We start from the raw sequence: 55233 nt of genomic DNA, 5'->3' as shown, positions 1-55233 counted from the left end.
CCGGATGAGGGGTTCGCGAAACGCAGTGTAGCGCGACCGGAGCGTAGCGACGGGCGACATAGGACGCGGAGAGATACCCCTCATCCGCCCTTCGGGCACCTTCTCCCACAAGGGGAGAAGGCAACCACTCCAACGCCGGTGTGTACCCCGCCCTAGACCCCGAGCAGCGCCGACACCTCTTTCGCCGTCACCTTCCGCCCATAGTCCGCCAGCTGGAAACTCTCGGCGAACTCTCCCGCGCCCGCCATTCCCGGCTGCGTGTACATGAACTCCGGCCAGTACTTCAGGATGAACGCCCGCTCCGCCGCCCAGTCGCCAATCACCGGCGCTTCGTTCAGAAAGCCGCGCTCGAACGGCGCGAACTCGTAGAACTGCGTCGCATGCGCGGCGCACGCTTTGAGCTTGGCATCGATCGACGCGCCGACATCCACCACCACGTCGTGCCTGTGCACGTCGAGGGCGCCGTAGTCGGTCATCTTCAGGCAGATCGGCGCATCGGCCAGTGGCGGCACGTCGGGCACGATATTGCCATTGGTGCAGAAGCCGGAAGCCTCGCGCACCGCGCGACCGGCGGCACGGTTGTCGAGATGGCCGGGGCAATCGTCATGGAAGGTGATGACGATGTCGGCCTGCCAGCGGCGGATCGCCGAGATCACCGCGGTGCGCAGCGAGAGGTCCGGCACCAGCTCGCCATCGTGGATATCGAGGATCTCGTAGTCGAGCACGCCGAGGTGGCGGGCGGCGGTATAGGCCTCGCGGGCGCGGCGGCGCTGCAGCGGTACCCGATCCATCTGATAGTGGCCGGCATCGCCATTGGTCAGCGACATGAACTTCACGGCCGCCCCTTTGTCGGCAAGCAGCCGCATCGTGCCGCCGGAGTACATTTCCGCCTCGTCGGGATGGGCTTCGACGACGAGCACTTTGAGCGGATAATTCATTTGCGGCTTACTCCTTTGAAACGGTCATGCGCAGCGCATCGGCTGCCGCCTTGAGGGTCGCGCCACTGCGCGTGACGAACCCTTCGAGTTCGTCGAGGTCGGGATTGGGGGAGAAATAGTCGTCGGGGGCGATCATCGTCCCGTTGGCGACGCCGTCCTCGAACAGCCGCGACAGGCGGATCAGTTCGAGGATCTCGCCCATTTCGGCATCCGGCTGGCGGGCCTGCCAGTCCGGATCGAACAGCGGGATCTGGTTCTTGTCCGAGCCCCAGACATTCTCGATGGTGAAGTTGGGAAAGCTGCCGGCGGCGAACAGCGCGCCGAGCACGGCCTGCCAGTCGATCACCCCGTCGCCGCAGGCGCGTGTCTGCCGCTCCAGCCCGAGCGGGCGGGCGAACAGCACGATGTCGCGCATGTGGGTCTTTTTGACATAGGGCGCGACGCGCCGCGTTGCCGCCACCGGGTCTTCGCCGCGTACCACCACATTGGCGAGGTCGAGCGTCACGCCCAGCGTATCGGCGCCGACCTGTTCGATCAGCCGCACGATCTCCGCCGTGGTGATCTCCTCATGCGTCTCGACTGCAATGGTGGCGCCGCGATCTCTCAGCACCGGCTTCAGCTTCAGGAGGAACTTCCGCGTCGCCTCGAGCTGGTCGGCCCACTCGACATCGGTGCGGTAGCGGTCGATGGCGTGCAGCCCCCACTCGTGTCGCTGGTAGTTGGCGGTATCGCCCCACAACGCCGTGCAGCCGATGGCCGTCGTCGCCTCGATCATCCTGGTCATGCCGAGCAGGTAGTCGCCCTTGCCGACATCGCGGACTTCCGGCGCCTCGGGTGTATTGTACGGGTTGATCTTGCCGAGCCCCATTTCGAGGTAGAGCCCGAGCTCGTCCGCCCGCTGCTTCACTGCGGCCAGGAAACCCGGGTCGAGTGTCGGTGAAACGTCGAGCACGGTGCGGAAGAACACCCCGGCATGGCCGAGTTCGGCGCAGCGCTCGAGGAGTTTGAGCGGACCGAGCTCGGCGGCGCGGGGAAACTTCCGTCCGTCGATACCGACGCGGATTTCGGGGATGTGGCTTATTGTCATGATGCGGGAACCGGTTGGGCGGTGGAGTTGCTTTCGAGCCCGATGCCGCCGGGAACGGCGGCAATGAGCTGGCGCGTGTAAGCGTGTTGCGGGTTGGCGAGTACCGCCTTGGCCGGCCCTTCCTCGACGATCTGGCCCCGATGCATCACCGCGATGCGATCGGCGATGTAGCCGGCGCTGACCACGTCATGGGTGATGTAGAGGACGGCGACCCCCTGCTCGTCGCGGAGCCGCGCGATCAGGCTGAGGATGTCACGCCGGATCGACACGTCGAGCATCGAGACCGGCTCGTCGGCCACGAGGAGCTTGGGCGAAGCGGCGAGCGCCCGCGCAAGGCCGACGCGCTGGCGCTGCCCGCCGGAGAGCTCATGCGGACGGCGGTCGAGATAGCTGGCGGTCGGCAGCAGCCCGACCTCGGTAAGGAGGGCCGCCACCCTGCCCTCAACATCGGCCTTGTCGCCGCCGGGCGCCGAGATCACCGCACGGCGCAGGTGGTGGCCGATGGTGTGCAGCGGGTTGAGCGAACCATAGACATCCTGGAACACCATCTGCGCGGCGCGCGGCTGGTGCGGACGGCGGCGCGACACCGGCACCGGGGTGCGACCATCGACCAGCACATCGCCCGAACTCGGCCGGGTCAGGCCGGTGACGATGCGCCCGAATGTCGATTTGCCGCTGCCCGAGGCGCCGACCAGCGCCACGATCTCGCCCGGCGCCAGCCGGAACGACACATCGTTGACCGCCACCAGAGCCGAGCGCCCCGTCAGCGGGTTGGTGCCATAGGCCTTGGTGAGGTGCGCCGTCTCCAGCACCGGATGCGCCACCGTCTTCGGCCGCACGACCTGCGGCACCGAGAAATCCACCTTCGGCGTCGCGCTCAGCAGTGCCTTCGAATACGGGTGCTCCTGGTGTAGCCGGAACTCCGCCACGGCGGCCGTCTCGACGATCCTGCCGTCCTTCATCACCGCGATGCGGTCGGCCACGTCGAACAGCAGCGGCAGGTCGTGGGTGATCAGCAGCACGGCAAAGCCCATCTGCCGCTGCAGCGCTTTCACCGTAACGAAGATTTCCTGCTGCACGATCACGTCGAGCGCCGTGGTCGGCTCGTCGAGGATGATCAGCCTGGGTTCGAGCGCCAGCGCCATGGCGATCACTACGCGTTGCCGCTGCCCGCCCGAGAGCTCATGCGGGAAGGCCCGCAGCCGCCTGGGGTCGATATCGACCATCTGCAACAGTTCGGACGGCGTTCGCTTCACCCCGGCACCGCCGCGGTTCAGCGCTTCCTGCAACTGCCACTCGATCCGCTTCACCGGATTGAGCGAGGTCAACGAATTCTGGAGGACGATCGACGCAGTGCGCCAGCGCAATGCCCGTACTGCATCGTCGTTGCTCGACAACATGTCGTTGCCGGCCACGCGGATCTCGCCGCCAGTGATGATCCCCGGGGCGCGCAGCAACCTGAGGATCGACTGCGCGATCGTCGACTTGCCGCAACCCGATTCCCCGGCGAGCCCCATGAACTCGCCGGCAGCGATGCTGAACGACACCCGGTCGACCGCCGGGATGATGCCGTTCTCGCCGGCATAGCCGACCGAGAGGTCGACGACGTCGAGGGCAGGAGTATCAAGCATCGCGCTTCACCGGGGTCATGAGCGTAGCGCTCGGTTTCCTGACCCCGGCCTTGCGCAACAGCCGGTCGGCGCGCAGCCGCGGATTGCCGATCTCGTCGACGGCGTTGTTGATCAGCGCCAGCGAGAAGGCAGTGAGGGCGATGGCCATGCCGGGGACGACGAAGGTCCACCAGGCGCCGCGGATCAGGGCGGAGCTGTTCTGCGCCCAGAACAGCATCGAACCCCAGGTGATCTGTCCGCCATCGCCGAGCCCAAGGAACTCGAGCGAGGCCTGCGCGGTGATAGCGAAGATCACCTGGTTGACGAAATAGGCGGCGACCACCGAGCCCATGTTGGGCAGCAGCTCGATGGCGACGATGCGCCAGCGGCTTTCGCCCACGTCTTCGGCAGCCGCGATGAACTCGCGCTCCCTGAGGCTCAACGCCTGCGACCGGAACAGGCGCGCCCCGAAGGCCCAGCCGGTAATGGTCAGCACCATGATCATGGTGAGCGGACCGGGCGGCAGGAACGCCGCCAGCACCACCACCAGCGGCAGGCCGGGGATGACGAGGAAGACATTGGTGACCAGCGTCAGCACGTCGTCGACCCAGCCGCGGAAATAGGCGGCAGTGAGCGCCACGATCAATGCCAGCAGCGTCGTCAGCACCGCGATCGAAAACGCCACCCACAGCGTGTTCTGCCCGCCATAGAGGAACTGGCTGAGCACATCCTGCCCCTGCCCGGTGGTGCCGAACAGGTGGGCCAGCGAGGGCGGCTCGTTGATGCCGCCGGTGGCGCGCTTCGGGTTGTAGGGCGCGATCAGCTGCGCCAAAGCGCTGGCCGCGACCAGAGCACCGAGGATCACGAGCCCGACCGTCACCGGGATCGAGCCGAGGAGTTGCCGGCGCGCCCTGGCGCCAAAAGTTTCGCTGAGCGACATCTAAGCCTCCCCGCCCGTCCGCACGCGCGGATCGAGCAGCACGTAGAGCGTGTCGACGAGGAAGTTCGCCGCCAGCACCGACAGGGTGATGATGAGGAACAGCGCCTGCATCAGCGGATAGTCGACGGCGCTGACGGCGCGCATCAGCGCATAGCCGAGGCCGGGATAGGTGAAGACGATCTCGGTCAGGAGCTGCCCCGAGAACACCGCCCCCACCGCCGCGCCGAGCGCCGTGATGTTGGGCAGCAGCGCCGTGCGCACCGCATGCGACAGCAGCACCCGGCGCGGCTTCAGCCCCTTGGCCTCGGCGAGGGTCAGGTAATCCTCACTCAACACGCCGATCATGGCGTTGCGCATGTTGAGCGTCCACGGCCCGAGCGACACCAGAACGATGGTGAAGGCCGGCGCGATCAGGTGCATGAGGATGTCGCCAATGCCAGCGAGGTTCAGCGCCGGCGGGTTGACGCTCGAATAGGCATTGCCCATCGGGAACCAGCCGAGCTTGAAGCAGAAGATGTAGAACAGCAGCAGCGCCAGGAAGAAATACGGGAACGAGCCGAGGAACAGCAGCACCGGCGGCGTCAGCCGGTCGAACCAGCCGCCGCGGCGCCACGCCGCGATGGCGCCGAGCACCGAACCGATCACGAAACTGAGCAGCACCGAGGTGAGACCGAGGAGGATCGACCAGCCGAACCCGGCGCCGATCACCGCCATTACCGGTGCAGGAAAATTGGAGAGCGAGCGGCCAAAATCGCCGCGCAGCACATTGCCGAGATAGCTCACATATTGCTGCAGCAGCGGCTCGTCGGTGAGCCCGTAGGCCGCCTTCAGCGCAGCCAGCGACTCGGCGTTGAGCGAGGTCGAGTAGGTGGCGACGATGGTCGACGCCGGATCGCCCGGGGTCAGCCGCGGCAGGAAGAAGTTGACGGTGATGGCGACAAAAGCTGCCAGCACATAGAACGCCAATCGCTTCGCAATGTAATACATCGGCAGGCTCCGGGGACAACGAAGGCACGGGATCCTCCTTGGTCCTCCACCGTGAAACGGGGGAGGGGGACCGCCGAAGGCGGTGGAGGGGGCGGCGGGAAACGCCGGTGTTTGGGGTCGCCCCCTCCACCAGCTTCGCTGGTCCCCCTCCCCCGCTGCGCGGTGGAGGATCACTGAGGCCGGTGGCTGGGGCTCCCACCCGCCAAAGGCGGGAGCTCCGGTTCAGGTAGTCGAGACGTGCAACGCATCTACTCGGCGCGGCGGGCCAGGTGCGGCCAGACCAGCAGCGGACCATTGGTCATCTGCAGGCTGAGCGGCGCGTAGGGGTCCTGCTCATTGGGGAAGCCGGTGAAGCGACGGGTATTGTAGAGACCCCAGTCCGGCTGCTCGTAGAGCGGGATGGCGGGCGCCGCGGCCGAGAACATGCCTTCGAGTTCGGCGATGATCGCCTTCTGCTCGGCCGCATCGGTCGAAGCGGCGAACTTGGCCAGGAGCTCATCGACCTTGGGGTCGCCATAGCGCTGCTGGTTGTTCGGCGAGGCCTCGCCAACCGGCTTCACCGAAGTGGTCGCCATGTTGTTGCGATAGAACTCGAACGGCGTCGCCGTCCGCTGCGCCGTGCCGAGCGAAAGCTGGAACTGGCCGGTGAAGGTCGAGTTGGTCCAGCTGTCCGCCGTGGTGGTGCGCAGCGTCACGTCGATGCCGATGTCTTTGAGATTCTCGGCGACGATCTGGCAGGCCGACACCCAGTCGTTCCAGCCCGAGGGGACGATGATGTCGTACTTCAGCGGCTTGCCGTCCTTGCCGACGCGCACCCCGTCGGCGCCCTTGGCATAACCGGCGTCGTCCAGCATCTTGTTGGCGGCGTCGGGGTCCATGCTGACCCACGCGGCGCCCGCTTCGATCACCTTGGGGTCGAGCCAATCCTTGAACGGCGCTTCCGGCAGGCCGGTGGCATTGGCGGCAACCGATTTGCCCCACACACCGGTATTGATCATGCGCTGGCGGTCGAGCGCCATGCTCATGGCCTTGCGCACCACCGTGTCGCCCAGCGCCCCGTCAGTGGTATTGGCGAGCAGCAGCACCACCGAAGTGCGCGGCCACCAGTAGCCGAAATGCTCGGGATCGAGCGGCACGAACGTCACGTCCGGGTCGGGCACCAGCCCACCCCAATCGAGATTGCCCGAGAGCGTCGCGGCGCTGACCTGGTCGTTGCCGTTGAAGCCCTGGACGAACACGCCCTCGATGTTGAGCGGCTGCCAGTAGTTCGGGTTCTTGGTCACCTGGTAGCGATCGGTGCCGAAGGCATCGATGGTGGTGAAGGGGCCCGTGCCGACCGGATCGGGGTTCTCGAAGGTCACCGGGTCGGCGACATCCTTCCAGATGTGCTGCGGCACGATGAACTGGTCGACCAGTGAATAGAGACCGGGCGTATAGGTCGAAGAGAAGGTGAACTTTACCGTCTTCGCATCCACCGCCTCGACTGCGCTCAGATACTGGCCGAAGGCGCCGGATGCCGGCCCGATCAGGCCGGGATTGGCCTTCATCAGCTCGAAGGTGAACTTGACGTCGTCGGCGCTGAACGGCTGGCCATCCGACCACTTCACGTCATCGCGCAGCGTCACCGTCAGGCTCAGCGCATCGGCCGACCATTCATAGGCCGTCGCCAGCCACGGATCGAGCTTGCCGGTAGCATAGTTCTGAATCATCAGCGGCTCGTACATGGTCCGCGTGCTGACCCAGCGCGCCGTCGGCGAGAACGGGTTGAAGGTGCGGGTAAAGCTGTTGCCGCCCTCGGCCACGATACGAACCAGCTGGTCGAGCGGGACTTCGGCGAGCGCCGGAGCGGTGACGGCGAAGGCAGATACGCTGGCCAGCGCCCCAAGCGCCAGGGCGCGAAGGCTTGTGCGCAAACGTCCGATCAAGCTCGGGGAGGGCTTCTTAGGCACTGAATTGGTATGCATAATCGTCTCCGGGGAATGGGTGCTTCTCATCAAGTGGTCCAATCTCCTCACGGGAGGCCGCGTGCCGCGCTGCCTCCCGTGAACACACGTTCTCGAGCATGCTCGAGCGCGAGTTCTACGGCCCCCGCCCGCACGGCGTTGCTGCTCACCGCGGTCGGGACAATCTGTGGAATGGCGATCGGCAGGGTCTTGAGGATATCGGCGACGCTGTCGGCCAGCGCCCGTCCTCCGGCGCGGCCGATGGCCCCGCCCAACACCACCATCTCGGGGTCGAGAATGCCGATCGCGCCGGTCAGCGCCGCGGCGACCCGGTACCCCAGCTCGGCGAAGAATTTCGGATGTTTGTCGCTGAGCGCCGCCTGCCGGATCGCCTCGGCGCTGTCCGGCCCGCGCAACTCATGCGCCGTGACCAGCGCGTCGATCGCCGGCACGTCAAGCAGCGCTTCGACCAGCGCCATCCTCACCGGCTCGCCGGGCTTTGCCATCCGGTCGGGCACCATGGCTCCGCCGAGTTCGCCAGCGGTGCCGGTCGAGCCATGCATCAGCCGTCCGCCGATCACCACGCCGGCGCCGACGCCGTCGCCGACCCAGAACAGGATGAACGACTGCACGCCATTGGCAGCGCCGCACGCCATCTCCTCGATGGCGACAAGGTTCACGTCGTTCTCGATCAGCACATGGCGATGTCCGAGCACGCTCTCGAGCGCCTCGGGGATGTGGTAGCCCTCCCAGTTAGGGAGCTGCTGGCCCTTGCGGAGGTTCCCCGCCCGGATATCGACGATGCCCGGAAGGCCCACGGCCAGCTGGTCGATGTCGCGCACGGTGATCCCGGCTTCCCGGGTGACGCTCGCCAGCACCGACGTCAGCCGCTCATGCGCGTCATAGCGATCGCCCGGCTCGGCAGCGTGGCGGAAGCTGGCAATGGTGTTGCCGGTGATATCGGAAATGGCGGCATCGATGCCGTGGGAGCCGACATCGATGCCTGCGACGAACCCCGAGCGCGGCTCGAGGCTCCATAGGCCGGCCTTGGGGCCATAGGTGCCGGCCTTTTCTCCGTCGCGACGGATGAGGTTTGCGGATTCCAGCCGGCGCAGCAGATCGGACATGGCCGGCTTCGACAGCCCGGTAAAGGCTTCGAGCTCCATGCGCGTCAGCGAGCCCTCGGCGAGCAGGCGCTGCAGCACTGCTTTCTCGTTGAGGTTGCGGAGCAGCCGGGGGCTGCCGGCAAGGATCTGCATGTCCATCTGAGACCGTCTGGTAACTTTCCTTACAGTTTGATATCGAACCATCCAGAACCTGTTGTCAAGCGGCACCGAGCCGCCTCACCGCTCTTGTGGATGTCAGATGACCGCCGCTCTCCCGATTGCCCTGCTTCAACAACGGCTAAGCGCCGGTCGCGAACTGCTCGTGCGCCACGGCCTCGATGCCATCGTCGCCTTCTCGGCGCCGCGCGGCCTTGCCGCCGCTACCCAGACAAGCGGCAATATCGGCTGGTTCACCAACTTCACCCCGATGTGGGCGCCCTCCATGCTGGTGATCACCGCGACTGATGCGGTGATCGTCGCTCCCGGCAAGAACGAGGCGCGGCTGTTCGACACCCGCGTCGGCAGCCTCTATGCAGTCGAGATCGCCGGACCGGCCGGCCTCGTTGCCCGCGCCTCGGCCATCGCCCACGCCAACCGCTGGCGCATCGGCGTCGCCGGTGCCGACGAAATGACCGCAAAGCTCGCCGCCACTTTCGCCTCGTCCTTCCCGCGCATGGTGCGGATCGATCCGATCCTGCAGGCCATGCGCCTCGATCGCGACCCGGCCGAAACCGCGCTGCATCGCCGCGCTGCGGAGATTTCCGACGCCATGCTGGCCCGCGCCTTCGCCTATGCCGCCGAGCCTCAGGCCACCCCGGCCCGCCTGATGGCCGAAGTCGAGTACGCCGGCCGCGCGCTGGGCGCCGATGTTTCGCGCCTCTGGCTCTCTACCGGTCCCGAACCGCCGGTGACGTATTTCGAGATGTTCGAGCTGCCGCCCAGCATCGCGCCAGGCGATCGCGTGCAGCTCGGCACCATGGTGTCGTTCGAAGGCTATTTCGCGCAGGGGCTCCGCATCGGCAGCCGCGGCAAGCCCGCGTCCGAGCTGGCCGACGCGACAGCGCGTCTCATCGACATGCAGGATGCAGCGCTTGCTGCGCTCGTTCCCGGCCGGCCGGTGCATGAGCTGGTCGATCTGCTTGAAACGGGGATCGACGGGCTTTGCCCCCATACCCGCGACAACGATCCGTTCCGCTTCCAGTCCTGCCACGGCCTCGGCCTCGACTACAGCGAACCCGGCCTCGCCGAGGCGCTATCGCCACGCCGCGACCGGAGCCGCGACGCCGACGGCCCGTTGCTACGACCGGGCATGGTGTTCGAGATCCACCCCAATTTCACCCTGCCCGGCCTCGGCCATGTCTGCGCCGGCGACGTCGCCCTGGTGACCGAGACCGGCGCCGAATGGCTGACCCGGTTCCCACGCGGCATCCTCCAGATCGACTAGGAGTTTTGCGATGGGGCTGCACCAATCCAATGATCGCGCTCAAACCCGCCCCATCCACCGGTGTCATCCCCGCGCAGGCGGGGACCCAGTGGGATCTCGCAGCTTCAGCGAGGGCAGCGGGCATCCCACTAGGTTCCCGCCTGCGCGGGAATGACGTCCGTGGGCGCTGAGCCGACATACCAGACCCATCCTCAACGCACTCCAGGAGCCTCCGATGTTCTCCCTCATGCGCGGCAGCATCCCCGACGCCGGCAACGACCCGCTCGACGCCATCAGCAAAGCCGCCGCTCTGGGCGCCGACGAAATCACGTTCTACAGCCTGTTCGAACTGAGCCCGACGCTCGACCCTGCCGTGCTGCGTGAGCTGAAGGCCGAAGCCGACAATCTCGGCATCGCCATCGCCGCGAGCCTCGACTGGCTCAACCCGTTGCGGCTCGATCGCCACACCCGCGAACTGCAGCTCGGTGACGGCAACCTCGCGCTGGGCGTCCGGCGGCTGCTGGAAACCGGCGTGTCGCTCGGCATGCGCGAGATGTTCTTCACCATCGGCACCCTCGAGGATCGCGCCGGCGACTGGCGCGCCCAGCTCGGTGCCGTCGCCACGCTGCTCATCGAGCTCAAACCCGTGCTCGCCGATCTCGGCATGCGCGCCTTGGTGAAGACCCACGAGGAGATCACCTCGCACGAATGCCTCGAACTGATCGAGCGCGTCGGACCCGACACCCTCGGCGTTTCCTACGACCCCGCCAATATGCTGGTCCGCCTCGAAGAGCCCCTCGCCGCCGCCCGCCGCCTCGCCCCGCACGTCACCCAGGTGCATATCGACGACGCCACCCTGAGGTTCGAAGGCGACACCGACCTCCGCCGGCACCTGGCTCCCGTCGGCCAGGGCGCCGTCAATTGGCCAAGCCTCCTCGCCCTGCTCCCAACGGCGAAGCGGTTGATCGAACTCCACCGCGGCCAGTTCGCCATCCCCGCCTTCGACCAGCCCTGGCTCGCCGGCCAGCCCTACATCGAGCTCGGCGAATATGCGGCACTGGTCCGGTCGGCGGTCCGCCGAGGCAGCCAGCTCCCAATCGACCAGGACGACATCACCCTGCGACTGCCGGCGGCGCTAGAGATGGCGAGGTCGTGAGATGCTGATTGAGACCTCGAGCGAGACGGGGGCTCCGCGCAATAGCCATCGATTGGTTGCGACCGATGAACGCCAGGGCGAAGTCGTCCGCTCCGCCTTCCGCGGGCAGAGCGCTCGGAGACATCGAGCTAGTCGGTCGTTACCTTCTTCGGCTCGCCACTGCGTGGACCCAATCTGTGAGCTCTCTGTCCGCCCCAAGCGCATTCGCTGCATCGATCCAATCCGTTTCCAAGGCACAATCCGATGTCCGTGGAACCTGGGTTGAATCGATGAGAGCATCGAGGGCTTCGTTCACCGCGTCCACTGACCCTGTCCTGATAGCTTGGCGCATCAAGTTGCCAGCGGCAAAGTTCACATAGACTCTCTCACTCACTGCTTGGGCAAGTGCTGCCGTGGCACAGGCGAGCCCCTCCAAGGGTTTTCCGACATCGCACAGTGTCCCAGAAAGCGACATGAGAGAGAGAATATCCTGAAACTCCTCATGGGCTGCGACAGCTATGCGCTCCGCCGCACTCAGGCAACCCTTCAGCAGACACTCTGTGACGGCCCCCCGTAGAGCGTGGACCGGAACATGGGATCCTCGGTTTGAGCCAGTGCGCCGATCAAAAAGGAGGCGCTCTCTGGAGCAGCCACACCAAAAACCGAAACGATTCTCTCTCGAAACTTGGCGACATGTCGCAACAACCTCTTGAGTTCGGTTCTATCCAAGGCGATTTCCTCGCAATTTTGGACAATTGGTCGGCCGCCAATCATCGACTCAATGTCACTCCGTGTTGGTAGCACGCGCAAGACACCGCTGCGCTTGAGCTGGTAGCGCGCCAGGCCGCTTGCCGGCCGCCCCCCGCAAGGTTCCATCGACCCCACTCCTTTGTCGGAAAACCACGACCCAGTCCTCGGACAAGGCACCTCTCGTTTTGCGCCCTCCCAAGCGCCCGCTTGACGTCGTCCCGGATTCCAGCTGTACTCAGTTCACTATCCAAACTGTGAGTTCATCTAGTGAATTCTTCAGACGATCGCTACGCCATTCGCTCCGTCGATCGGGCCGTCGACATTCTCGCTGCGGTAGCGGCGAAGAACGGTTTGCTGACCGTCGATGGTGTGGTTGCCGACACTGGTTTGCCCAAGAGCACGGTGTTCCGCATTCTCGCGACGCTGACGGCGCGGCGGCTGCTCGATCGCGACGAGCAGGCCCAGACCTATCGGCTCGGCATGCTGGCGTTGGTGATCGGGGCGCGAGCAATGGGCGATCTCGACTTGCGCCGTTCGGCCCGGCCGCATCTCGAGAGCCTCGTCGCCGCGACCGGCGAAACCGTGCACCTCTCCATCCTCAGCGAGGACAATGCGCTCTGCATCGACAAGCTCGATGCCTCGCGATCGATGCGCATGGCGAGCTTTGTCGGCTTTCTCGACCCGCTGCACTGCAGCGGCGTCGGCAAGGCGCTGCTGGCTTTCCAGGACGAGCCGGTGCGCCAGCAACTGCTGGCGCGAATGCGCTTCGAGCCGCACACTCCGCACACCATCACCGACCCCGCGCGCCTCGCCGAGCAGATCGTCGAGATCCGCCAGCGCGGCTACGCTATCGACGACGAAGAGATCGAGCAGGGGCTGCGTTGCGTCGCCGCCCCGATCCGCGACCATTCCGGCACCGTCATCGCCGCGGTCAGTATTTCCGGCCCCACCACCCGCGTCACACAGGACGGCCTCGGCGAGCTCGCCCGTGCCGTCGAGGCCTGTGCCCAATCCATCTCGCGCGACATCGGCGCTATCGAGAAAGTACCTGCCCCATGATCATCGACGTCCACTCGCACACCCCGCAGTTCCGCCACGCCGTGCCGCCGGAAAACCGTCGCCTGCATCACACCTGGCGGCCCGATCGTTCTGTCGATTCCGTCTATAGCTGGAACGATTTCCTCGAGGCGCAAAAGCCAGCCGACAAGTCGATCGTCTTCGGCGTCGCCTGGTCGCCGGGCGAGATCACCGGTGGCGTCAACGGCTTCAACGAGCCGGGCGACGTGGCGATCGGGGTGAACGACGCGACCTCGGCTTTCGTGATGGCCCATCCCGATCGGCTGATCGGCTTCATGTCGGTACATCCGCATGACCCCAAGGCACTCGGGGAGATCGAACGCTCGCGCACCGACCTCGGCCTCAAGGGCATCAAGATGGGCGCCAACTACCAGGTGTTCGAACCGCTGGAGAGCCGCGCCCTCGCCATTTATCGCGAGGCCGAACGGCACGGGCTGCCGATCCTGTTCCACATCGGCACCTCGCCGGTGCGCACGGCCCCGATCAAGTACGCCCACCCGCTGGTGGTCGACGAGATCGCCATGCGCTACCCCAACCTCAAGATCATCATGGCCCATATGGGCCACCCCTGGACCGTCGATACCGCGGTGGTGATCCGCAAGCACCCCAATGTCTATGCCGACGTCTCGGGCCTGCTCTACCGGCCGTACACCTTTTACGAGGGCATGATCAAAGCCACCGAGTGGAACGTGCTCGACAAGCTCCTGTTCGCCTCGGACTACCCGATCACCACGCCGGCCGAGACGCTGCATGCGCTTCGCACCGTCAACGCCATCGTCGAAGGGACGGCGCTGCCGCGCGTCCCCGCCGACAAGATCGAACAGATCATCCACCGCGACAGCCTGACGCTGCTCGGCCTGTCCTAGCGAATTCCACCGTTTCATTGAAACGGCGGAATTCTCCTAAGTCTTTGTTCTGTCGCGCTTTCTAACCGGAAAAGTCTGAAACTTTTCCTGAAAGCCCTCCTAAGAGTTTCGTTCCCTATGCATATCGAGAAGTCCAAGAGCATCACCGAACGCGCCACCAGGGTCATTCCCGGCGGCGTCAACTCCGCGACCCGCCGGCTGAGCCAGCCCTATGCCTGGGAATGGGCCGAGGGCGCCCATATCCGCGACGTCGATGGCAACACCTATCTCGACTACCACGCCGCGTTCGGCCCGATCGTCCTCGGCCATAACGACCCCACGGTGAATGCTGCCGTCGCCAAGGCGCTGACCGGACCCGACATGGTCGGGGTCGGCATCACCGAACAGGAGATCATGCTCGCCGAAAAGGTTGTGCAGCACGTGCCGTCCGCCGAGCTGGCCCTCGCCTTCTCCTCGGGCTCGGAAGCCACCTACATGGCGGTGCGCCTGGCGCGCGGCGTGACCGGCCGCGAAAAGCTGATCAAGTTCCAGGGCACCTTCCACGGCTGGCACGACTACCTCTTGATGAACATCGCCAGCCCCGCCGACAAGATCGGCAAGAAAGATCCGGGCAGCGCCGGCCAGCTCGCCGACGCCATCGACAACACCATCATCGTGCCGTTCAACGACCTCGCCGCCACCGAACAGGCGATCCTCGACCACCCCGGCCAGATCGCCGCGATCTTCATGGAAGCGATCCCGCACAATATCGGCTGCGTGCTGCCGCGGCAGGATTTCGTCGAGGGCCTGCGCCGGCTCTGCGACCAGCACGGCATCGTGCTGGTGTTCGACGAAGTGATCACCGGCTTCCGCCACGGGCTCGGCGGCTACCAGTCGGTGCTCGGGGTGAAGCCCGATATCAGCACCTTCGCCAAGGCCATTGCCAACGGCTACCCCTGCGCCATCATTGCGGGGAAACGCGAGCTGATGCTGCAATTCTCCACCGCGCCGGGCGGCAAGGTGTTCGTCGGCGGCACCTATAACGGCCATCCGGTCGGCTCGGCTGCGGCGCTCGCCACCATCGCCGCGCTCGAAGACGGCAGCATCTATGAGCGCACCTTCCGGCTCGGCGACCGGATGCGCGCGGGCCTCGCGGAGATCGCCGGCCGCCTCGGCGTCGAGATGGTGTCGGCCGGCTTCGGCTCGGTGTTCACGCCCTATTTCATGAGCGGCAAGGTCGAGCGCTACGAGGACCTGCTCGCCAACGACACGGCGCGCGACCTCGCCTTCCGGCAGGGCATGTGCGAGCGCGGCATCTTCATGCTGCCCATGCCGATCAAGCGCAACCACATCAGCGCCGCACACACCGATGCCGATATCGACCGCACGCTCGAAACCGCTGAAATCGTTATGAAAACTCTGCGGTAGGACCTGACTTTTCATATGCGAAAAGTCGTATTGATATATGATTGCAGCCGTCATAACGTTGCGATCTGACGACAGGCAGCGAGGCAAACAGGGAAGCGCCTCGCCTGCCGACCAGCCAGGCCAATCGGTTCGGTTGAGAATGTCGAAATGCCCGGGTCCGTTGGGCCGAACCCGGAAACCCTGCGGCTCTGGTTGCAGGCAAGGCCTGCAGCCAGGCTGCGGAAAACGATGTCGTCCGCGACGTCTCGTCGATTCAGTTCGTCAAGGAGGGAAAGCTATGACGATCACTAACGCCACCCGGGGCTTCGGTTCGCTGAACCGCCGCTCCTTCCTCAAGGCCGGCGGCGCATCGGCGCTGGCCGCCAGTCTCCTGCCGGGTCTGCTGACCGGCACAGCCAAGGCCGCTTACTCGGGCACGCTCGATATGCTGGCCTGGGATTTCCAGCCCGACACCATCAAGTCGCTGGTCGGCGAATGGACGGCAGCGGGCAACCCGGCGGTCAATGTCGCGGTCATCCCCAACCTCGGCTACACCCCGGCGCTGCAGACCCGCCTGCGCGGTGGCGACAAGATCGACCTCTATTACAACTTCGCCTATAACTCGCAGAAGTTCGTCAACGAGGGCTGGGCCAAGACGCTGAACGGCCTGCCCGGTGTCGACGACATGATCGCCGATATGTTCGAAAGCGCCCGCGGCCGGCACGTCAATGCCGCCGGCGACATCATCAGCGCCCCGTATTTCTCGGCCGTGCACATGCTGCACTACAACGAGAAGTTCCTCGCCGATGCCGGCCTCGCCGTGCCGACGACGCTGAAGGAAATCTACGACGCCTCCAAATCGCTGCAGTCGACCGTCGCCTCGCCCTACGTTGCGTACTGGGTGAAGGAATTCTGCGAGGAATACCTTCACACCTACCTGCTCAACGCTGAGATCACTGCCTTCGACGATGCCGGCCAGCCGGTTTTCGCCGATGACCCCAAGACTGTCGGGGTATTCGAGTGGTGGCAGGCGATGTACCAGGAGGGCCTCGCGCCCAAATCGCTCCTGACCGACGACCCGGGCAAGCTCAGCAACGAGATGGCACAGGGCAATGCCGCCTTCTACGTGCTGCACCACTACTTCCTGACCTCGATCCGTTCGCTCGAAGGGCCGCAATCGGCCAACGTCACGACGGCTCCGGCCGGCCCGTCGACGCTGCAGATCGGCGAAGTGCTCCAGATGGGCCAGTCCGACAGCGACGACGAGCGGCTCGCCGCCTGGGAGCTGATGAAATACTACGGCTGGAAGGACACCGACGGTAAGTTCAAGGTGTTCAACCAGTGGGCCAAGGCCGCCGGCCTTGCCGCCCCCTATGCCGGGTTCTTCACCGACCCCGAAGTGATCGCCTCGTTCCCCGACTACTACGATCTGGCTCTGCTGTCCGACACCTTCGCCACCAAGTCTAACGTGGTGCCGGCCCGCACCCTGCCCTGGTACCCCGATTTCCAGGCCAAGGTCGGCGACATCGTCCACGCCCTGCTGCTCGGCCAGGCCACCCCGGCGAAAACCGTCGAGGACCTGACCGCCGCCGCCAAGGGCGCCCAGGGCGGCCGGACGCTGTAGTCTTACCTCTCCCTTAGGGGGAGAGGTCGGTCCGAAGGACCGGGTGAGGGGGCCTTTCCCAAGCTCAGCGTTTGCGGCAAGGCCCCCTCACCCCGCGGTGAGGCCTTCGGCCTCATCCGCCGCCCTCTCCCCCCTAGCGGACGCGGCAGCGCCGCGGGGAGAGGGGACGCTAGAGCCGAAGCTGCGGCTGACCCGAATTCAACTGAAGACCAACCAACAGGACCCACGAGCACATGGCCGGAGCAGCTGACCTACTCGGACCGAAAGCCGATCGCGCCTTCGGGCTGAAGCTCGTAGCGCCGGCGATGATCATTCTGATCGTGCTGCTGGCCCTGCCGACCCTGCTCACCCTCGTCTACAGCCTCCACGATGTGCCCGCGAGCGGCTCGAGCTTCGGGCCGTTCGTCGGCCTCGAGAATTTCACCATCATCTTTTCCAGCCCGGTGTTCTGGCGCTCGGCCCAGGTGACGCTGACCTTTGCCGTCGGCTTCGTCATCCTCTCGACGGTGATCGGGCTCGCCATGGCGATGCTGCTCAACCAGCGCTTCATCGGCCGCGGCCTCGCCCGCGCCCTGCTGATCATTCCGTGGGCGACGCCCTGGCTGGTGATCGGGATCCTCTGGAAGTGGTTTGCCGATGGCAGCGTCGGCGGGCTCAACGCCGTGCTGATGATGCTCGGCCTCAGCAGCGACTACCATCCCTTCCTCTCCGACCCGAACACCGCGCTGCCGATCACCGTGATCGCGGCGGTATGGCGGCAGGCGAGCTTTGCCGGCATCCTCTTGCTGGCGGGGCTGCAGACCCTGCCCGAGGAGCTGAACGAAGCGGCGCAGCTCGATGGCGCCAACTGGTGGCAGCGCTTCACCAACATCACGCTGCCCTGGCTCAGGCCGGTGCTGATCACCGTCACGGTGTTCAACGTGATCTATGCCTTCCTGCAGTTCGACGTGGTCTTCGCCATGACGCAGGGCGGGCCGGGCGACACCACGCAGGTCTTGAGCGTGCTCATCTACCGGCAGCTGTTCATCAACACCAATATCGGGCTGGGCTCGGCGCTCGCCGTGATCCTCGGCGTCGTGGCGCTGATCGGCGGCCTCACCATCGTCCGGCTGTTCTATCGCAGGGAGCTGCACTGATGGCCTCCACCGCCTTCGAGCGCGGCCGTCGCCGCAGCCCCGCCGCCACCATCGCCATCTACCTCGGCGTTTTGGTTTTCGCCGTCTGGATCCTCTTGCCGGTCTGGTACCTGGTGGTGTCGAGCCTCATCACCCCGTCGCAGCTCGGCATCAAACCCTTCCCGCTGGTGCCCGCGAGCGTCACCCTCGACAACTATATCGCCGTGCTGTTCGGCAATACCGGCGGCAAGGGCATCGGCAGCACCGATATGGGCACGCGCCTCGTGCCGGCAATCGGCCAGAGCCTCCTCGTCAGCTCGATCCTGGTGGTGCTGAACCTCTTCATCGCCGGTGCTGCGGCCTATGGCCTGTCGCGCTATCCGTTCCGCGGCGCCCGGGCGTTCGAACTGTCGGTGATTGCCACCCGGATCGTCCCCGCCATCGCCATCATCGGCCCGTTCTTCGTGGCGTTCCGGGTGATCGGCGTGCTCAACACGCCGTGGGCGCTGGTGATCAGCTACAACGTCTTCACCCTGCCGCTCGCCATCATGATCCTCAAGAACTACTTCGATCAGCTGCCGCGCGAGATCGAGGAAGCCGCCAAGATCGACGGCGCGACGCGATTGCAGACGCTGTGGATCATCATCGTGCCGATCGCCCGGCCGGGCCTCGTCGCGGCGGGCGTGCTGATCTTTCTCGAAGCCTGGAGCGAGTTCTTCTATGCACTCGTCCTCACCAACCAGCTCACCGTGCCGCCGCTGCTCGCCGGCTTCCAGTCGGTGCAGCAGTTCAACTGGAATGCCCTCGCTGCGGCGACCGTGATGTCGATGCTGCCGCCGACCGTGCTGGTGTTGATCTTCCAGCGTCACGTCGTCGGCGCCCTTACCGCCGGGGTGGGCAAATGAGTTCCACCATCAAGGCTGCCGTGCTCAGCGCCGGCGCCTGGTCACAATCGAGCCACCTGCCGGCGCTGAAGGCCGATCCCCGCGTCGAGCTCGTCGCCATTTCGAGCCCCGATGCGGAGATGGCCGGGCGGCTCGGCAGCCAGTTCGGGACGCCGCATTTCGCCGACTGGCGCGAGGCCCTGGCCCTCCGCCCAGACATCGTCGTCGTCTCGAGCCCGCCAGTCGCCCATGAGGAGCAGGTGATCGCGGCGCTCGCAGCCGGCGCCCATGTCCTCGTCGAAAAACCCTTTGCCTTGAGCGCTGTCGCTGCCCGCCGGATGCGCGACACCGCCGAGCGGCTGGGCAAGGCCCTGTTGGTCGGCTTTGGCTGGCCGGCAGCGCCGATCTTTGCGCTGAGCCGCAGCCTGATCGAGGCCGGCGAGATCGGCAAGGTCGAACACCTGACCATGCACCTTGCGGTCAACACCCGGGCGCTGCTCTCGGGCAGCACCGATGGCGGCTGGGGTGGCAAGCTCGAATCGAGCACCGCCACCTACACCGACAAGGCGATTTCCGGCGGCGGCTCGGCCGCAGTGACGATGTCGCACGAGCTGGGCATGGTCGAATGGCTGGTGGGCGAACCGATCATCGCGCTGCACGCCAGCACCTTTCCGCCCGCGAGCGACATCGACCTTCACACCACGGTCAATGCCGAGTTCGCCGGCGGCGGCTCGGCGGCGATCAGCGCCGCGTCCACCCACCCGTACCTGGCGCGGCCGCAATGGCACATGGCGCTCTACGGCGACAAGGGTCAGCTCTGGGCCGACTCGATAGCCGACACCCTGCGCCTCGTCCGCGCCGGCGGCGAAGTGGTCGAGTTCGGCGCCCCCGAAGCCTCCGGCGTCTATGACCCCGGCGCGCCGACCAAGGCCCTGATCGCCTGCGCCTTCGGCGCTGCCGCCCCCGCCGGCCTCACGGCCCGCCTCGCAGCGCATGTCGTCGCCGTCACCGACGCCATCTATTCGAGCGCCAAGTCCAACCAGAGATTGCAAGTCGAAGATCTATGAGCACCTCCACCCTGTTTAGCGGCGGCCTCGTCGTCGACGGCCTCGGCAACGCGCCGGTTCCAGCCGATGTGCTGGTGATCGGGGACCGTATCGCCGGCATCTACAAAGGCGCGCGGCGTCCCAAGGCCGACCGGACGGTCGAGATCGATGGCCTCTGCATCGCGCCCGGCTTCATCGACATGCACACCCATTCCGACCTGCAGGTGCTGGTGAGCCCCGACCATACCTCGAAGCTCAGCCAGGGCGTCACCACCGAAGTGCTCGGCCAGGATGGCCTGAGCTACGCGCCGATCGACGATGCGACGCTCATCGAGATGCGCAGCCAGATCAAAGGCTGGAACGACGACCCGCCGGGCTTCGACTGGAACTGGCGCAGCGTCGGCGAATACCTCAAACGCCTCGACGGCAATGTGGCGGTGAACTGCGCCTACCTGGTGCCGCACGGGAACCTCCGCATGCTGGTAATGGGCAACGCGCCGCGGCTCGCGACATCCGATGAACTCGAACGGATGAAGGCCCTGCTCCGCACCGCGCTCGAAGAAGGCGGCGTCGGCCTCTCCACCGGCCTCACCTATGTGCCGGCGATGTATTCCGATACCGACGAGCTGGTGGCGCTGTGCGAAGTGGTGGCCGAGTATGGCGGCTTCTACTGCCCGCATCACCGCAATTACGGCACCGATGCGCTGGGCGGCTATGCCGAGTGCTTCGAGATCGCGCGGCGCTCCGGCGTGGCGCTGCACCTGGCGCATACCCACCTGAGCTTCGAGGCCAACAAGGGCAAGCTCCCGGCGCTTCTCAAGCTGTTCGACGACGCCATCGCCGAGGGCATCGACTTGAGCTTTGACGCCTACCCCTACCTCGCCGGCATGACGACGCTCCTGTCGCAACTGCCGAGCTGGGCCCTCTCGGGCACCGGCGACGAACAGATGGCGCGGCTCAAGGACCCCGATACGCGCAAGCGCATCATCGAGGCGCTCGACGTCACCGGCTCCGATGGCCACCAGGGCCTCACCGTCAACTGGTCCAGCGTCTTCCTCGCCGGGCTGCCTGGCGCGCCCGAGATGGAATGGATGATGGAGGGCAACCTCGCCGACGCAGCGCGCAAGCTCAACACGTCGCCGGCCGAACTTGCCCTCGACATCCTGATCGCCACCGACCGCGCCGCGCCTTGCGTGTTCTTTATCGGCATCGAGGAGCACGTCCGCACCCTGATGCAACGCGACGAACATACGGTGGGCAGCGACGGCATCCTCGTCGGCGACCGGCCGCATCCGCGGTCCTGGGGCACCTTCCCGCGCATGCTCGAAACCTATGTGCGCGAGGAAAAGGTGCTGACGCTCGAGGAATGCGTGCGCCACATGACCAGCTCGGCCGCCGACCGGCTGCGGCTGACCGATCGCGGCCGCATCGCTGCCGGCGCCAAGGCCGATCTCGTCATCTTCGATGCGGCTAACGTCAAGGCCAATGCCACCTACGAGAACCCGCGGCAGGCCGCGACCGGCATCGTCCATGTGCTGGTGAACGGCCAGTTTGCCGTCGAAAACAACCGCGTCACCGGCCATCGCGCCGGCCGTGCGCTGACGCTGGGAGCCTGATCGTGGCAGCAACCGCCATCTCCATCGCAACCGACGCCGCTGGCCCGAGCTGGGCCGAACTGCCGGTCGCGACCCCTGGCCTCGTCGTCGATCTCGGCGTGCTCGACGGCAATCTCGACGAGATGGCCGCTATCGCCCGCTCGGCCAAAGTCGAGCTGTTCCCGCACGCCAAGACCCATCGCATGGCCGAGATCGGCCTGCGCCAGGTGGCGCATGGCGCCGACGGGCTCTGCGTCGCCAAGCTCGGCGAGGCCGAAGCCTTCGCCGCGGCCGGAGTGAAGCGGCTGTTCGTCGCCAACCCGATCGTCGGCGAGGACAAGGCTGAGCGCGCCCTCGCCTTGTCGCGCCGCGTCGACCTGACCCTCGCCACCGACAGCGAGGCGGCTGCCGCCAGCATCGGTGCCGTGTTCGCTGCAGCCGGCGCCACCGCCCGCATGATGCTGGCGATCGATTCCGGGCTGGGCCGCGAAGGCGTCGCCGCCGACCGCGCACCCGATGTCGCAACGGCGGTCCACGCCGTCCCCGGCGTCGAACTGGTCGGCATCTACACCCATGAGGGCACCACCTACGGCGCCAAGGACCACCCCGATCTCGCGAGCCGCGCCAGGGCCGCCGGCGCGTTCATGGTCGGCGTCGCCAATGCCATCCGCGCTCGCGGCGTACCGCTGCCGATCGTTTCGCTCGGCGCCTCCGCCTCGGCGCGCGAAGTCGCCCATGTGCCTGGGGTGACGCAGATCCGCCCCGGCATCTACGCCTTCAACGATGTCGGCCAGATTGCGCTCGGCAATGCCAGCCTCGAGACCACCGCCATCCGCGTCATCGCCACCGTGGTCAGCCACCCCGACCCCGAGCGCGCCTGCATCGACGCCGGCTCGAAATCGCTCAGTACCGATCTCGTCCCCGCCTCGGCGCATCGCGACGCGTTCCCCGGCATGGGCCTGATCGTCAACGCCCCCGGCTGGGTGATCGAAAAGATGTCCGAAGAGCACGGCTGGCTGCGCTGGCACGGTGAGGGCGCGCCGCGGCCGCTGCCGGTCGGCACCCGGCTCGAGATCGTGCCCAACCATGTCTGCATGGCATTCGCCATGCTCCGTCGTGCCAATGTCGTCGAACACGGTAAGGTGGTAGCGCATTGGGACGGCTTTGGTCCCGGCGCATCCGAGTGATCTGGCTGATAGCGCCTTGAGGAGGGACGATGTCGGAATTCAGGCTCAATGAGGGGCAGTCGTTGCTGGTCGCATCGCGCGGCATCTTCGAACTGCATGGGCTGACCCGCTGGGTGCTTGAGGATGGCAAGTGGCGCGGCAAGACCCTTGCCCGGGTCAACCAGCTCTCGAGCCTCGCCCGTCACCCCCGCCTGCCGGTGGTCTACGGCACCTCACGCGTCGGCATGGAGGGCGACATCCATGCCTGGCGCATTGAGGGCGACAGAGCGATCACCCTCGGCGAGAAGTCGAGCGAGGGCGCCGAGCCCTGCCACCTCACCGTCGACCCGAGCGGCCGGCTGCTCATCGTCACCAACTACACCACCAGCACGCTCGGCCTGCAGCGCCTCGCGGCCGATGGCAGTTTCGACGGCCCGATCGTGCAGCTGAAGCTGAGTGGCGGCGGCCCGGAACTCGACCGCCAGGACGATGCTCATCCGCACCAGGCCTTCTTCAATGGCGATACGCTCGTCGTCATCGATCTCGGCGCCGACCTCGTCCGCGAGTTCAGCCTCGATTTGTCGAAACCAGGTGTGGATGCGCTGACCCAGACGCGGGCGACGGCAGTTCCCGCCAACACCGGCCCTCGCCACGCCGCGGTGCTGCCCGACGGGCGCCTGGCGGTGAGCGGCGAGCTCGGCTCGAACCTGGTGGTCGGTCGGCTCGGTGAGCCCGTCTCGAACTGGGCCAGCATCCGCAGTACCCGGCAAACCGGCCCGGGCAAGACCCGCTGGAGCCGCAACTATCCGGGTGACCTGCAGCGCTCGCTCGACGGCCGCCACGTCTACTTCGCCAATCGCAGCATCGACACCGTCTCGACCTTCGACGTCTCCGGCGCCAACCCGGTGCTGGTCGGCGAACTCGACACTGAGACCCAGTGGCCGCAGCACTTGCTGGTGACTGAAGATCACGTGCTCGTCGCCGGTTGGGATTCTTCCACCGTCAAGGCGCTGCCGCTGGCCGATGGCGTTCCCACCGGGGTGACACATCTGTTCGATTGTCCGGGAGCCGGCTGGCTGCTGCTTTGGGACTGAGCCTTTTTTGCCGTTTCTTCGGACCGACCCATCGGTTGGGCTTGATCTTGGACCTACCCACCGGCTGTCATCCCAGCGAAAGCTGGAACCCATTTCACCGCCCGCGCCAGCTGATGGTTGGGTCCCAGCTTTCGCTGGGATGACACCGCGGGTGGGGCTACTTCATGCGTGATACGGGGCTTCAGATTTCCTGTGCCCCGGCCCTCCCCATAGTGGCGGGCCGAATGGCGCGGTGTTAGTGGACATCGGCGCCGAAACGAGCGAGCGGGGGGAGCATGGCAGCAGCTGAAGACGGTGCGCCGGCCGAGAAGGGCACCCGCAAGCGCCGAAAGCCCGTTCCCAAGGCCGAATATACCGCCCCCGCCCTGGAGAAGGGCCTCGATGTGCTGGAGCTCCTTGCGACCCTGACTGTCCCGGTCACCCCGAGCCAGATTGCCCAGCGCCTCGGCCGCTCGCTGTCCGAGGTATACCGTATGGTGATGGCGCTCGAGCGCCGCGGCTACCTGATCCGGCCGCCCGGTGAGGAGGCCCTGGTGCTCTCCACCCAGCTCTACGGCCTCGCGACATTGTTCCCGCCGTTCCGCCGCGTCGTCGATGCCGCCCAGCCGATCATGAACGCCCTGGCGCTCGAGACTTCGCAGGCCATCCACATGGCGGTGCTCGATGGGCTCAACCAGCGCATCATCGCGCAGGTCGACAGCCCTGCCCCGATCGCCATCCGCCTGCGGGTCGGCGCCGCCAGCCCGGCCATCCGCGGCACCTCCGGCCGTACCATCATCGCCTTTCAGCCCGCCCCGGTGCAGGCCTGGATCATCGGCCAGTCCGAAGCGCTGCTGCCGCCCGATCAGGCCAGGCGCTACCGCGGCCGGATCGCCACCATTGCAAAGCGCGGCTACGAGCGGATCGAGGGCGAGATGGTGCAGGGAGTGACCGACCTCAGCTTTCCGATCATCAACACCGCAGGCATCTCGATCGCCGCGCTCACCATGCCGTTCCTCACCAGCCAGCAGATCATCGTCCCCTTCGACGATGCCGCCATCATGCTGTATCGCGCTGCGCGCAGGATCTCCGAGTCGATGGGCGGTACCCTGCCCGAGCCGCACTTCCCGCTGCCACCGGATGAGCAGTCCTGATGAGCGAAGCCAATCCCTTCGCCGCTGCCGACGCCGACCGCCATGCCATCTGGGAAATGCTGGTGCGGCGCGACAGCGACTTCTTCCTCAGCGGCGACTTCTCGCTGGTCGCCGCCGACTATGTCGAGACCGGCTTCCTCGGCATCGACGCCGCCCTGTCGCTCGACCCCGCCAACTGGCGCCCGGCCTACTCGGACGTCGACACCTATCGCGATGCCGCCATCGCTGCGCGCTGGAACGCGGCTGATTTCGCCGAACCGCTGCGCGCCGCCTGGTTCCGCTGCCAGTCGATCAACCGGATCGACATCAATGGCGACGCGGCCCTGGCGCATAAGCGCATCTCCGGCCAGATCCGGCGCGCCTCGGGCGAAGCCATGGCGCTCGCCTGGCGTTCGGTCTTTCACCTGCGTCACGAGAACGCGGCCTGGAAGATAGCCGGCTTCACCGGCTACCTGCCGCTAGAGGGCGGGATGTAGGCGGTTACTGCGCCTTCCCCGCCGGCTGCGAAACTGCGATGCCTTGGTGCTCACCCACCGTGGCCAATGCGCCACGCCGGCAGCCGCTCGATGGTCATCTCATTCATATGAATGATGCGACGCATGCCGAGGCGTCCCTAATCTGATGTCCATGGCGCCGGTTGCGGCGGACTTGGACCAGGAGATTATTGAATGCGCGGTATTGCTTTGGGGGCGCTGGTTGTCGGCGCGGGGCTGTTGATGGCGGGATCGGCGGTGGCAGCTGATCTTTACGTGCCGGTGCCCGAAGAGGTCGCGATGCCCGAGAGCACGCCATGGAGTGGCTGCTATGTCGGTCTGCCGGTGAGCTGGACAACCGGCGATACGCCTTCGACGGCGCCGCTAAGCGATTACAGCTCGCCGCTCGAGGGGTTCCCGGTGGGGCTGCAGGCCGGTTGTGATTTCAAGACCGATGCGAGCAGCCCGCTGCTGCTTGGCATAGTCACGGATGTTTTCGGCAATGGTCCGTCAGGAGAGTCCGATCCGATTGAGGATGTGGCGCCGGGAATCGATGCGTTCTCCGACAGCAGCATTCCGTGGTTCGGAACATTGCGCGGACGAGTAGGGCTCAGCACCGACAGCACATTGTTCTACCTGACTGCAGGTGTGGCGGTGGCACAGGTCGAGAACAACGTCTCCACGACGACCTTCCCGGGCGGCGAGACGGTTTCGAATACCCATGTCGGCTGGGTCGCCGGTGCGGGGGTCGAACAGATGATCGACGAGAACTGGGCTCTCTTTGCCGAGTACGCGTATTACGATCTCGGCGCTCAAGACTATTCCTATAGTGCGCCGCTGACTGTCGGGACGCTGGAACTTCATCCCACGTTCCACCAGATCAAGGTGGGTGTGAACTACCACTTCTGATCCTGCGGACTATCCTGACCCTGGATCGGCGGAAGGGCCCGACGTTCTGTCGGGCCCTTTTACTGTTGATCCACCGCAAATCTCCGCAGTGCAGACAAAGTCCGGCCGATGATCGTCGTGGAGCCACCTGGCCACTGCTGGCTTTTGTCGTGCAGTGGCATGGTCGGCGACGCCGTCCTGTCAGTCGACTGCTAGTTTGCCATGCTGTGCAGCAACGCGATCAGTTCGCCCTGTCGGCTGGTGTCGGTTTTCTGCAGCAGTTGCGAGAGGTGCGTGCGCGCGGTGGACAGGCTGATGCCCTGCTCACCGGCAAAGTCCTGCACCGAGGAGCCGGTCGCCAATGCTTCGGCGAGTTCTCCTTCGCGGGCCGTCAGCATGAAAAGGCCCCGAAGGCGTTCCTCGAAGCCCGCCGGCAAGCGTGGGCCGAGGCGACGCACGAGGACGCCTGCCGCCCTGCCTACCGGCAGGCCCAACGCCGGAGCATCGACAATCCGGACAACCGAGAGAGCAGATTTGCGACGGCCGGTCGTCGGATCTTCCAGCAGCATGTCGCCCGCTGCGGCCGGTTGCCCCTCCAGCCCAACCGTGGCTGCGTGGACAGCATTCCGGAACCGCTCACGCACCCGCCCCTCAACCCTGAGGGTACGATTGGCGGCAACCAAACCAGAGGTCGGGTCACGCAGTTCGCGCTCCGCCGCCTCGTTGTGCACAAGAATGCGCCCTTCGGCATCCACGACGAAGAATGCATCGTTATTGCTGTCGAGGTCCGCCAGCCGCCAGGCCAGTTGCTGGCCGCCGAACTCGGCGCGCAAGCAGGCGACGCGATGCAGCACCGGCATTAGCTGGTGGAGGAGCGTTATGTCAGACGTGTCGAACGGCCGCATGTTGCCGCCGCGCAGCATCGACAAGTGCGCACCGGCACTGCCGTGGCGCCACAGCGCTACCGTCAGCACGGAGTGCTCGCCTTGTGGACGTAGCCACTCATTGAAGAACGTACTGCGTTCAAAGTCATGGCGCGGCATCGCCATCTGGTCGATGTGGACAGCGCCTACAGCACCCCCAAGCACAGCCGGCTCCAGCGGGTTCTTGTTTTCGGCGCCAATAAAGGTTTGGGCGTAGGGCTCATCGCAGTCGCTGTGCAGCATCAACTGCTCTGTCGTTGCGGCGTCGACATATCCGTACGCAGCGCTCGACAGGTCGAGGGCGCTTTTGATCGCATCCATGACGCCGCCCCACCGGCCATCGTCATGCACCGTCTGGAACAGCAGATCGGTAATTTCGCCGATCGCCCGTTCGTCAAAGCCGTCCACAATATCTCACCCGTGCCGCATCGGAGAGGAGAATGTTAGCACTCTAAATATTGTCGCGAACAATCAAATTAGTAGAGCCTGTCTCGTTCACTGGTCCTGCGGTTCGCCGAGCCTCATGCGCTTACAATATCGGCGCCGATCTCTCGCAACTCCTCTCTACTTTCCGTCGAAAGCCAACTGGTGGTCATCGGTGTCAGTCGATCGACCAGATCGACATCGATGGTGACGCGGCCCTCGCGCAAGAGCGCATCGATGGCCACGCCATGCTTCTCGGCTGGCGCTCGGTATTCCACCGACGCCGCAAGGTGCAGGGCTGAAAGATCGCCGGCTTCACCGGCTGCCCGCCGCTGTGACGCTCCATTCGCCATGCGTGCCTGGACAAAGCCAGTCGGAGCGTTGTTGATGATGCCATGAGCGACGTGGATCCCACCGGCAGCGACTGGACCGACGCCGAGGTCGACCTAATCGTCGCCGACTACTTCGACATGCTGCGCCTCGAACGTGCCGGCGAGCCCTACGTGAAGGCACATCGCAACGCGGCACTACAGGAACTGATCCACCGGTCGCGCGGCTCTATCGAGTTCAAGCACCAGAACATCAGCGCCGTCCTGCTCAAACTCGGCATGGACTGGATCACCGGCTACAAGCCAATGGCGAACTTCCAGGCCGGGTTGCTGGCTGGGGTCGAACGCTACCTCGACGCGGTGGGGGACGCGGCCATCGTCGCGCCACTAACCATTGCGGCTGGAATGGGCGAAGCGGCGTCACTGTTTCTTGAGCCGCCGCCAACACTCGCACCGCCCTCCGCCGACTCTCCCCCTCTGGCGCGATTGGTGCGGAAGTTCGACCCCGCCGCAAGGGACGCCAGCAACCGCCAGCTCGGTCGCGCAGGAGAGCAGAAAGTGCTCGAGTTCGAGCGGCTCCGACTGCTTTCGGAAGACCGTTCCGATCTGGCGCGGAAGGTCAGGTGGGTGGCGCAGGAGGACGGGGACGGCGCTGGTTACGACATCCTGTCGTTCGATTCCGTGGGACGCGAGCGGCTCCTCGAGGTCAAAACCACGTCCGGACACCAGACCACGCCGTTCTATCTCAGCGAGAATGAGCGCCTGTTGTCGGAGGAACGGCCGGATGCGTTTCGGCTCGTACGCCTCTACGGCTTCGGTCGCGATCCACGGGCCTTCGAACTCGTCCCACCACTCGCCGCGTCGGTCATGCTGCAGCCAGCAAACTATCGAGCAGCGTTCAGCTAAGCACTGAGGGCCGTCCAGCCCATCAAGCGAAATGCCAGAACCACCTCTTCCAATCCCTCCCCAACCGTGCTCTAAGCATCGCCATCCACAGGGGTGCTCCGTATTGCCGGGGCTGAGATGCAGCACGCCAAGTGCGCGGACCCTAAAGCTGATCTGGGTAATACCAGCGGAGCGAGGCGGGCGATGTTTTCTGGCGCACAGGTTTCCCTTTATCCGATGGCCGACGATTTCGTCGGCGTCATCCTCTCGGCGCTCGGCGCTCTCGATCCCTATCGGGACCGGCTGCGGATCGAGACCGATGATCTCTCGACCCTGCTGGTTGGGCCGCCGGAAGTGCTGTTTCCAGCCATGCGCGACCTGTTCGTCGCGGCAGCCCAAAGCGGCCAGCACGTGACGTTTTCGGCCGCCATTTCACGCGGCTGCCCGGGCGAACCCGATGAAGCCATCTGCGCCACCGACGCACTCGCCGGTCCGCTCGAACGGCTAGCCGACCGCCAATCCGCCGCCCACGAGGCCGTCGCATCGGCCGCATCGACCGGCCAGGCCATTGCCGCCCAGTTCTCGCTCTACGTGATGGGCTCCGGCCAGCACATGGACGAAATCTATGGCTGCATCGACTTCCTGAAAAGCTCCGGTGTGTTCGACCGCTCCAAGCATTTCTGCTCGGTGCTGCGCGGCGATGCCGGCCCGGTGTTTGCGACGCTCGCCGAGGCCTTCTGCCGCTTTGGTCCGCCCGAAGGCCACGTCACCATCGACCTGACCGCTTCCGCGAACAGCCCGACCGCCCGCTGAGGCCCAGGCCTTCCATTCGAGGTTCAGTTCGATGCCATCCGCCCGCCCGGTCGCGGCTCGTGCCGCTTCAACCTTCAGTCGTTTCTGGCCCGCCCTGCTTTCGATCGGGGGGCTCTTTTTCGCCTGGGAGGCTTACGCCCAGCTCTCGGGCATCCCGCCGACCACGCTCCCCCCGCCATCCCGCGTGCTGGTGCAGGGCGCGCTGCAATACCGGGCGCTGTGGGACAACACGCTCCCCACCATCTATGCCACTGTTCTCGGCTTTACCTGCTCGGTCTCTGCCGCCTTCGCCTTTTCGGTGCTGATCGACTTCTACCGTCCGTTGCGGCGCGCCCTGTTGCCGGTCTTCATCATCAGCCAGACCCTGCCGATGATCGCCATCGCACCGCTGGTGGTGCTGTGGTTCGGCTTCGGTCTTCTGCCCAAGATCATGCTGGTGGCGCTGGTCACCTTCTTTCCCATGCTGATCGCGCTGCTGCAGGGCTACGCCTCCACCGCCGGCGAGATTGAACAGCTGGTGGCCTCGATGGGCGCGCCGCGCTGGCGCATCTTCCTCCTCGCCCGGCTGCCTTCGGCCCTGCCCTACTTCTTCGCCGGCCTCAGGATCTCGATCACCTATGCCGTGGTCGGCGCGATCTTTGCCGAATATGCCGGCGCCGCCAAAGGCCTTGGCATCTACATCCTCAACGCCAAGAACAACTTTCGCCCCGATCTCGTCCTCGCCGCCGTCATGGTCAGCGCCAGCCTGACGCTGGTCCTGTTCGGCGTCACCGTATGGGTGCAGGGCCTTGCGATGCCGTGGCGGCAGCTCTCCGGGAGCCAGGACCGATGAGCGCCCCCCGGCTCGCACTCAATGGCATCGCCAAGGCTTTCGGCGACCTCCCGGTGCTGGACAACGTCTCCCTCTGCGTTGGCAACGGCGAATTCGTCTCCATTCTCGGCCCATCCGGCTCGGGCAAATCCACCCTCTTCAAGCTGTTGACCGGCGCCCTGCGCCCCGACGCCGGCGCCGTCTTGTTCGACGGTGCGCCGCTCCACCCCGACCGCCGCCCCTTCGCCTTCATGCCGCAGCGCGACGCCCTGATGGATTGGCGGCGCATCATCGACAACACGACGCTCGGCCTCGAAGTTCAGGGCGTAGGGCGGGCCGCAGCGCGCCGACGCGTGGCGCCGCTGTTCGCCGAGTTCGGCCTCGCCGGCTTCGAGCACCACTATCCCGCGCAACTCTCCGGCGGCATGCGCCAGCGCGCCGCGCTGCTGCGCACCGTCGTCCAGGACAAGGATATGCTGCTGCTCGACGAGCCGTTCGGGGCGCTCGATGCCCTCACCCGGGCCGAGATGCAGCTCTGGCTCGAGACGATGTGGGCCCGCCACGACTGGACCACGCTGCTCGTCACCCATGACGTGCGTGAAGCCGTGCTGCTGTCCGATCGCATCTATGTGCTGTCGGCCCGTCCGGCCCGCGTCATCACCGAAGTTGCCGTGCCGCTGCCGCGCCCCCGCCGCACCGGCGCGGCGGTCGCCGCGGTCGAGGCCGGCATTCTCGACCTGCTCCTCTCCCCTTCCGACAGCCAAAGGATCTGAACGATGAACCTCCATCGCTGGGCGCTCGCCGCCGCCTGCCTTCTCGGCCTCGCTGCCGCTCCCGCCGTCGCGCAGCAGCACGTCAGCATCGCCCTCGACTGGACGCCCAACACCAACCATATCGGGCTGTTTGTGGCGCGTGAGCTTGGCTACTACGCCGAAGCCGGGCTCGACGTCGAAATCCTGCCCTATACCGACACTTCCGCCGGCGCACTCGTTGCCAATGGTGTCGCCGATTTCGGTATTCTCGGGTCGATCAGCCTGATGACCCAGCGCGCCGCCGGCGCCGATCTAAGGGCCACCTATGCCATCACCCAGACCGAGACGGGTCGGCTGGTGTTCAACGCCGACCGTACCGATATCCAGCGCCCCAGCGACCTCGATGGCCTCACCTATGGCGGTTTCGGCAGCGCCTGGGAGAACGCCCTGATCACCTCGATGATCCGTGCGGATGGCGGCGAGGGAACCTTCGAGACCGTGACCCTTGGCACCTCGGCCTATGAGGCGCTGGCCAATGGTGCAGTGGACTTCACGCTCGAGGTCTACACCTGGGAAGGCGTCAAGGCCGAGCTCGACGGCAAGGCTCAGCGCGCCTTCCGCTACGCCGATTTCGGCGTCCCCGATGAGCATACGACTCTGATCGGCTCCAGCGCGGCCTATCTCGGCGCCAACCCGGAAACCGCCGCGGCTTTCATCGGCGCCACGCAGCGTGGCTACGCTTACGCCGTCGACCATCCCGACGCGGCCGCCGACATCCTCATTACCGCCAATAGCGATGTCCTGACCGACCGGAACCTGATCCGTGCGTCGCTGCAGGCGCTGATCGACGGGCACTACCTCAAGAGCGCCGATGGCGTGATCGGCACGATGGTGCCTGAAAAGGTCGAGGCGATCGGCCAGTATCTGTTCGCCGCCGGCATCCTGAAAGACGGCAACGGGACGGTGCTGGCGGAAAAGCCCGATTTCTCGACCTACTTCAGCAACGCCTACCTGCCAGCCGAGTAGTGCTTCACAGATGGACTGAGAATCGGGTGGGCTCGACCATTGGCCCACCCACCGGATGTCATCCCCGCGAAAGCCGGGACCCAATTATCAGGTGGCGCAGGTGGCGAGATGGGTCCCGGCTTTCGCCGGGGTGACATCACGAGTGGAACTGATCGGAGCGGTTCAACTCACCCTTGAAATGAACTTCCTCGCCCGCCCGCGTCACCGCCTTGGGGTGGCGGCGACGAACGCGTCGAGCTCGGCCCGTGTCCCGGCGCCTTCCATCGGCCCGCGAACCGTGACGTTGCGGGCTCCTGCCGCTGCGGCATAAGTCAGCGCCTGTTCGACGCCCATCCCGAGGCGTCGGCAGGCCACGTAAGCGCCGCCAAAGCAGTCGCCTGCCCCGGTCGGGTCGACTTCATCGACCACGAAGGCTGGGGCATCGAGCCGCGAGCCGTCCCGGCTGAAGCAGGTTGCCCCTTCCGCCCCGCGCTTCAGCACGATCTCCTTGACGCCCAGCTCGAACAGTCGCCGCAGCGCTGGCGTTTCGCCTGCGACGCCAGCCGCCCGCTCGAGTTCATCGCCGCTCGGCAGCAGCAGGTCGGCTTTTGCCACCAGCTCAGCGAACTGCCGCTCGATCCGCGCATCCACCCGCAGTTCCTTGCGCAGGTTCGGATCGACCGACAGCGTGCCGCCGCGCGTCTTGATGATATCGACGGCCTGTGCGATCACCGCGCCGGCGCTCGGCATGGTCAGCGCAGTGCCCATGATGTGAACATGGCCGGCCCGGCCAACCACCGCGGCAACGGCATCATCCCAGCCGAACCGCGACGCCGCTGATGTGGCAATGTTGTAGACGAAGTCACGCGCCCCGCTGGCCCGGTAGCGGACGAAGGCGCTGCCGGTTGGGTAGTCGCGATCGATCGTCACAGCCGAAACATCGACCCCGTCAGCCCGCAGCCGCTCGAGGTTGACCCGCCCAAAATCGTCGTCGCCCACCGCGCCGATCATCGCGGCGCGCCCGCCAATGCGGCCGCACTGATCGATAAAAATCGCCGGCGCGCCGCTCGGGTACGGTCCCACCAACGGCTGCGCCGCACGAAATCCGTCTCCGACAGTGGTTGCAACAATCTCCACCAGGATCTCTCCGACACAGATGGTCGGCCCCAGTTCGTCCGGGGACAGGACAGCATTCGGCATCGGCGATGGGCCCAAGGTTTGCGATGAGGCCGGGCAATAGTGACGCTGCCATGCGGGGTTAGCAACATTCTTGGCGGTAGCGTCACCCTGCAACGAGACCGTCACATAAGCCGGCTATGAGTCTCGTCATCCGAGACAAGGTCAGACGCAATGACGAAGACGCGACGAGTTGTGGTGACGGTAATACGTATTACCGCGTTTCCGGCCTGGGAGGTTTGATCGTGCCCCGCACCTCCCCGGCAAGCGCTGCGACCTCGCGCGATGTGGCCAAGGCCGCCAATGTCTCGCAGGCGCTGGTCAGCCGGGCTTTCAGCGGCAATGGCCGCATCGCCCCCGAGACGCGGGATCGCATACTGAAGGTCGCAGCCGAGATCGGCTGGCGCCCCAACGCGCTCGCCGCCAGCATGGTGACGGGCGATGCACCGCTGGTGTCGGTGATCACCACCCGGCTCAGTTTCGACTGGCGGGCCCAGGTGCTCTCGCACCTGCTCAAGGCCTTCGAAGCGTGGCACCTGCAGCCGCTGCTGTTCTACGCCGAAAGCGACAGGGAAGTGGATCGGCTCCTGGCCGAAACCATCAGCTGGCGCACCCGCGGCGTGGTAGTGACGGCGGGCGTGGTCCCCGAAGCGCGTGCCGAGGCGATCCTGTCGCGTGGACAGTTTCTCGCGGCGCTCAACCGCCCCGGCAACCACCCCGAGGCGTTTTCGATCGCTACCGATAACCCGGTCGGTGGGGCGCAGGCCGCCGCGGTGCTGCTCGGCGAAGCTCGCGGGCGGTTCCTGGCGCTGGCCGGCCCGGAAGACAGCTGGGCCAGTTCACGGCGCGTCGACGGCTTTGTCGATGGCCTGCGCGACGCCGGACACCAGCCGATGGTCTGGCACAATGCCACCATGACCACCGAAGCCGGCCTCGCCTGTGCCGCACGGTTGCTGGCTTTGCCGCCCAACGACCGGCCGGATGCGGTGTTCTCCACCAACGATGCCATTGCGCTCGGCTTCATCGACGGCCTGCGCGGCAGCGGCATGACGATCCCCACCGACCTGTCGATCATCGGCTTCGACAACCTGCCGGCCTCCGCCTGGACGCCGTATCAACTGACCAGCTTCGAGCAGCCGCTGGATGCCATGGTCGAAGGCGTTCTTGACCACATCCACGCCCACCAGCAGCCGGAGGCGGCCGGGCCGGCCATGCCTCTCCAAGCTCACCGCCTCGGTGTCGACGGCGTCATCTATTGCGCACCGCGCCTCGTCGTGCGGCAGACCACCCGGGGGCCCCAATGAGCCTCGAACGCCGCCTTGTCGTGGCCGGGGGACTGGTCGCCGCCGCCGGCGAGCTCGCCCGCCGCGCCCATGCCGATGATGGGCTCGAGATCACCAGCAAAGGGCCGGGAGATCTGGTCAGCGAAACCGATTTCGCCATCGAACGGATGATGCGCGACGCCATCGGCGCCGAATTCCCCGATGACGGCATCATCGGGGAGGAGTTCGGTGGCGCTCACCGCGTCTCCGGCTTCACCTGGCTGATCGACCCGATCGACGGCACCGTCAACTTCGCCCGCCGCCTTGGCTATTTCTGTATTTCCCTGGCGTTGCTCGAAGACGGTCGACCGGTGGCGGCCTTCATCCTCGATCCGCTGCGGAACGAGCTGTTCCACGCCGGCCCGGACCGCGTTGCACGGCTGAACGGCAAACCCATTCGCTGCGCCATGGAAGCCGATTTCGGCGAAGCGGTGATCGGCCTCGGCTTCTCCACCCGCCATGATCCGGCGCTCAACGGCCAGATCGTCGACGGACTGACCAAAGCCGGGACCGAGCATCGCCGGCTCGGGGCAGGAGCGCTCTGCCTTGCCCATGTCGCGGCTGGCCGCCTCAACGCCTATGTCGAGCCGCACATGAACCCCTGGGATGCCGTGGGCGGGCTCTATCTCGCCGCCTGCTCCGGCGCCGTCACCGGCAACTACATCGCGGTCGGCGGCCTCACCCATGGCGCTCCGGTCTATGCCGCCGCGCCACCGATATCACCGAGCTTGCTGGCCGTGCTGCCAGCCTTGATTTCCGGCACTCCGCTTCATCGGGAAAATGAGCCGCGGAGTGCCGGAGAAGTTGCGAGTTCATCGCATGCCTGACCCCAATGTGGAGATGAGACAATGAAAGCCTTGCTTGCGGCATCCATCGCCGTCCTTCTGAGCACCACCGCTTTCGCGGTTGAGCCCATCGGCTCGGACGGGTTCAACACCGATCCGGGTTTCGATCTCGGCACGCTGAGTGCAGACAACTTCTATGATGTCATTGTTCCGCTTGCGAAAACAGAGGGCACGCTTACCCTTTATGACTTCACCGACAGCTTTGGCCCGCTGTTCAACGACCACCTGATCCCCGAGTTCGAACAGAAGTACGGCATCAAGGTGGAGTACATTCGCGGCGAAGGCGCTGCGGCCAACCAGCAGTTGATCGCCGCGCACAAGGCCGGCGCCAAGGCCCCGGCCGATGCCTATTTCGTCAGCTCTGGCAGCCTGCCGCTGCTCAGCAGCGAGGGCGTCGTCGCCAACCTGCCGCTGGTCGAGCTGCTGCCTAACGGCGCCGCACTCGACAAGACCATTGCCACGATCACCGGTGGCATCGAGCACGGTGGCACCTTCCTGCCATTCCACCGCAACCAGACCGACATCGTCTACGACACCCGCGTCGTCGCCACCGACGTGGTACCGACCAACCTCGATTCGCTTGCCGCCTGGGCCAAGGCCAACCCCGGCAAGTTCATCCTGACCTCGCCGGCTGGCGGCGGCTCGGGCAACGGCTTCATGCAGTCCATTGCCTTCGCCAAGGTCACCGACGCGACCTGCCGCGCCACCTTCGCCAAGTACGACATCACTGCGGCCGAAGCCGATGCCTTTGCTGCCAGCGACTGCATGGCCCCGGTCTGGGACTATTATCGCGACATCCTGCCGTCGGTCGAAATCACCAACGGCAACTCCGATACGCTCAACCTGCTGGCCAACGGCGCGGGCAGCATCGGCACCGCCTGGGAGGACATGGCCTACGACTTCACCGGTCGCGGCCTCCTGCCCCCGACGGTCCGCCAGCTACTGCTCGAGGAAGGCCAGGTCGGCGGCGGCGACGGCCTGTTCTTCCCGGTCAATGGCTCCCATCCGGCGGCCGGACTGCTGATGCTCGACTTCCTGATCAGCAAGGACGTGCAGCTCGAAAAGCTGTCGATCAACGGTTCGCGTTCGGCCCGTACCGATATCGATCCGGCCCAGACCTTCACGCCCGAGCAGGTGGCCCGGCTGATCCCGACCGATCAGTTTGCGAGCCGCGCCATCGAGCGCATGCCGGCTGTCCTCAACGACCAGCTGACCGCCTACTTCGTCGCCAACGTGCTGCGCAAGTAACACCGGCCTCGGCGGCGGCGCTCCCCAGGGGGTCGCCGCCGCTACCGCAGCGGAGTTTCCATGTACGCCTCGCTCTCCATCCGCCAGCTGACCAAGCAGTTCGACGCCAACCAGGTGTTGAAGGGCATCGACCTCGAAATCACTGCCGGGCAGTTCGTCGTTCTCCTCGGTCCCTCGGGCTGCGGCAAGACCACGCTCCTGCGCGCCATCGCCGGCATTACCGACCCGAGCTCGGGCGGCATCTGGTTGCAGGACCGGCGCATCGACGAGGTGCCGCCCGAGAAGCGCAACTTCGGCCTGGTGTTCCAGACCTACGCGCTGTTCCCGCATATGAGCGTCGAGCGGAACGTCGCCTTCGGGCTCGAGATGCGGCGGGTGCCGAAGCCCAAGATGACCCGTCGCGTCGCAGCGGCGCTGGCGCTGGTGGGGCTCGGCGACTACGCCAAGCGCCTGCCCAGGCAACTCTCCGGCGGCCAGCAGCAGCGCGTCGCGCTGGCCCGCGCCATCGTCATCGAACCCGACGTGCTGCTGTTCGACGAGCCGCTCAGCAATCTCGATGCCAAGCTGCGCGACAGTCTGCGCGAGGATCTGCACGCGCTGCAGAAAAAGCTCGGCGTCACCTCGATCTACGTGACCCACGACCAGGCCGAAGCCATGGCGCTGGGCGACGAAATCGTGGTGATGAAAGACGGTGAGATCGTCGAACGCGGCACCCCGATCGATCTCTATCGCCGTCCCGTCTACCGCTTTACAGCCGAGTTTCTCGGCATGACCAATGTCATCGAAGCCGACATTCGCGACGGCTCCTGCCGCCTGCCCTGGGGCGAGGTCCGCCCCCTCGAGAACCCCGCCGCAAGCGACGTCGAAGGCGTCGCCATCCGACCCGAGGACCTCGCCATCGAACCGGTCGAAGCCGACCATCACGGCGTCGTCGAACAGGCGATGTTCATGGGCGCTTCCACCCACTACTGGATCGATGTGGGCGACAAGACCTTGCGCGCCATCACCACCGGCGGCAGCAGGGCCATCCTGCCCGCCGGCCAGAAGGTCCGGCTGGTGGCGCCTGCCTCGCTGCACCTGCTGCGCGCCCATCGCCCGGGAGGCCGGCCGTGAACGAGACGAGGGTCAGGCTCACGACGCTGCTGCTCTGCCTGCTGCCCGGCGTCGGCTACCTGCTGGCGCTGTTCGGGCTGCCGCTGCTGCGCGTCGTCTATGGCAGCTTCACCAGCAATGCGCCTGGCGCAGCGGGGTTGACCCTCGACACCTGGGCTGAGCTGCTCGCCAACCCGGTGTTCACCGACGGGCTGTGGTTTTCGCTTTGGCTGGGCGTCGCCCCCACCATCGTCAGCCTCGCCATCAGCCTGCCGCTCTCGGCGCTGATGCAGGCCAACGAGACCTCGCGCAACCTTTTCGGTACGCTCTACAAGATCCCGCTGGTGGTGCCCGGCATCGTCGCCGGTTTCCTGGTGCTGATCATCCTCGATCGCGGCGGCATGGCGACCCGGCTGCTGGCGCCATTCGGCATCGCCCTGCCCCGGCTGGTACGCGACGAATGGGCCATCGGCGCCATCATCGCCTCGGCCTGGAAGACCATCCCGTTCATGACGCTGATCATCGCTGGCGCCATGGCCGCGATCAACAAGGACATCCTTGCCGCCGCCCGCACCCTGGGCGCCGGACGGCTCACCATCATCGCCCGCATTCAGTTGCCGCTGGCGCAGCCCGGCATCACCGCCGCGGTGCTGCTGAGCTTTATCGGCTCGCTCGGCTCCTACGTGATCCCGAGCCTGCTCGGCCCAACCTATCCGCTCCCGCTCAGCGTCCACATGTTCGACGAGGGCTTCAAGAAAGGGAACTGGCCGATGGTCTACGCCATGGGCACGCTACTGAGCGTCATGGCGATCGCCGTGCTGCTTGCCTACTACGCCATCATCGGCTCGCTCGGCCGCAGCAAAGCGGCAAAGGGCTGATCCGATGGCAACCTCACGCACCAAACGTTCGCAGGCGCTGGTCGGCTTCGGCCTCTATGCCTACCTGGCGCTGACGCTGTTCTTCCCCGTTGTCATCGTCGCGCTCTGGGCCTTCTACGATCCGGCGGTCGGCTGGTTTCCGCCCGACATCATCCCGCGCTCGTTCTCGCTCTCGGCCTGGGCCGAAGTGCTGTCCGACCGCCACGTGGTGCCGGCTGCGCTGCTCAGCCTGTTTGTCTCGGTGGTGGTGACGGTGCTCACCGGGGTGCTGGCCTTCCCCACCGCCTGGGCGCTGGCGCAGTTCCCGTTCCGGCTGAAGCGCTTCGTCGAAATCTTCATCCTCGCGCCGGTGATCGTCCCCGGCATCGTCGTCGCCGTCAGCCTCGGCGAGATCTTTTTCCGCTTCGGCCTCGCCGGCACCGTCGCGGGGGTCATCCTGGTGCAACTGGTGGGTACCCTGCCCTTCATGATCCGCATCCTCACCGCCACGCTCGAAGGTATACCGAACGAGCTGATCTTCGCCGCCCGCACGCTTGGCGCCTCGCCCTTCGTCGCCGTCACCCGCGTCGCCCTGCCGCTCGCCTGGCCGGGCTTTGCGGCAGGAGGCCTGCTCACCTTCATCGCCTCGTTCGAGGAGTTCGAGAAAAGCTTCATGGTCGGCGCGCCCAAGGTGCGCACCCTAGCAGTGCAGCTTTGGAGCTATCTCGGCGGCGAGGTGCTGGTACTGCCCACCGCCGCCGTCGTCACCTTCATCCTCCTCACCCCGATGCTGGTCATCTTCGTCATCGCCGAACGCCTCGGCAAGGACGACGTCATGGCCGCCGGCCTCGGTAAACTCTAACTCTCCCGGAACCCTGAGATGCCCAATCCATTCCTTGCCGCCGATGTCGGCTTCATCCGCCTCTGCGGCCATCGCGGCCACAACCTCACCGCGCCGGAAAACACCTTCGCCGCCTTCCGGGCGGCACATGAGCTCGGCGCCACCAGCCTCGAGATCGACACCGTGCTCAGCGCCGACAACCAGATCGTCGTGCTGCACGACCTGCTGCTCGACCGCACCACCAACGGCAACGGCGCCGCGCGGGAAATGTCTGCTGCCGATATCGCCGCCCTCGATGCCGGCTCCTGGTTTGATCCGAGCTTTGCCGGCACGCGCGTGCCGACGCTTGTCGACACCATCGCCCTGGCGCATGAGCTCGATCTGGTGCTGGAAGTCGAGATCAAGGAGAAGGTCAACCTCGAGGCCTACTACGAAGCGCTGTCCCACGTTCTCGCCAACCCCGCCGACCGCGAACGGGTGATGATGATCTCGTTCGACCATGCGAGCCTCAAGGCGGTGAAGGCGCGTATCCCGGGTCTCCGCACCGGTGGCATCGTGCACGAGCACTTCCCCGATCCGGTCGCCGTCGCCCGCATGTCCGATCTCGATGAACTCTGCATCGATCTCGACGTCTTCGACCCCGCCGACGCGGCGGCGCTGCATGCCGCCGGCATTTCCATCCGCTGTCACGCCTACAAGCCCCGCACCTGGGAGATGGCGCGGCGGGCCGGGCTCGGCTGGGACGACACCCTGCCGGCCTGGTTGAAGGCCGGCCTGATCGACACGCTCTCGGGCGATGATGTCGGCTGGCTCAGGGACTATCTCGCCAAGGCCGTCGGCTAGCGCGGCGACGCTTCGGCGCGGGGTCTAGCCGCTGTCGCGAACGATCAGCGTCCATGGCAGGACGAAGCGACTTGGTGGCACGGCCGCCTTGTTCTGAATGCGATCGAACAGGTGGGCAGCAGGTTCGGCGAGCGAGATGGCGGTCGGGCCGATCGTCGTGAGGCGGGGGTTGGCGTAATAGCCTTCTTCGGCGTTGCCGCAGCCGATCACGGCAATGTCGCGCGGCACATCGATGCCGGCACGCTGCAGTTCCTCGATCACCGTGACGGCGGAAAAGTCGGACTCGACGAGGATCGCGTCAGGTCGCGTCGGCCGTCCGGCGAGGTCCCGCGCTACCTCGGCTGCTCTGGCTCGGCTGCTGGCGCATTGAACCATCGCGACAAGTTGCATATCGCTGCTTTGCGCCACGTAGTCGCGAACCATCTGGGCTCGGGGATTGGCGCGATTGGTGATGTTTTCGAGGTAAGCGATGCGGCGTCTGCCGCTGCTTCCGAGGTGCTCGAGGGCCAGCCGGAGCGCGCTCCGGCGGTCGTAGTTGATAACCGAAAACCCCTTGGGGTCGGCATTCGCGTGGAGGACTAGATGCGCCTTGCCGAGGCGGGAGCCATCGCCGAACAGGTCTGCCAGCTCCTCTTCGGTGAAACCGTCGGCGTCACCGATAATGCCGTCCGCAAGACCACCCTCCACCTCGGCAATCACCCGTCGCCATTCCTCGAGTGACTGGGCGGTGACGATGATCGCCGAATAGCCACGACTGCGCGCCACGTCGTCGACATCCTTGGCGATGCGGTCCGCGTAGGGAATGCCCAGTTGCGGCAGCAATACGCAGATTCGCTCGGTGCGCTGGATGCGCAGGTGTCGCGCCGTCTTGTTGTTCACATAGCCCAGCGCATCGACGGCTGAACGGACCCGCTCCCGCACATCCGATCCCATGCGGGCGAGCAGATCGGGACGCCCGCTCAGATAATGCGAGACGGTGGCGGTCGAGACGCCGGCAAGCCTCGCCACATCGGCCATGGTGGGGGCGCGAGGCGCGTCGGGCAGGCGGTCGATGAGTTCGTCGCGTTGGGGCACGGCATCCACGAGGCGGAGGTTGGCCCATCTCCTTACTCTGATGGCACGATTTCCGGAACTGCCTCTCCGGCCTGCCGCAGGCGCTCCACCAGGCGGTCGCGAAGCTGAGTTCGGATGCCCTCGTGCTCGACGGCGGCAACGAGGTTATCGAGCTCATGCGGGTCGGCTTCGAGATCGAAGAGATGCGCTTCGCGATAGAGCGGTGCATCGATGTCGTTCCAGCCATCGCCGCCGGGTGCGATCACCTCGTACTTCCAGCGCCGAGTGCGCAGCGCGCGCCCGACATGATCTTCGCTGAGCTGGATGAAGACGTCGTCATCGGTCTGTGGTGCGTTGCGCAGGATGGAGCGCCCCTGCATGTAGGCCGGCGGCGCGATACCTGCGGCGTCGAGCAGCGTCGGCGGCAGGTCGATCAGGCTGTTCATGCCCTCGTGCGCGCCGCGGCCATCGAACCTGGGGCCGGTGAACAACGTCGGCACCCGGATCGAGGCCTCATGGCAGGATCGCTTGTATTCGGCGTTGCGGGTCTTGAAGTGGTTGCCATGGTCCGAGGTGAACATCACCACCGTATCGTCGGCGAGTTTCAGGCTGTGCAGCGCGTCGTGGAGCCGCCCATAGGCTTCGTCGATCTTGGCGATCTGGCCCATATAGCCGGAGAACTGCTTGGCCGCGGTGCCGCCGAGCGCCACGAGATCGGCGGGCAGCACCATTCGCTCGCGCATCCGCTCTTCGTAGCCGGCAGGGGCGGGGTAGTCGTCGGTCTGGTTCTGGTGGTGCGGCTCGAGATAGGAGACGAACAGGAAGAACGGCTTGTCATGCACCCGATCGAGGTAGCGGATCGCGGCGTCAGTGAGGGCATCGACGCGATAGCCGGGCAGCCGCACCGGCTGGTTGTCGTTGTCGTACATCACCGTGTCGTAGGCATAGGAGGTGAACTCGAGAATGTTGGAGGCCAGCCACGCGTCGTACCCGCCGCGCTCCTCCAGCGGCACCGGCTCGTTGTCGGCGAGGTGCCACTTGCCGATATAGGCGGTGTCATAGCCGGCCGTCGCGAAGTGGTGGGCCAGCGTCTGCTCGCTCCGCGGCAGCGCAATGCCATTGCGGTAACACCCGGTGGTGGTCGGGTACTTTCCCGTCTGCAGGATCGAGCGGGCCGGTCCGCAGACCGGCTGGCAGGTGAACGAGTTGCGCACCAGCATGCCGGATTTGGCCAGGCGGTCGAAATTGGGCGTTGCGCCCATCGCACTGCCATGTGCGCCGACAGTGTCCCAGCGCTGCTGATCGGTGAAGAAAACGATGACGTTGGGGCGCTCGGTCACGTGAAATGCCTTTCGAGGCTCGTCACTTCATGCCGCTCATCATCACCGAGCGGATGAAGTAGCGCTGGGTGAAGAGGAACAAGACGAAGCTTGGGAAGAACAGGATCACACCGCCGGTGGCAGTGAGATTCCAGGCGGTGAAGAATTCCTGGTTGAACAACGTGAGCCCGGTGGTGATCGGGCGCATCTCGGTGGTCGAAACGACGATCAGCGGCCACAGGAACTCGTTGAACTGAAACACGAAGGTGAGCAGCCCGAGCGTTGCCATCGCCGGACGGATCTGCGGCAGGATGACCGAAAAGAAGATTCGGAGCTCACCCGCCCCGTCGATACGGGCGGCATCGATCAGCTCATCCGGGATCGGCAGGATGAACTGGCGCATCAGGAAGATGCCGTAGGCGCTCATGGCGAACGGCATGATCAGGCCCTGGTAGGTGTTGAGCCAGCCCATCTCGGCCGTGAGGATGTAGAGCGGGATCATGCGGATGAAGAAGGGCAGCATCAGCGTCGAGAGCAGCGCCGCGAACATCCATCGCTTGCCGGGAAACTGCATTTTGGCAAAGACGTAGCCGATCAGCGGATCGAAGATCAGGTGCAGCGCCGTGATCCCGCCCGCGATGATGAAGCTGTTGAGCACGAAGCGGGCAAACGGCGCGCGCTCCCAGATGTCGATGTAGTTCGAAAACTGCAGCTGGGTCGGGATGATCACCGGCACCCCCGAGAACAGGTCGGCGTCGCTCTGCAGTGACAGCGAGATCATGTAGAGGAACGGGAAAATCGCCAGCAGCACCGCAATTGCAAGCACGCCGTAGATGGCGACGTTTGCAAGCGGGTTGCGCGCGTGAAGGGCGGCGCTCATGCGTAGCTCACTTGTCGGCCCAGGAGCCGGAACTGGATGAAGGTGATGACGAGGATGACGAGGAACATCAGGAAGCTCAGCGCCGAGGCGTAACCGATATTGAGCTCGACGAACGCAGCTTCGTAGACATGCAGGCTGAACAGCCTCGTGGCGTTGGCCGGACCGCCATTGGTGAGCAGGTATGGCGCCGACAGGTCCTGCAGGTGGCTGATCATCGAAATGACCGCGAGGAACAGTGTCGTCGGTGCGAGCAGCGGCAGCGTGATCGAAAAAAAGCTCTGCCGCCGGCTGGCGCCATCGAGGCTCGCAGCCTCGTAAAGCGAGGCCGGAATGCCCTGGATCGCGGCGACATAGATCAGCATCGCGTAGCCGACATCCTTCCACACGGTGATGGCGATCATCGTCGGCAGCGCCGTCTGCGGCATGCCGAGCCAGTTCTGCCCCTCGAGGCCGAACGCGAAGAGGATCGAGTTGAGGATGCCGGTGTAAGGGTCGAGCAGGCTTTTCCACATCAGCGCAACGATGACGAACGAGATGATGTAGGGAAAAAAGATCACTGCACGGATGGCGTTGTTGGCGCGCACCGGCCCCGCGAGGATCGCCGCCAGCCCGAGTGCGATCACCAGCGTCAAGACGGTGGTGGCAACCGCGTAAACCAGCGTGATCCACAGCGCCCGGCGAACCCGTTCGTCAGTGATCGCCTGGATGTAGTTGTCGAAGCCGGCGAACCGGGCCTCCCCGATCAGCGGTGCGCCGCGAAAGAAGCTCGCCCAGAGCTCGACCACGATCGGGTAGTAGAAATAGGTGGCGAAGTAGACGATCGCCGGCAGCAGCAGCCCATAGGCAATCAGGGCCTGCCGCGTTTTCCAGTGGGCCAGGGATGGCATCGCAATTATCCGATCGAGCCGCGGTCCGGGTGAGCCGTCCCGTCATGTTGGCGCATGCCGGGACGGCTCGGGAGGACGACTATTCGCCGAGCGCCTTGTTGGCTTCGGCGGCGTACTGGGTCAGCACCTCCTGCGCCGGGCGATCATTGTAGATCACCTCGTCGACGGCGGTCTTCAGCAGTTCCTCGACGCGCGCGCTCTTGCCGGTGAGGCGAAGCTCGGCGGTGATGTCACGGGCATATGGCAGGCACTGTCCGAAGCTCGACAGGATCGGGTCGGCCTGCACCTCGGGCGAGGCTGCCCATGACTTGCGCGGCATGGTCATGCCATTGGCAGTCGAGGCGGCAAGCTCGGTATCGAGCGCCACGAAGCGCTTCAGCAGTTCCCAGGCCTGGTCGGGGTGCTTGGCGGCGGCTGGGATCATCAGGCTCACGCCGCCTGCCTGGGTCGCCTGCGTCTTGTCGGTGAGCGACGGCGCGATGGCCCAGTTGAGCTTGGGATTGCCGGTCCGGATTGGCGTCACATCCCACGGCCCGGTGATGATCATGGCGGCACGGCCGGCCGTGAACAGCTTCTGCGGCCCTTCATAGTCGGCGCCGGTGACCGGCAGGGGCGCGGCCTTGTCCTTGTGGATCAGGTCGGAAACGAACTGCAGTCCCCTCGCGGCTTCGGCGCTGTCGAACACCACCTTGTTGGCGGCCGGATCGAAATAGCTGGCGCCGGCCTGGAACAGCCACGGCCAGTAGTACGAGGTCACCGGGTTGGGTGCGAAGCCGAAACGGCCACCCTTGGTGGTGGCGATGGCGACATTGCGGAACTCCTCCCAGGTTTTGGGCGGAGCGTCGAAGCCGGCTTCCTTAAGCATGTCGACATTGTAGACCAGCGTCGCGCAGGTGAGATGGATCTGCACCCCGTAGTAGGAGTTGTCGATCATGTTGCGTTTGACCGAGAAGTCCTGCCAGTCGTCGGGATAGCCCATCGCGGTGCCATCGGCCTTGATGTAGTCGTCGAGCGGCTTGAGCAGCCCCTGCTGCGCGAATTCCTGCACCCAACCGCCCGGCTCAGCCGTGAGATCCGGCGTGTTGCCGACCGAAAAGTCGGCGATCAGCTTGGTGCGCATGTCCGGCCACTGGAACTTCTCCCACTGCACCGTCCAGCCGGGATTGTCGGCTTCGAACTTGTCGATCACCGCCTGGTAGGCGTCCCAGGCGTGCCCGGCGTTCCAGTAAACCGTCAGCGTCTCCGCGCGTGCTGCGGAAACGCCCAGTCCGATGACCGCCGCGACAGCCATCCCCTTCCAAACTGCCTTCATTTTCCCCTCCTCCGAGCCGCTTCCGGCTTCATTTGTTAATCGATTAACAAAATTGGTCTGCTTGTCAATCGAAACAATGCAGCGGATCGGAAGAGGAGAACACGACGCCGTGGCGGGGAAACCGTCCGCGATGCCGCCATGAAGCTCGATCCCCCGATCAACGAGTGCTGACTCGGGCATGACGACGTCGCACGGGCCCGCGTGACATGGTCGGCACAGGGCGCCAGAAGTACCGTTCCGAGGTCGGCCTGCATCGCCCCTGAACCGGCCATTATCCATTTGCTCAAACGCGGTTCACATCGTCACCAACATCCTTCTGGCACCTCAACAAGGATGGAGACCATCAGCATGAAGAACAACCGCACTGCCATTGCGGCATTCGCCACTCTCCTCGCCATGGGCTATGGGGTCGCCGAGGCCGCGCAGGTCCGCCTGCCCGTCAGGGGCGACCAACCGGCCGCCACCGGGTTTGTTGCCAAGCCCAAGGTGGTCGCTGACACCTGCGACCAGTCCTACCCCAGCGATTTCACCACCTGCGACCCGGACTCGCTGACTCAGCGCTGCGACGATGCAGGCGGGGGCATGTCGAGCCTGGAGGGCGGCGGCATCGACTGCGACCTTGGGCCCGAATGAGCCCATGGGCCGGGGCGCTCCACTGCCCCGGCCATTCACCTTCGAAAGGGGCGCTCCAGGGCGGCAGAGTTTTGCACGGCGCAACCGTCACCGCGCCCGAGTCTCGCGCGTCAGAGGGATATCAGAAGGCCCGCATTGCAGCTCGGAACCCGACCTGGCATAACAAAATCAGGCGTTTAGTGGAGATGAATGGCGGAGAGGGAGTCAGGACGTAGCAGGCTGTTCCTGCGGCTCTCCGGGCATGATGCTATGCGGACAGACAGGCGGACAGACGATTGCGATCCTACCTGCTCTGCCTCCGCCCAATCGCGCGATCACGGAACCTCATGTGGCTCCTCGTCACCGACCAAGCCTGTTCGTGCCTCCATTCTTCCCGCATCGCCCGGCAATCGATCGGCAAGTGGTTTGACAAGGTGAGAAAGAGCTATGCGTTCGCCGGTCTTGCTGAATGCCTCTACGGGCATCCCTAGGTGGAGGAGCCCGTCCTTCCGCAGCGTATCGCCCCGGCTGCTGGTCTATGACCTCGCGTCGCCGACCTCGTAGGGGCCAGGCACGGGACCGTAGACCTGCTGGACCATGGCGATGACCATGTTGCGACCCCGCTCGGTCAGACTGACACGGACGCGCCGCGCGTCGTCCCCGTCCGGCTGCCGGCGGACGAGGCCGGCGGCCTCGAGGCTCTCGATCCGGCGCAAGGTGCCGGTGGCGGAGATACCGGAGTCCGCCAGCACCTGCTTCACGCAGAGCTCCTCACCCAGCTCCCCGTTGACGAACAGCTTAAGGACGATGGTGACGTCCTGGAGGCCCTTGGGCATGCTGCTGCCATAGATAGCGCCGGCACTGATCAATCTACGGACAGCTTCGACCATGCCGTCTTTGGCCAGCGCGTTCTGAAGCACAAATCTCATAGCCCCCTCGCTAGGCATTTTCTGCCGCCCAGCTTAAAGGCCAATGCGAGCAAGGAACCTCCCATCAAATACTGAGGGTGATCCGTTTTCTCAGCTACGCTGTGGCTTATCAAAGCCCCGAAAACATGGGGATTTTGGACTGGACCGGTGCTAAATCGATTGCTTCCTGGCAGTCCGGAGCGCGGGTGCGTGGGGCGGCACCCGAATCAGGAAATGTCGGTTAGCGGCGTTCGGCACGTCTGCGCGTCGGCGCGATGCGTTTGCGCGGAGTGAACGGGATAATCTCGGCCGGTCCCTTGCGGTACTCCAGCGTCAGCACTGTTTCGATAATGCGATCGATGAGCAGGCCGAGATCTCGGTCGATGTGTTCCTTGTCGTTCAAGCGCTCCCTGGCCGCCTCAAGGTCGAGCCGCACGCTCTGGTATCTGAGATTCATTAGTCGTCCCGCTTTGGTCCGCCCCTGGGTTACGCCACTGCCGATAGCGGCATTGCCAACTGGGGCGCAGCAATTTTAACTTCCACAACCGGGGCGCTGGGCACGACAAAATGCCGAAAAACTCAGTATTGGCATGATCGCAGCAACAGCAACCAGTGCCCAAGCCATAGCTAGCAGATGGTCTTAACCACACTCTGCCCTCCCCGAGATACGGGGTGACAATACACGGCGAGCATTCGCGTGGATCTGTTGAAAACAATCGCGGCCTAACGCTCGCGCAGTGCCTCGGCGGCGCGGTTCAGCGGCTTGGCCAGGTAATCGAACACGGTCTTCGAACCGGTGTGGATATCGACTGTGGCCACCATGCCGGGCACGATGGGGAAGCTTGCACCGGCGGAATTGACCAGTTGGCCTGCCTTGGTCTCGATGAAAACCCGGTAGTAGAACAGCTCTGGCTGAGCCTGGTCCTGGATGGTGTCGGGGGAAACCGTCGTCACCTGCCCTTCCAGACCGCCATAGATCGAATAGTCGTACGCAGTGAGCTTCACCGTGGCGCGTTGGCCGGGTTGGATGAAGGCGATGTCGCGCGGCGAGATGCGGGTTTCGACCAGCAGCTTGTCGCCGAGCGGCACGATGGTCATCAGCCGGCCATTGGGCGCAATGACGCCGCCGATGGTGCTGATCTCGATATCCTTCACGATGCCGCGGACCGGCGAATAGAAGGTCAGACGCGAGAGTGAATCGGTGCGGCCCTTGATGACGGAAGACAAGGCCGCGACCTCGGCATTGGCCTTGGCGAGCTCCTCACGTGCCTGCACCACATATTCCGAGCGCGTATCGACCTGCTGCTGCTCGAGCTCGGCGGCCTGGCGGCGCAGGCGCAGGACCTCGACATTGCTGGCGGCGCCGACATTGGTCAGCTGCTCGCTGATGGCCAGTTCCTGGCGGACAAGATCAAGCGACTCGGCGACCCAGCGCTGCGTTTCGATGAGGCTCGATCGGCGGGCTTCGAACAGTTCGCGCTCGGAAACCTGCAGCTCGGGGAAGGCAGCGAGCTCTGCGGGGAAGATGAGCTCGGACCGATTCACTTCGGCCTGCAAACGGGCGGCGCTGGCGAGGGCGGCGCGATAGCGGGCGGCACTTTCTTCGACATTGGCGCCGGTTCGGGTGGGATCGAGCTGGGCGAGGAGCTGGCCAGGAGCGACCACATCATCCTCACCGACATGCAGCACGGCGAGGATGCCACCATCTAGCGACTGCACCACCTGCTCGCGCGAGATCGGCACGACACGGCCCGAGCCAGTGGAGACCTCGTCGAGCCGGGCGAAGATCGACCAGGCGAAGAGGGAAAGGAGCAGTAGGGCGGAGAGCGTGATGACGCGGGTCGAGCGGGTGACTCGGGTCTCGTCGGCGTCGCCATAGACCCAGGACTCGCCCCTGCCCGCAAAAGCCGAAAGCGACATGCTAGCGCCCTCCCCCGACAACATTGCTCATGCCCTGCATGCGCTTGAGGGCGTTCTCGCGCGTGTCGTCGAGGGCGATGAGCCCATTGTCGATGACGACGATGCGGTCGACCAGCTCAAGCACGCGCATGCGGTGGGTGGCGATCACCAGCGTCCTGTCCTCGGCGAGGAGGCCGAGCTGCTTGATGAAATGGCGCTCGGTGGCTTCGTCCATGGCCGCGGTCGGCTCGTCGAGCAGCAGGACAGTCGGCTGACGGATAAGGAGACGGGCGAGGAGGATCGACTGCTTCTGCCCGCCGGAAAGGCCGAGCCCGCCTTCGAGCACCTGATGCTCGAGCCCGCGCGGCAGGCGGCGCACGAACTCGTCGGCGCCGACCATGGCGAGGGCGGCGAGGATTTCGTCCTGCCCGGCCTCGGGGGCACCCATCAGCAGGTTGTCGCGCAGGGTACCGTGGAAAAGACGGGCGTTCTGGGTAAGGAGGCCAGTGTCGCGGCGCACATCGGCTGGGTCGAGCTGTGCGAGCGCCATGTTGTCGAGCAGCACTTCGCCGGCGACAGGTTCGAGCAGGCCGGACAGAGCCTGCAACAAGGTGGATTTACCGGCGCCGTTCTTGCCGAGCAGTGCAATCTTTTCGCCGGGCTCGATGTGGAGGTCGCGCACGGCGAGGGCGTTGGGCGAGGTCTCGTCGCCGTAGCGGAACACGGCGCTACGCAACCGGTACTCGCCGGCAATGCGCGGCACCTCGATGCGGCTCTCGTCAGGTGGATGATCGATGGGCATGCGCATGATCTGATCGAGGCTTTGCATGCCGACTTTGGCATGCTGCAGCCGGCTCAGCACCAGGGTGATCTGGGCCAGCGGCGCGACCATGCGGGAGCCGAGGATGGAGGCGGCGACGAGCGTGCCAGTGGTCATGTCGCCGGTGATCACCAGTGGTGCACCGAAGAAGATCACGACGGCGTAGGCGCCGGTCTGGACGCTCTGGGTCCAGGTACTGAGCATGCTGGTGAGCGCGCGGAGCTTCAGCTGCGCTTCGCCGGTTACGGCGTTGAAGTGGTTCCACTGCTGCTGGAAGCGCTCCTCGGCCTGCAGCGCCTTGATGTCCTCGATGCCCTGCACCGCCTCGACCAGCATGGCATTGCGCAGGGAGGACTCGCGCATGGCCTCGTTGGCATACGCGCGCAGCCGGCGCTGCGCCAACAGACCCGGGATGAGCAAGAGCAGCAGCGCGCCGATGGGCACGAGGATCAGCACGCCGCCGATGAACCAGAAGACGACGAGAAAGAGCAGGAAGAACGGGATATCGACCAGCGCCGTAACAGTGGTCGAAGTCAGCATGTCGCGCACTTGCTCGAGGTCGCGTAGCTGGGCGATGAAGCTGCCTGTCGAGGCCGGGCGGGCCCGATTCCGAACCCGCAGGGCGTGGCCGAAGACCTGGTCGGACATGCGGATGTCGGCGCGTTTGCCGAGGATATCGATGATGGAGGCGCGGGTATGCCGCATCAGGAAATCGAAGATCAGGGCGAGCAGCACGCCGGCGAACAGCACGTAGAGCGTGGGCAGCGATTCCGACGGCACAACGCGATCGTACACCTGCATGGAAAAGATCACGCCGGCGAGGCCGAGCACATTGCTGACAAGCGAGGCGAGCACAACGTGCAGGTAGGGTCGCAAGTCGCGGAACAGGATGCCGCGCAGCCAGCCTTCCCTGTGGGGGCGGATATAGGTGTCGATGCGCGAATCGGGCACGGCGCGGCTGGGGCGGGCGATCACCACGGCCTCGGCATTGTCGAGTAGCAGATCGAGCGGCAGGGGCGTCTGCAGCCCCCGGTTGCCGGTGAGAATGGCGCTCGCCTCGCCCGAGGCGCTCAAGGCGGTGACGACCGCGAGGCGGCCGCCGCGCAGCAAGACGACAAGCGGTAATTGCCAGCTCGAGATTTCGACCTCGTCCGGTTCGACAAACTTGAGGCGCAGACCCATGGTGCGGGCCAGCGCGTGGACGCGGTCTATTTCGGCCGTGGCCGTGCTCCAGCGCACGGACTGGCGGGCGCCCTGCATGGACAGGGGCACACCATAGTGCTGGGCGATGTGGCGCAAAGCCTCAAGCCAGGCGCCGCCGGCAAAGGCCTTCGGTTGCGCACTCTCGTCTCTGCCGGTGTCGTGCCTGTCCATCGCGTCCGTCGGCTAGAGCGGCACGCCGCGGATGGTCTGGCCGGATAGTCCGAAGGCCTGACGCGCGGCGCCGGAATTGTACATGCAGTCGAGCCGGAGTTTGCGGATATCGTGCTCGGCGTTGATCATCTCTAGGCGACCCTGATGCAGGTCGCGCTCGGCGTTGAGCACATCGAGCAGCGTGCGCGTGCCCAGTTCAAAATATTGCCGCCGATAGAGGTCGCGCGTTTCCACTAGCAGCGCGTCACGCTCGGCCATGGAGCCTATCATCCGCTGCAGGCCTGCGGTGCGACTGCGCGCGTCGGTGAGGGCGAGCGCCACTTCGGTGCGCGCGCCTTTGGCGGCGGCGTTGGCGGCACGCATAGCAAAATCGGCGGCGTTGGAGCGTGCGCCACCGGCGCCGCCATCGAACAGCTTACCAGAGAGATCGAAACCGATGCGGACCTCAGGACTGTCGTTGATGTCGTTGAGGTCGAGTCCAGTGCCGACATCGAGCGATAAGGTGGGGAGAGCCTCGGCGTGAGCAAAATCCAAATGCGCCTTGGCCTGGGCGCCCTGCGCCTCGGCCTGCATAAGCGCGGGAATATTTGCCCAGACCGGCTCGGCCGTGCACGTGCCGGCCAGCCATTGCGGCACGCCGGGTTGGGCACCGATGGGGCTGTTGGCGCCGGTGAGATACGCGAGCCGGCTCTTCCAGCGTGCCAGGTCGGCCTCGACCTGCAGAACGGTCGCCTCAGCGGCCTCTATGCGAAGGTCGGCTTCAACAGTGTCGGAACGGGCGCTGGCGCCCGTGTCGGTGCGCTGGCGGACCAGCGTCGCGATGTCGTGCACGCCGCTAAGGTGGGCCATCGCGGTCTCCCGCAGGGCCTCGAAGCGCTGCGCCTCGATGACGGCGTAGCCGGTATCGAGGATGACCTTATCGGTCGCTAGCAGCACCTGGGCGCGGCTGACATTGGTGCCGGCGGTCGCCGCGGCGACCGAACTCGAGAGCTTGCCGAAATCGAAGATCGTCTGGGTTGCCGAAAGGTTCAGCTGTGGCTCGAGGCTGCCGCCGCCGATGGCGTCGTCGGTACCGAGGCTCAGGCCGCCGGAGACACTGGGGAAGGCGCCGGAGCGGGCGATGTTGATCTCTTCGGCCTGCTGCATCAGCCGCGCCATCGCCTCATCAATTGAGGGATGCCAACCGACGGCGCGGCGCACCGCCTCCTCGAGGCCGAGGGAGGCGCCCGGATTGGCGGGCGCGTAAGCAGTCACGATGGTTGAGGGCGCATCGAGCTGCGGGGCGAGGATCGGTTGCCCGGTGGGCGGCGGTTCCATCGCCAGCGAGGACGGGGAACCGGAATGCGAACAGGCGGCGGTGGCAAGGCAAGGCAGGAGCGCCAATATTGCGGGCCAGCAGCGCGTACGCTTGGTTCCCATCAGCACTTCCGGCACGTCTGGCTCCCGCTCAACTAGACCACCGTTGGATGTTGCAGGTGCTGATCGTCGATGGGTACCGGTGTGAGATAGCCCAGCGGATCCTCCATAGTCGGCTCGGGCGACGGGGAGGTGTCGGGGGCACCGCTCGAGGTGCTATCGGGTTCGGTGCCGGCGTCCTGCGTGTCGATGAACTGATCGAGCAGGGCATCGACCGAAGTGGAGTCATCGGACGCCGGGGGCTCAACGATGCCGCTGAGGTCCGGGGCTTCGCTGGATAGGACCGAGTCCGGCGCCGCCGAGAAATCTCCCAGCGGGATGGTGTCGTCGCCGAAGCCGAAGCTCATAAGCGAGAAACCAGCGAAGCCGGCAATGCCCGCGCCCGAGGGTTCGACGGTCACATCAAGCACGGCCTGCGAGATCTGCCCGTTGGGATGCACCAGCTGATAGTTGAAGCTGTCGACCTGCGGCGTATCGAAATAGGCGACGCCGGTATCGGGGACGTAGCTGTAGCTGCCGTCGGCCTGCACGGTGAGCGTGCCGTAAGTGCCCTGCACCGTGACCGGGCCGCCGACATAGAGATCGGCATCGTTCTGCACCTGCAGCTCGGTCGTAGTCGCACCGGCGGCGTCGTTGTCGAGGACGTTGCCCGTAGCGCCCGTCGCCTGGTCCAGCACGAACTGATCGGTGTGGGTCAGCGTCAGATCGGTGGCGACGTTGATGGCGAGCGCCGCGAGGCTGCCGTTGAGGGTGACATGCACCCGGTAATTGCCCGGATCGAGCGTAAGCGCGCCGATGTCGATGCTGGCGAGTTCGGCACCGAGAACCGCGATTACCACACTGAACGAGTCGGTGGTGCCAGGCACGTTGGTCCAGACGCCGGGCGAAGTCTCTTCCTGCAGCACCGCGTTGCCACTCATTGCGACGCCGGCGAGGCCGGCCGAGACCACGACGGTGCCAGAGGCGAGCGTCGCGGCATCGAGCGTGAAGGTGGGGCTGTTGGTGGTCTGGGCCGTCAGGGCCCCGGAGAGGTTGTGGGAATCGGTGACTACCTCCTCGACATTCTCCCACACGAATGAGGCCGAAGCGCTGTCGCCGGCGGCCACCACCGCCTCACCATCGAGCGTGATGGTGAGCGTGGCGGTATCCGACGCGCCGCCATCGGAGAGCGTATAGGTGAACACATCGGCCTCGCCGACCGACATGGGCGCGCCATAGGCATTGTAGGTGTAACTGCCATCGGAATTGAGCGTCAGCTCGCCGTACTCGCCGGCGATGTTGACGCTGCCGCCGGCCGGGACCGGCGCGATGGTGCCATCGGAATTGACCACCTGGGTGATGGTGGCGCCGGCGCCAATGTCGTCTACCCCCAGCCCGGCATCGCCAGTGATGACGTTGCCGGTGACCGTTTCGGTGGCGAACTCATATTCGGTCAGCGTGGTGGTGATCGTCGTTTCCTGCAGCAGCGTCAGCGTGTTGCTGAGGAGGGCCGTGGCGATGGCGTCGACCACGTCGTCGACCGAGCCGAGGAAGCCGACCGTATTCAGGATGCCGGTGAGAGGCCCGACGATGCCGGTGACCGGCAGACCGTTCAGCCCGGTCAGCACCGGATCGAGCAGCAGCACGGCGGCCGGCCCCAATGGCCCGAGAGCATTGGACACCGCAGTGAGGACGACGGACTGGTTGTCGGCGCCGACCACCACGCCGGCATCGCCCAGCTCCTGGACCGAGACGCCGCCACCATCGGTATCGAGCAGATCCGTGAGGGCGCTGGAATCGTTATGGATCACAACGCTATAGGTCCCGGGTGGCAGGCCGGTGACCGTGGCGACCAGCGTGTTGTCGCCGGTGAGGCCGAGCACCTGCAGCCCGGCCACCTGGCCGACCAGCGGCGACGTTGCCGTCGCGCCCTGGTAGACGATGTTGCCATCGGAATCGATGACATCCAGCCGGTAGGCATCGCCAACCGCGACCAGCGCAGTCTGGCTGATCTCGATCCGCAATTCGCCGGAGCGGTCGGCCTGGACCGTCACGGCAGCGCTGGCATCGGCGCCCTCGTTGGACTCAAGCAGGCCGATGACCTCCACGTCGCTGGTGACCTGCGGGGCGTAGTCGACCTCGCTGACGGCGCCCATGTCGAGCGTCGTGCTGTCATTGACGGCATCGAGCGAGACATCCACGGTTACCGGGCCGAGCAGGCCTTCGTCGCTGGTGTTACCGGCAGCATCGGTCTGGCGCACCTGCACGTCATCGGCGTCGTAGGTGCCGGGCAGCAGCTCGAAACTGGTGGCGGTGCCGGGGTCCCACGTGGTTCCGCCGTCG

Annotated in this window: 49 protein-coding genes; 28 read left to right on the top strand and 21 right to left on the bottom strand. The window is 65.6% G+C overall.

What is annotated here, in order from left to right; translation table 11 throughout:
* Window positions 1-152 precede the first annotated feature (152 nt).
* The 7 genes from VGV07_RS14465 to VGV07_RS14435 all read right to left on the bottom strand — a co-directional run bounded on the left by VGV07_RS14465 (window position 153) and on the right by VGV07_RS14435 (window position 8770).
* Window positions 153-938: a PIG-L family deacetylase gene (locus tag VGV07_RS14465; protein ID WP_326869420.1), complete on the bottom strand. Its 786-nt coding sequence runs from the start codon at window positions 936-938 to the stop codon at window positions 153-155.
* A gap of 7 nt (window positions 939-945) precedes the next feature.
* Window positions 946-2025, bottom strand: coding sequence for a sugar phosphate isomerase/epimerase family protein (locus VGV07_RS14460; RefSeq protein ID WP_326869419.1), 1080 nt, complete (start codon window positions 2023-2025; stop codon window positions 946-948).
* Entirely contained in the window at window positions 2022-3656 is a 1635-nt protein-coding gene (locus VGV07_RS14455; RefSeq protein ID WP_326869418.1) for an ABC transporter ATP-binding protein, read from the bottom strand. Before VGV07_RS14455 ends, VGV07_RS14460 begins: the two co-directional genes overlap by 4 nt.
* Window positions 3649-4575: an ABC transporter permease gene (locus VGV07_RS14450; protein ID WP_326869417.1), complete on the bottom strand. Its 927-nt coding sequence runs from the start codon at window positions 4573-4575 to the stop codon at window positions 3649-3651. The genes VGV07_RS14455 and VGV07_RS14450 overlap by 8 nt, the downstream gene beginning before the upstream one ends.
* Window positions 4576-5562 carry an ABC transporter permease gene (locus VGV07_RS14445; protein ID WP_326869416.1) on the bottom strand — a complete coding sequence of 329 codons (987 nt, stop codon included), beginning with the start codon at window positions 5560-5562 and terminating at the stop codon, window positions 4576-4578.
* 248 nt (window positions 5563-5810) lie between these two features.
* On the bottom strand, window positions 5811-7475 hold the full coding sequence (locus VGV07_RS14440; RefSeq protein ID WP_326869415.1) for an ABC transporter substrate-binding protein: 1665 nt from the start codon (window positions 7473-7475) through the stop codon (window positions 5811-5813).
* Between the two features lie 98 nt (window positions 7476-7573).
* Complete coding sequence (locus tag VGV07_RS14435; RefSeq protein WP_326869414.1) at window positions 7574-8770, bottom strand: ROK family transcriptional regulator; 1197 nt, start codon at window positions 8768-8770, stop codon at window positions 7574-7576.
* Between the two features lie 100 nt (window positions 8771-8870).
* Here VGV07_RS14435 and VGV07_RS14430 point away from each other — a divergent pair, with 100 nt between their 5' ends.
* The 15 genes from VGV07_RS14430 to VGV07_RS14360 all read left to right on the top strand — a co-directional run bounded on the left by VGV07_RS14430 (window position 8871) and on the right by VGV07_RS14360 (window position 26287).
* The gene (locus tag VGV07_RS14430) at window positions 8871-10055 is read left to right on the top strand and encodes a M24 family metallopeptidase (RefSeq protein WP_326869412.1); all 1185 of its coding nucleotides are present in this window, start codon (window positions 8871-8873) and stop codon (window positions 10053-10055) included.
* A 214-nt stretch (window positions 10056-10269) separates the two neighbouring features.
* Window positions 10270-11190 carry a sugar phosphate isomerase/epimerase family protein gene (locus tag VGV07_RS14425; protein ID WP_326869411.1) on the top strand — a complete coding sequence of 307 codons (921 nt, stop codon included), beginning with the start codon at window positions 10270-10272 and terminating at the stop codon, window positions 11188-11190.
* Between the two features lie 996 nt (window positions 11191-12186).
* Window positions 12187-12978 carry an IclR family transcriptional regulator gene (locus VGV07_RS14420; protein ID WP_326869410.1) on the top strand — a complete coding sequence of 264 codons (792 nt, stop codon included), beginning with the start codon at window positions 12187-12189 and terminating at the stop codon, window positions 12976-12978.
* Window positions 12975-13862 carry an amidohydrolase family protein gene (locus VGV07_RS14415; protein ID WP_326869409.1) on the top strand — a complete coding sequence of 296 codons (888 nt, stop codon included), beginning with the start codon at window positions 12975-12977 and terminating at the stop codon, window positions 13860-13862. The genes VGV07_RS14420 and VGV07_RS14415 overlap by 4 nt, the downstream gene beginning before the upstream one ends.
* 117 nt (window positions 13863-13979) lie before the next feature.
* A complete protein-coding gene (locus tag VGV07_RS14410) occupies window positions 13980-15269 on the top strand; it encodes an aspartate aminotransferase family protein (protein WP_326869408.1) in 1290 nt (429 codons plus the stop codon).
* Window positions 15270-15546: 277 nt separating this feature from the next.
* Window positions 15547-16872 (top strand): ABC transporter substrate-binding protein, encoded by a 1326-nt coding sequence (locus VGV07_RS14405; RefSeq protein WP_326869407.1) that lies wholly within the window; start codon window positions 15547-15549, stop codon window positions 16870-16872.
* A 233-nt stretch (window positions 16873-17105) separates the two neighbouring features.
* Window positions 17106-18008: a sugar ABC transporter permease gene (locus VGV07_RS14400; RefSeq protein ID WP_326869406.1), complete on the top strand. Its 903-nt coding sequence runs from the start codon at window positions 17106-17108 to the stop codon at window positions 18006-18008.
* Window positions 18008-18892 carry a carbohydrate ABC transporter permease gene (locus VGV07_RS14395; protein WP_326869405.1) on the top strand — a complete coding sequence of 295 codons (885 nt, stop codon included), beginning with the start codon at window positions 18008-18010 and terminating at the stop codon, window positions 18890-18892. Before VGV07_RS14400 ends, VGV07_RS14395 begins: the two co-directional genes overlap by 1 nt.
* Window positions 18889-19938, top strand: a complete 1050-nt coding sequence (locus VGV07_RS14390) for a Gfo/Idh/MocA family oxidoreductase (protein ID WP_326869404.1) — start codon at window positions 18889-18891, stop codon at window positions 19936-19938. Before VGV07_RS14395 ends, VGV07_RS14390 begins: the two co-directional genes overlap by 4 nt.
* On the top strand, window positions 19935-21533 hold the full coding sequence (locus tag VGV07_RS14385; RefSeq protein WP_326869403.1) for a D-aminoacylase: 1599 nt from the start codon (window positions 19935-19937) through the stop codon (window positions 21531-21533). Before VGV07_RS14390 ends, VGV07_RS14385 begins: the two co-directional genes overlap by 4 nt.
* Before the next feature lie 2 nt (window positions 21534-21535).
* Window positions 21536-22699, top strand: a complete 1164-nt coding sequence (locus VGV07_RS14380; RefSeq protein WP_326869402.1) for an alanine racemase — start codon at window positions 21536-21538, stop codon at window positions 22697-22699.
* A gap of 29 nt (window positions 22700-22728) precedes the next feature.
* Complete coding sequence (locus VGV07_RS14375) at window positions 22729-23772, top strand: lactonase family protein (protein WP_326869401.1); 1044 nt, start codon at window positions 22729-22731, stop codon at window positions 23770-23772.
* Window positions 23773-24047: 275 nt separating this feature from the next.
* Window positions 24048-24905 carry an IclR family transcriptional regulator gene (locus VGV07_RS14370; protein ID WP_326869400.1) on the top strand — a complete coding sequence of 286 codons (858 nt, stop codon included), beginning with the start codon at window positions 24048-24050 and terminating at the stop codon, window positions 24903-24905.
* Window positions 24905-25381 carry a hypothetical protein gene (locus VGV07_RS14365; protein ID WP_326869399.1) on the top strand — a complete coding sequence of 159 codons (477 nt, stop codon included), beginning with the start codon at window positions 24905-24907 and terminating at the stop codon, window positions 25379-25381. The genes VGV07_RS14370 and VGV07_RS14365 overlap by 1 nt, the downstream gene beginning before the upstream one ends.
* A gap of 192 nt (window positions 25382-25573) precedes the next feature.
* Entirely contained in the window at window positions 25574-26287 is a 714-nt protein-coding gene (locus tag VGV07_RS14360; protein WP_326869398.1) for an outer membrane protein, read from the top strand.
* A gap of 191 nt (window positions 26288-26478) precedes the next feature.
* Here the strand turns inward: VGV07_RS14360 and VGV07_RS14355 are convergent, their stop codons facing one another.
* Window positions 26479-27597, bottom strand: a complete 1119-nt coding sequence (locus VGV07_RS14355; RefSeq protein ID WP_326869397.1) for a helix-turn-helix transcriptional regulator — start codon at window positions 27595-27597, stop codon at window positions 26479-26481.
* 113 nt (window positions 27598-27710) lie between these two features.
* A complete protein-coding gene (locus VGV07_RS14350; protein WP_326869396.1) occupies window positions 27711-27965 on the bottom strand; it encodes a hypothetical protein in 255 nt (84 codons plus the stop codon).
* Window positions 27966-28007: 42 nt separating this feature from the next.
* On the opposite strand from VGV07_RS14350, the gene VGV07_RS14345 reads away from it, so the two are divergent.
* The 5 genes from VGV07_RS14345 (at window position 28008) to VGV07_RS14325 (ending at window position 32228) form a co-directional block, all read left to right on the top strand.
* The gene (locus VGV07_RS14345) at window positions 28008-28847 is read left to right on the top strand and encodes a DUF3883 domain-containing protein (RefSeq protein WP_326869395.1); all 840 of its coding nucleotides are present in this window, start codon (window positions 28008-28010) and stop codon (window positions 28845-28847) included.
* A 183-nt stretch (window positions 28848-29030) separates the two neighbouring features.
* The gene (locus VGV07_RS14340; protein ID WP_326869394.1) at window positions 29031-29639 is read left to right on the top strand and encodes a YkoF family thiamine/hydroxymethylpyrimidine-binding protein; all 609 of its coding nucleotides are present in this window, start codon (window positions 29031-29033) and stop codon (window positions 29637-29639) included.
* A gap of 31 nt (window positions 29640-29670) precedes the next feature.
* Window positions 29671-30471 carry an ABC transporter permease gene (locus VGV07_RS14335; protein WP_326869393.1) on the top strand — a complete coding sequence of 267 codons (801 nt, stop codon included), beginning with the start codon at window positions 29671-29673 and terminating at the stop codon, window positions 30469-30471.
* Window positions 30468-31223 (top strand): ABC transporter ATP-binding protein, encoded by a 756-nt coding sequence (locus VGV07_RS14330; RefSeq protein WP_326869392.1) that lies wholly within the window; start codon window positions 30468-30470, stop codon window positions 31221-31223. Before VGV07_RS14335 ends, VGV07_RS14330 begins: the two co-directional genes overlap by 4 nt.
* 3 nt (window positions 31224-31226) lie before the next feature.
* Window positions 31227-32228, top strand: coding sequence for an ABC transporter substrate-binding protein (locus tag VGV07_RS14325; protein ID WP_326869391.1), 1002 nt, complete (start codon window positions 31227-31229; stop codon window positions 32226-32228).
* A 201-nt stretch (window positions 32229-32429) separates the two neighbouring features.
* On the opposite strand, the gene VGV07_RS14320 is transcribed toward VGV07_RS14325, so the two are convergent.
* Window positions 32430-33407 (bottom strand): tagatose kinase, encoded by a 978-nt coding sequence (locus tag VGV07_RS14320; protein WP_326869390.1) that lies wholly within the window; start codon window positions 33405-33407, stop codon window positions 32430-32432.
* Window positions 33408-33628: 221 nt separating this feature from the next.
* On the opposite strand from VGV07_RS14320, the gene VGV07_RS14315 reads away from it, so the two are divergent.
* From VGV07_RS14315 to VGV07_RS14285, 7 genes are read left to right on the top strand one after another with little or no spacing between them, the layout of a single operon-like run.
* Window positions 33629-34687: a LacI family DNA-binding transcriptional regulator gene (locus VGV07_RS14315; RefSeq protein WP_326869389.1), complete on the top strand. Its 1059-nt coding sequence runs from the start codon at window positions 33629-33631 to the stop codon at window positions 34685-34687.
* Entirely contained in the window at window positions 34684-35532 is an 849-nt protein-coding gene (locus VGV07_RS14310) for an inositol monophosphatase (RefSeq protein WP_326869388.1), read from the top strand. The genes VGV07_RS14315 and VGV07_RS14310 overlap by 4 nt, the downstream gene beginning before the upstream one ends.
* A 21-nt stretch (window positions 35533-35553) precedes the next feature.
* The gene (locus VGV07_RS14305; RefSeq protein ID WP_326869387.1) at window positions 35554-36798 is read left to right on the top strand and encodes an extracellular solute-binding protein; all 1245 of its coding nucleotides are present in this window, start codon (window positions 35554-35556) and stop codon (window positions 36796-36798) included.
* A gap of 60 nt (window positions 36799-36858) precedes the next feature.
* On the top strand, window positions 36859-37911 hold the full coding sequence (locus VGV07_RS14300; protein ID WP_326869386.1) for an ABC transporter ATP-binding protein: 1053 nt from the start codon (window positions 36859-36861) through the stop codon (window positions 37909-37911).
* A complete protein-coding gene (locus VGV07_RS14295) occupies window positions 37908-38768 on the top strand; it encodes an ABC transporter permease (protein WP_326869385.1) in 861 nt (286 codons plus the stop codon). The genes VGV07_RS14300 and VGV07_RS14295 overlap by 4 nt, the downstream gene beginning before the upstream one ends.
* Window positions 38769-38772: 4 nt before the next feature.
* The gene (locus tag VGV07_RS14290) at window positions 38773-39609 is read left to right on the top strand and encodes an ABC transporter permease (protein WP_326869384.1); all 837 of its coding nucleotides are present in this window, start codon (window positions 38773-38775) and stop codon (window positions 39607-39609) included.
* 18 nt (window positions 39610-39627) lie between these two features.
* On the top strand, window positions 39628-40431 hold the full coding sequence (locus tag VGV07_RS14285; protein WP_326869383.1) for a glycerophosphodiester phosphodiesterase family protein: 804 nt from the start codon (window positions 39628-39630) through the stop codon (window positions 40429-40431).
* A gap of 24 nt (window positions 40432-40455) precedes the next feature.
* Here the strand turns inward: VGV07_RS14285 and VGV07_RS14280 are convergent, their stop codons facing one another.
* The 5 genes from VGV07_RS14280 to VGV07_RS14260 form a co-directional block, all read right to left on the bottom strand.
* A complete protein-coding gene (locus VGV07_RS14280) occupies window positions 40456-41505 on the bottom strand; it encodes a LacI family DNA-binding transcriptional regulator (RefSeq protein ID WP_326869382.1) in 1050 nt (349 codons plus the stop codon).
* A 32-nt stretch (window positions 41506-41537) separates the two neighbouring features.
* Complete coding sequence (locus VGV07_RS14275; RefSeq protein WP_326869381.1) at window positions 41538-42824, bottom strand: sulfatase-like hydrolase/transferase; 1287 nt, start codon at window positions 42822-42824, stop codon at window positions 41538-41540.
* A gap of 22 nt (window positions 42825-42846) precedes the next feature.
* A complete protein-coding gene (locus VGV07_RS14270; protein WP_326869380.1) occupies window positions 42847-43683 on the bottom strand; it encodes a carbohydrate ABC transporter permease in 837 nt (278 codons plus the stop codon).
* On the bottom strand, window positions 43680-44570 hold the full coding sequence (locus VGV07_RS14265) for a sugar ABC transporter permease (RefSeq protein ID WP_326869379.1): 891 nt from the start codon (window positions 44568-44570) through the stop codon (window positions 43680-43682). The genes VGV07_RS14270 and VGV07_RS14265 overlap by 4 nt, the downstream gene beginning before the upstream one ends.
* Window positions 44571-44649: 79 nt before the next feature.
* Window positions 44650-45882 carry a sugar ABC transporter substrate-binding protein gene (locus VGV07_RS14260; protein ID WP_326869378.1) on the bottom strand — a complete coding sequence of 411 codons (1233 nt, stop codon included), beginning with the start codon at window positions 45880-45882 and terminating at the stop codon, window positions 44650-44652.
* A gap of 348 nt (window positions 45883-46230) precedes the next feature.
* Here VGV07_RS14260 and VGV07_RS14255 point away from each other — a divergent pair, with 348 nt between their 5' ends.
* The gene (locus VGV07_RS14255) at window positions 46231-46515 is read left to right on the top strand and encodes a hypothetical protein (protein ID WP_326869377.1); all 285 of its coding nucleotides are present in this window, start codon (window positions 46231-46233) and stop codon (window positions 46513-46515) included.
* 515 nt (window positions 46516-47030) lie between these two features.
* Here VGV07_RS14255 and VGV07_RS14250 read toward each other — a convergent pair.
* From VGV07_RS14250 to VGV07_RS14225, 6 genes are all read right to left on the bottom strand, one after another.
* Window positions 47031-47423 (bottom strand): MarR family winged helix-turn-helix transcriptional regulator, encoded by a 393-nt coding sequence (locus VGV07_RS14250; RefSeq protein ID WP_326869376.1) that lies wholly within the window; start codon window positions 47421-47423, stop codon window positions 47031-47033.
* 220 nt (window positions 47424-47643) lie between these two features.
* Complete coding sequence (locus VGV07_RS14245) at window positions 47644-47838, bottom strand: hypothetical protein (protein ID WP_326869375.1); 195 nt, start codon at window positions 47836-47838, stop codon at window positions 47644-47646.
* 287 nt (window positions 47839-48125) lie between these two features.
* Window positions 48126-49322 carry an HlyD family efflux transporter periplasmic adaptor subunit gene (locus tag VGV07_RS14240; RefSeq protein WP_326869374.1) on the bottom strand — a complete coding sequence of 399 codons (1197 nt, stop codon included), beginning with the start codon at window positions 49320-49322 and terminating at the stop codon, window positions 48126-48128.
* Between the two features lies 1 nt (window position 49323).
* The gene (locus VGV07_RS14235) at window positions 49324-51495 is read right to left on the bottom strand and encodes a type I secretion system permease/ATPase (RefSeq protein WP_326869373.1); all 2172 of its coding nucleotides are present in this window, start codon (window positions 51493-51495) and stop codon (window positions 49324-49326) included.
* A 12-nt stretch (window positions 51496-51507) separates the two neighbouring features.
* Complete coding sequence (locus tag VGV07_RS14230; RefSeq protein WP_326869372.1) at window positions 51508-52929, bottom strand: TolC family protein; 1422 nt, start codon at window positions 52927-52929, stop codon at window positions 51508-51510.
* Between the two features lie 17 nt (window positions 52930-52946).
* Window positions 52947-55233: BapA/Bap/LapF family large adhesin (locus VGV07_RS14225; protein ID WP_326869371.1), on the bottom strand; the 2287-nt coding region annotated here is incomplete at its 5' end.

Source organism: Devosia sp. (assembly GCF_035944845.1).
GTDB lineage: Bacteria > Pseudomonadota > Alphaproteobacteria > Rhizobiales > Devosiaceae > Devosia_A.
The sequence above is the reverse complement of the archived record's forward strand: the minus strand, read 5'-3'. Positions and strand labels throughout refer to the sequence as shown.

Excerpts from the sequence above, each read along its gene's own strand:
- VGV07_RS14365 (WP_326869399.1), top strand. The coding sequence starts at position 24,905 with ATGAGCGAAGCCAATCCCTTCGCCGCTGCCGACGCCGACCGCCATGCC.
- VGV07_RS14290 (WP_326869384.1), top strand. The coding sequence starts at position 38,773 with ATGGCAACCTCACGCACCAAACGTTCGCAGGCGCTGGTCGGCTTCGGC.
- VGV07_RS14450 (WP_326869417.1), bottom strand. The coding sequence starts at position 4,575 with ATGTCGCTCAGCGAAACTTTTGGCGCCAGGGCGCGCCGGCAACTCCTC.
- VGV07_RS14400 (WP_326869406.1), top strand. The coding sequence starts at position 17,106 with ATGGCCGGAGCAGCTGACCTACTCGGACCGAAAGCCGATCGCGCCTTC.
- VGV07_RS14255 (WP_326869377.1), top strand. The coding sequence starts at position 46,231 with ATGAAGAACAACCGCACTGCCATTGCGGCATTCGCCACTCTCCTCGCC.
- VGV07_RS14395 (WP_326869405.1), top strand. The coding sequence starts at position 18,008 with ATGGCCTCCACCGCCTTCGAGCGCGGCCGTCGCCGCAGCCCCGCCGCC.
- VGV07_RS14430 (WP_326869412.1), top strand. The coding sequence starts at position 8,871 with ATGACCGCCGCTCTCCCGATTGCCCTGCTTCAACAACGGCTAAGCGCC.
- VGV07_RS14270 (WP_326869380.1), bottom strand. The coding sequence starts at position 43,683 with ATGAGCGCCGCCCTTCACGCGCGCAACCCGCTTGCAAACGTCGCCATC.
- VGV07_RS14425 (WP_326869411.1), top strand. The coding sequence starts at position 10,270 with ATGTTCTCCCTCATGCGCGGCAGCATCCCCGACGCCGGCAACGACCCG.
- VGV07_RS14405 (WP_326869407.1), top strand. The coding sequence starts at position 15,547 with ATGACGATCACTAACGCCACCCGGGGCTTCGGTTCGCTGAACCGCCGC.
- VGV07_RS14250 (WP_326869376.1), bottom strand. The coding sequence starts at position 47,423 with ATGAGATTTGTGCTTCAGAACGCGCTGGCCAAAGACGGCATGGTCGAA.
- VGV07_RS14310 (WP_326869388.1), top strand. The coding sequence starts at position 34,684 with ATGAGCCTCGAACGCCGCCTTGTCGTGGCCGGGGGACTGGTCGCCGCC.
- VGV07_RS14335 (WP_326869393.1), top strand. The coding sequence starts at position 29,671 with ATGCCATCCGCCCGCCCGGTCGCGGCTCGTGCCGCTTCAACCTTCAGT.
- VGV07_RS14465 (WP_326869420.1), bottom strand. The coding sequence starts at position 938 with ATGAATTATCCGCTCAAAGTGCTCGTCGTCGAAGCCCATCCCGACGAG.
- VGV07_RS14305 (WP_326869387.1), top strand. The coding sequence starts at position 35,554 with ATGAAAGCCTTGCTTGCGGCATCCATCGCCGTCCTTCTGAGCACCACC.
- VGV07_RS14415 (WP_326869409.1), top strand. The coding sequence starts at position 12,975 with ATGATCATCGACGTCCACTCGCACACCCCGCAGTTCCGCCACGCCGTG.
- VGV07_RS14460 (WP_326869419.1), bottom strand. The coding sequence starts at position 2,025 with ATGACAATAAGCCACATCCCCGAAATCCGCGTCGGTATCGACGGACGG.
- VGV07_RS14455 (WP_326869418.1), bottom strand. The coding sequence starts at position 3,656 with ATGCTTGATACTCCTGCCCTCGACGTCGTCGACCTCTCGGTCGGCTAT.
- VGV07_RS14350 (WP_326869396.1), bottom strand. The coding sequence starts at position 27,965 with ATGGCGAATGGAGCGTCACAGCGGCGGGCAGCCGGTGAAGCCGGCGAT.
- VGV07_RS14445 (WP_326869416.1), bottom strand. The coding sequence starts at position 5,562 with ATGTATTACATTGCGAAGCGATTGGCGTTCTATGTGCTGGCAGCTTTT.
- VGV07_RS14385 (WP_326869403.1), top strand. The coding sequence starts at position 19,935 with ATGAGCACCTCCACCCTGTTTAGCGGCGGCCTCGTCGTCGACGGCCTC.
- VGV07_RS14285 (WP_326869383.1), top strand. The coding sequence starts at position 39,628 with ATGCCCAATCCATTCCTTGCCGCCGATGTCGGCTTCATCCGCCTCTGC.
- VGV07_RS14360 (WP_326869398.1), top strand. The coding sequence starts at position 25,574 with ATGCGCGGTATTGCTTTGGGGGCGCTGGTTGTCGGCGCGGGGCTGTTG.
- VGV07_RS14435 (WP_326869414.1), bottom strand. The coding sequence starts at position 8,770 with ATGGACATGCAGATCCTTGCCGGCAGCCCCCGGCTGCTCCGCAACCTC.
- VGV07_RS14390 (WP_326869404.1), top strand. The coding sequence starts at position 18,889 with ATGAGTTCCACCATCAAGGCTGCCGTGCTCAGCGCCGGCGCCTGGTCA.
- VGV07_RS14410 (WP_326869408.1), top strand. The coding sequence starts at position 13,980 with ATGCATATCGAGAAGTCCAAGAGCATCACCGAACGCGCCACCAGGGTC.
- VGV07_RS14240 (WP_326869374.1), bottom strand. The coding sequence starts at position 49,322 with ATGTCGCTTTCGGCTTTTGCGGGCAGGGGCGAGTCCTGGGTCTATGGC.
- VGV07_RS14235 (WP_326869373.1), bottom strand. The coding sequence starts at position 51,495 with ATGGACAGGCACGACACCGGCAGAGACGAGAGTGCGCAACCGAAGGCC.
- VGV07_RS14320 (WP_326869390.1), bottom strand. The coding sequence starts at position 33,407 with ATGCCGAATGCTGTCCTGTCCCCGGACGAACTGGGGCCGACCATCTGT.
- VGV07_RS14265 (WP_326869379.1), bottom strand. The coding sequence starts at position 44,570 with ATGCCATCCCTGGCCCACTGGAAAACGCGGCAGGCCCTGATTGCCTAT.
- VGV07_RS14325 (WP_326869391.1), top strand. The coding sequence starts at position 31,227 with ATGAACCTCCATCGCTGGGCGCTCGCCGCCGCCTGCCTTCTCGGCCTC.
- VGV07_RS14340 (WP_326869394.1), top strand. The coding sequence starts at position 29,031 with ATGTTTTCTGGCGCACAGGTTTCCCTTTATCCGATGGCCGACGATTTC.
- VGV07_RS14370 (WP_326869400.1), top strand. The coding sequence starts at position 24,048 with ATGGCAGCAGCTGAAGACGGTGCGCCGGCCGAGAAGGGCACCCGCAAG.
- VGV07_RS14330 (WP_326869392.1), top strand. The coding sequence starts at position 30,468 with ATGAGCGCCCCCCGGCTCGCACTCAATGGCATCGCCAAGGCTTTCGGC.
- VGV07_RS14375 (WP_326869401.1), top strand. The coding sequence starts at position 22,729 with ATGTCGGAATTCAGGCTCAATGAGGGGCAGTCGTTGCTGGTCGCATCG.
- VGV07_RS14260 (WP_326869378.1), bottom strand. The coding sequence starts at position 45,882 with ATGAAGGCAGTTTGGAAGGGGATGGCTGTCGCGGCGGTCATCGGACTG.
- VGV07_RS14300 (WP_326869386.1), top strand. The coding sequence starts at position 36,859 with ATGTACGCCTCGCTCTCCATCCGCCAGCTGACCAAGCAGTTCGACGCC.
- VGV07_RS14345 (WP_326869395.1), top strand. The coding sequence starts at position 28,008 with ATGAGCGACGTGGATCCCACCGGCAGCGACTGGACCGACGCCGAGGTC.